The 57,228-nt window shown below is 65.2% G+C and carries 50 protein-coding genes and 2 riboswitches (1 of these 52 only partly in view); of the genes, 28 read left to right on the top strand and 22 right to left on the bottom strand.

The window, feature by feature from the left end:
* Positions 1-1,833, bottom strand: partial view of an alpha-mannosidase gene (locus tag DQ353_RS16570; protein WP_113764192.1) — the 5' portion only. The gene continues 1,200 nt to the left of window position 1, outside the view; the window shows 1,833 of its 3,033 coding nt (coding positions 1-1,833); the start codon lies at positions 1,831-1,833; its stop codon lies beyond the left edge, outside the window.
* A 665-nt stretch (positions 1,834-2,498) separates the two neighbouring features.
* Here DQ353_RS16570 and DQ353_RS16565 point away from each other — a divergent pair.
* The gene (locus DQ353_RS16565) at positions 2,499-3,416 is read left to right on the top strand and encodes an N-acetylglucosamine kinase (protein ID WP_113764191.1); all 918 of its coding nucleotides are present in this window, start codon (positions 2,499-2,501) and stop codon (positions 3,414-3,416) included.
* A gap of 21 nt (positions 3,417-3,437) precedes the next feature.
* Here the strand turns inward: DQ353_RS16565 and DQ353_RS16560 are convergent, their stop codons facing one another.
* A complete protein-coding gene (locus DQ353_RS16560) occupies positions 3,438-4,787 on the bottom strand; it encodes an MFS transporter (RefSeq protein WP_113764206.1) in 1,350 nt (449 codons plus the stop codon).
* A 266-nt stretch (positions 4,788-5,053) separates the two neighbouring features.
* Between DQ353_RS16560 and DQ353_RS16555 the strand changes: the two genes are divergently transcribed.
* Positions 5,054-5,797 (top strand): DUF4303 domain-containing protein, encoded by a 744-nt coding sequence (locus tag DQ353_RS16555; RefSeq protein WP_113764190.1) that lies wholly within the window; start codon positions 5,054-5,056, stop codon positions 5,795-5,797.
* On the opposite strand, the gene DQ353_RS16550 is transcribed toward DQ353_RS16555, so the two are convergent.
* Both DQ353_RS16550 and DQ353_RS16545 read right to left on the bottom strand, forming a co-directional pair.
* On the bottom strand, positions 5,794-6,462 hold the full coding sequence (locus DQ353_RS16550) for an anti-sigma factor (protein ID WP_146755291.1): 669 nt from the start codon (positions 6,460-6,462) through the stop codon (positions 5,794-5,796). The two genes, DQ353_RS16555 and DQ353_RS16550, sit on opposite strands and share 4 nt — an antisense overlap.
* Positions 6,459-6,962 (bottom strand): sigma-70 family RNA polymerase sigma factor, encoded by a 504-nt coding sequence (locus DQ353_RS16545; RefSeq protein ID WP_113764188.1) that lies wholly within the window; start codon positions 6,960-6,962, stop codon positions 6,459-6,461. The genes DQ353_RS16550 and DQ353_RS16545 overlap by 4 nt, the downstream gene beginning before the upstream one ends.
* 247 nt (positions 6,963-7,209) lie before the next feature.
* On the opposite strand from DQ353_RS16545, the gene DQ353_RS16540 reads away from it, so the two are divergent.
* Positions 7,210-7,758 carry a COG4315 family predicted lipoprotein gene (locus DQ353_RS16540; RefSeq protein ID WP_113764187.1) on the top strand — a complete coding sequence of 183 codons (549 nt, stop codon included), beginning with the start codon at positions 7,210-7,212 and terminating at the stop codon, positions 7,756-7,758.
* A 91-nt stretch (positions 7,759-7,849) separates the two neighbouring features.
* Positions 7,850-9,520, top strand: a complete 1,671-nt coding sequence (gene purH / locus DQ353_RS16535) for a bifunctional phosphoribosylaminoimidazolecarboxamide formyltransferase/IMP cyclohydrolase (RefSeq protein ID WP_113764186.1) — start codon at positions 7,850-7,852, stop codon at positions 9,518-9,520.
* A gap of 98 nt (positions 9,521-9,618) precedes the next feature.
* On the opposite strand, the gene DQ353_RS16530 is transcribed toward purH, so the two are convergent.
* Complete coding sequence (locus DQ353_RS16530) at positions 9,619-11,079, bottom strand: MDR family MFS transporter (protein ID WP_113764185.1); 1,461 nt, start codon at positions 11,077-11,079, stop codon at positions 9,619-9,621.
* 156 nt (positions 11,080-11,235) lie between these two features.
* Here DQ353_RS16530 and DQ353_RS16525 point away from each other — a divergent pair, with 156 nt between their 5' ends.
* From DQ353_RS16525 to DQ353_RS21390, 3 genes are all read left to right on the top strand, one after another.
* Positions 11,236-11,820, top strand: coding sequence for a TetR/AcrR family transcriptional regulator (locus tag DQ353_RS16525; RefSeq protein WP_113764184.1), 585 nt, complete (start codon positions 11,236-11,238; stop codon positions 11,818-11,820).
* Between the two features lie 221 nt (positions 11,821-12,041).
* Positions 12,042-14,264 carry an NADP-dependent isocitrate dehydrogenase gene (locus DQ353_RS16520; RefSeq protein ID WP_113764183.1) on the top strand — a complete coding sequence of 741 codons (2,223 nt, stop codon included), beginning with the start codon at positions 12,042-12,044 and terminating at the stop codon, positions 14,262-14,264.
* Positions 14,265-14,382: 118 nt separating this feature from the next.
* The gene (locus tag DQ353_RS21390; RefSeq protein WP_146755289.1) at positions 14,383-15,012 is read left to right on the top strand and encodes a hypothetical protein; all 630 of its coding nucleotides are present in this window, start codon (positions 14,383-14,385) and stop codon (positions 15,010-15,012) included.
* On the opposite strand, the gene DQ353_RS16510 is transcribed toward DQ353_RS21390, so the two are convergent.
* Positions 14,916-16,448 carry a deoxyguanosinetriphosphate triphosphohydrolase family protein gene (locus tag DQ353_RS16510; protein WP_113764203.1) on the bottom strand — a complete coding sequence of 511 codons (1,533 nt, stop codon included), beginning with the start codon at positions 16,446-16,448 and terminating at the stop codon, positions 14,916-14,918. The two genes, DQ353_RS21390 and DQ353_RS16510, sit on opposite strands and share 97 nt — an antisense overlap.
* Positions 16,449-16,947: 499 nt before the next feature.
* On the opposite strand from DQ353_RS16510, the gene DQ353_RS21785 reads away from it, so the two are divergent.
* On the top strand, positions 16,948-17,370 hold the full coding sequence (locus DQ353_RS21785; protein ID WP_181578449.1) for a hypothetical protein: 423 nt from the start codon (positions 16,948-16,950) through the stop codon (positions 17,368-17,370).
* A gap of 174 nt (positions 17,371-17,544) precedes the next feature.
* Here DQ353_RS21785 and ilvD read toward each other — a convergent pair whose 3' ends face one another.
* Positions 17,545-19,413, bottom strand: a complete 1,869-nt coding sequence (ilvD, locus tag DQ353_RS16500; protein WP_113764180.1) for a dihydroxy-acid dehydratase — start codon at positions 19,411-19,413, stop codon at positions 17,545-17,547.
* 77 nt (positions 19,414-19,490) lie between these two features.
* Between ilvD and DQ353_RS16495 the strand changes: the two genes are divergently transcribed.
* From DQ353_RS16495 to DQ353_RS16470, 6 genes are all read left to right on the top strand, one after another.
* A complete protein-coding gene (locus tag DQ353_RS16495) occupies positions 19,491-20,327 on the top strand; it encodes a helix-turn-helix transcriptional regulator (RefSeq protein ID WP_113764179.1) in 837 nt (278 codons plus the stop codon).
* A gap of 381 nt (positions 20,328-20,708) precedes the next feature.
* Positions 20,709-20,831, top strand: a riboswitch (SAM riboswitch).
* Positions 20,832-20,937: 106 nt separating this feature from the next.
* Positions 20,938-21,864 (top strand): methylenetetrahydrofolate reductase, encoded by a 927-nt coding sequence (locus tag DQ353_RS16490; protein ID WP_113764178.1) that lies wholly within the window; start codon positions 20,938-20,940, stop codon positions 21,862-21,864.
* A 53-nt stretch (positions 21,865-21,917) separates the two neighbouring features.
* Positions 21,918-24,275 (top strand): 5-methyltetrahydropteroyltriglutamate--homocysteine S-methyltransferase, encoded by a 2,358-nt coding sequence (metE, locus tag DQ353_RS16485; protein ID WP_113764177.1) that lies wholly within the window; start codon positions 21,918-21,920, stop codon positions 24,273-24,275.
* Positions 24,276-24,381: 106 nt separating this feature from the next.
* Positions 24,382-25,719: an O-acetylhomoserine aminocarboxypropyltransferase/cysteine synthase family protein gene (locus DQ353_RS16480; RefSeq protein WP_113764175.1), complete on the top strand. Its 1,338-nt coding sequence runs from the start codon at positions 24,382-24,384 to the stop codon at positions 25,717-25,719.
* Positions 25,720-25,737: 18 nt separating this feature from the next.
* Positions 25,738-26,946, top strand: a complete 1,209-nt coding sequence (locus DQ353_RS16475) for a cystathionine gamma-synthase (RefSeq protein WP_113764173.1) — start codon at positions 25,738-25,740, stop codon at positions 26,944-26,946.
* A gap of 209 nt (positions 26,947-27,155) precedes the next feature.
* On the top strand, positions 27,156-28,163 hold the full coding sequence (locus DQ353_RS16470; protein ID WP_113764171.1) for a bile acid:sodium symporter family protein: 1,008 nt from the start codon (positions 27,156-27,158) through the stop codon (positions 28,161-28,163).
* 124 nt (positions 28,164-28,287) lie between these two features.
* Here DQ353_RS16470 and DQ353_RS16465 read toward each other — a convergent pair whose 3' ends face one another.
* The 4 genes from DQ353_RS16465 to DQ353_RS16450 all read right to left on the bottom strand — a co-directional run bounded on the left by DQ353_RS16465 (position 28,288) and on the right by DQ353_RS16450 (position 31,046).
* Complete coding sequence (locus DQ353_RS16465; RefSeq protein WP_113764169.1) at positions 28,288-28,587, bottom strand: hypothetical protein; 300 nt, start codon at positions 28,585-28,587, stop codon at positions 28,288-28,290.
* Between the two features lie 135 nt (positions 28,588-28,722).
* Complete coding sequence (locus DQ353_RS16460; protein ID WP_113764167.1) at positions 28,723-29,319, bottom strand: hypothetical protein; 597 nt, start codon at positions 29,317-29,319, stop codon at positions 28,723-28,725.
* Positions 29,320-29,419: 100 nt separating this feature from the next.
* Complete coding sequence (locus DQ353_RS16455) at positions 29,420-30,478, bottom strand: Gfo/Idh/MocA family protein (RefSeq protein WP_113764165.1); 1,059 nt, start codon at positions 30,476-30,478, stop codon at positions 29,420-29,422.
* Positions 30,479-30,521: 43 nt separating this feature from the next.
* Positions 30,522-31,046 carry a gamma carbonic anhydrase family protein gene (locus DQ353_RS16450; RefSeq protein ID WP_113764163.1) on the bottom strand — a complete coding sequence of 175 codons (525 nt, stop codon included), beginning with the start codon at positions 31,044-31,046 and terminating at the stop codon, positions 30,522-30,524.
* Positions 31,047-31,365: 319 nt separating this feature from the next.
* On the opposite strand from DQ353_RS16450, the gene DQ353_RS16445 reads away from it, so the two are divergent.
* The 3 genes from DQ353_RS16445 (at position 31,366) to DQ353_RS16435 (ending at position 34,669) form a co-directional block, all read left to right on the top strand.
* Positions 31,366-31,917 (top strand): hypothetical protein, encoded by a 552-nt coding sequence (locus DQ353_RS16445; RefSeq protein WP_146755287.1) that lies wholly within the window; start codon positions 31,366-31,368, stop codon positions 31,915-31,917.
* 223 nt (positions 31,918-32,140) lie between these two features.
* Positions 32,141-32,605, top strand: coding sequence for an OsmC family protein (locus DQ353_RS16440; RefSeq protein WP_113764159.1), 465 nt, complete (start codon positions 32,141-32,143; stop codon positions 32,603-32,605).
* Between the two features lie 201 nt (positions 32,606-32,806).
* A complete protein-coding gene (locus tag DQ353_RS16435) occupies positions 32,807-34,669 on the top strand; it encodes a heavy metal translocating P-type ATPase (RefSeq protein WP_113764157.1) in 1,863 nt (620 codons plus the stop codon).
* Between the two features lie 9 nt (positions 34,670-34,678).
* Here DQ353_RS16435 and DQ353_RS16430 read toward each other — a convergent pair whose 3' ends face one another.
* From DQ353_RS16430 to DQ353_RS16420, 3 genes are all read right to left on the bottom strand, one after another.
* Positions 34,679-35,104, bottom strand: coding sequence for an HTTM domain-containing protein (locus tag DQ353_RS16430; RefSeq protein WP_113764155.1), 426 nt, complete (start codon positions 35,102-35,104; stop codon positions 34,679-34,681).
* A gap of 23 nt (positions 35,105-35,127) precedes the next feature.
* Positions 35,128-35,976, bottom strand: coding sequence for a formyltetrahydrofolate deformylase (purU, locus tag DQ353_RS16425; RefSeq protein ID WP_113764153.1), 849 nt, complete (start codon positions 35,974-35,976; stop codon positions 35,128-35,130).
* A 61-nt stretch (positions 35,977-36,037) separates the two neighbouring features.
* A complete protein-coding gene (locus DQ353_RS16420) occupies positions 36,038-37,144 on the bottom strand; it encodes an NAD(P)-binding domain-containing protein (RefSeq protein WP_113764151.1) in 1,107 nt (368 codons plus the stop codon).
* A gap of 93 nt (positions 37,145-37,237) precedes the next feature.
* A riboswitch (ZMP/ZTP riboswitch) is annotated at positions 37,238-37,325 on the top strand.
* 62 nt (positions 37,326-37,387) lie between these two features.
* Between DQ353_RS16420 and glyA the strand changes: the two genes are divergently transcribed.
* The 10 genes from glyA (at position 37,388) to DQ353_RS16370 (ending at position 48,765) form a co-directional block, all read left to right on the top strand.
* Positions 37,388-38,674 carry a serine hydroxymethyltransferase gene (glyA, locus tag DQ353_RS16415; protein WP_113764149.1) on the top strand — a complete coding sequence of 429 codons (1,287 nt, stop codon included), beginning with the start codon at positions 37,388-37,390 and terminating at the stop codon, positions 38,672-38,674.
* An 82-nt stretch (positions 38,675-38,756) separates the two neighbouring features.
* Entirely contained in the window at positions 38,757-39,638 is an 882-nt protein-coding gene (locus DQ353_RS16410; protein ID WP_113764147.1) for a bifunctional methylenetetrahydrofolate dehydrogenase/methenyltetrahydrofolate cyclohydrolase, read from the top strand.
* Between the two features lie 120 nt (positions 39,639-39,758).
* Positions 39,759-40,376, top strand: a complete 618-nt coding sequence (locus DQ353_RS16405) for a hypothetical protein (RefSeq protein WP_113764145.1) — start codon at positions 39,759-39,761, stop codon at positions 40,374-40,376.
* Between the two features lie 421 nt (positions 40,377-40,797).
* Complete coding sequence (locus tag DQ353_RS16400; RefSeq protein WP_113764143.1) at positions 40,798-41,925, top strand: sensor histidine kinase; 1,128 nt, start codon at positions 40,798-40,800, stop codon at positions 41,923-41,925.
* Positions 41,918-42,664, top strand: coding sequence for a response regulator (locus DQ353_RS16395; RefSeq protein ID WP_353616704.1), 747 nt, complete (start codon positions 41,918-41,920; stop codon positions 42,662-42,664). The genes DQ353_RS16400 and DQ353_RS16395 overlap by 8 nt, the downstream gene beginning before the upstream one ends.
* A gap of 156 nt (positions 42,665-42,820) precedes the next feature.
* Positions 42,821-43,093 (top strand): SHOCT domain-containing protein, encoded by a 273-nt coding sequence (locus tag DQ353_RS16390; protein WP_113764139.1) that lies wholly within the window; start codon positions 42,821-42,823, stop codon positions 43,091-43,093.
* Between the two features lie 355 nt (positions 43,094-43,448).
* Positions 43,449-44,555 (top strand): fatty acid desaturase family protein, encoded by a 1,107-nt coding sequence (locus DQ353_RS16385; RefSeq protein WP_286166866.1) that lies wholly within the window; start codon positions 43,449-43,451, stop codon positions 44,553-44,555.
* A 468-nt stretch (positions 44,556-45,023) separates the two neighbouring features.
* Entirely contained in the window at positions 45,024-46,058 is a 1,035-nt protein-coding gene (locus DQ353_RS16380; RefSeq protein WP_113764135.1) for an iron ABC transporter substrate-binding protein, read from the top strand.
* Between the two features lie 5 nt (positions 46,059-46,063).
* Positions 46,064-47,656, top strand: coding sequence for an ABC transporter permease (locus DQ353_RS16375; protein ID WP_113764133.1), 1,593 nt, complete (start codon positions 46,064-46,066; stop codon positions 47,654-47,656).
* Between the two features lie 38 nt (positions 47,657-47,694).
* Entirely contained in the window at positions 47,695-48,765 is a 1,071-nt protein-coding gene (locus DQ353_RS16370) for an ABC transporter ATP-binding protein (RefSeq protein ID WP_113764201.1), read from the top strand.
* A gap of 49 nt (positions 48,766-48,814) precedes the next feature.
* Here the strand turns inward: DQ353_RS16370 and DQ353_RS16365 are convergent, their stop codons facing one another.
* The 8 genes from DQ353_RS16365 to DQ353_RS16330 all read right to left on the bottom strand — a co-directional run bounded on the left by DQ353_RS16365 (position 48,815) and on the right by DQ353_RS16330 (position 56,051).
* Positions 48,815-49,669: a type II secretion system F family protein gene (locus DQ353_RS16365; RefSeq protein ID WP_353616703.1), complete on the bottom strand. Its 855-nt coding sequence runs from the start codon at positions 49,667-49,669 to the stop codon at positions 48,815-48,817.
* 49 nt (positions 49,670-49,718) lie between these two features.
* On the bottom strand, positions 49,719-50,666 hold the full coding sequence (locus DQ353_RS16360; RefSeq protein WP_113764131.1) for a type II secretion system F family protein: 948 nt from the start codon (positions 50,664-50,666) through the stop codon (positions 49,719-49,721).
* Between the two features lie 2 nt (positions 50,667-50,668).
* Entirely contained in the window at positions 50,669-52,246 is a 1,578-nt protein-coding gene (locus tag DQ353_RS16355) for a TadA family conjugal transfer-associated ATPase (protein ID WP_181578448.1), read from the bottom strand.
* Entirely contained in the window at positions 52,243-53,439 is a 1,197-nt protein-coding gene (locus DQ353_RS16350) for a CpaE/TadZ family protein (RefSeq protein ID WP_113764129.1), read from the bottom strand. The genes DQ353_RS16355 and DQ353_RS16350 overlap by 4 nt, the downstream gene beginning before the upstream one ends.
* Complete coding sequence (gene cpaB, locus DQ353_RS16345; protein ID WP_286166865.1) at positions 53,436-54,155, bottom strand: Flp pilus assembly protein CpaB; 720 nt, start codon at positions 54,153-54,155, stop codon at positions 53,436-53,438. The genes DQ353_RS16350 and cpaB overlap by 4 nt, the downstream gene beginning before the upstream one ends.
* Before the next feature lie 91 nt (positions 54,156-54,246).
* Positions 54,247-55,278 carry a pilus assembly protein TadG-related protein gene (locus tag DQ353_RS16340; protein WP_113764125.1) on the bottom strand — a complete coding sequence of 344 codons (1,032 nt, stop codon included), beginning with the start codon at positions 55,276-55,278 and terminating at the stop codon, positions 54,247-54,249.
* Positions 55,266-55,643 carry a TadE/TadG family type IV pilus assembly protein gene (locus tag DQ353_RS16335; RefSeq protein WP_113764123.1) on the bottom strand — a complete coding sequence of 126 codons (378 nt, stop codon included), beginning with the start codon at positions 55,641-55,643 and terminating at the stop codon, positions 55,266-55,268. The genes DQ353_RS16340 and DQ353_RS16335 overlap by 13 nt, the downstream gene beginning before the upstream one ends.
* Positions 55,644-55,841: 198 nt before the next feature.
* Complete coding sequence (locus tag DQ353_RS16330; protein WP_113764121.1) at positions 55,842-56,051, bottom strand: Flp family type IVb pilin; 210 nt, start codon at positions 56,049-56,051, stop codon at positions 55,842-55,844.
* A gap of 338 nt (positions 56,052-56,389) precedes the next feature.
* On the opposite strand from DQ353_RS16330, the gene DQ353_RS16325 reads away from it, so the two are divergent.
* Positions 56,390-57,190, top strand: a complete 801-nt coding sequence (locus DQ353_RS16325) for a transposase family protein (protein ID WP_146755285.1) — start codon at positions 56,390-56,392, stop codon at positions 57,188-57,190.
* The last annotated feature ends 38 nt before the right edge of the window (positions 57,191-57,228 follow it).

Raw genomic sequence — 57,228 nt, 5'->3', positions numbered from 1 at the left:
CTGCGCGGCGGCGATGATCGCCTCGGTGGCCTGGGCGACCCGTGCGTACTCGGCAACGACCTCGCGGTGCACCCAAGCGATCGAGGTGCCCGGCAGGATGTCATGGAACTGGTTGAGCAGAACCGTCTTCCAGAGTGCGTCGATCTCGTCGTGCGGGTACTCGAAGCCGGCGTAAACCGAAGCGGTGGCGGCCCAGAGTTCGGCTTCCACCAGCAGCTGCTCGGTGCGGCGGTTGCCCTGCTTGGTCTGGTGCTGACTGGTCAGCGTGGCGCGGTGCAGCTCAAGGTAGAGCTCGCCCACCCACACCGGAGGGTTCTGAAGCTCGGTCTTGGCGCGCTTGAAGAACTCGTCCGGGTGCTCCCACTTGACCGTGGCGCTGCCCTCGAGGTCGGCCAAGCGGCGAGCCTTGCCGGTCATCTCGCGGGTGGTGCCACCGCCGCCGTCTCCCCAGCCCACCGGTGCGATGGAGCCGGTGGCGTGGCGGGACTCGCGGAACTGGCGCGAGGCCCGGGCCACCTCTTCGCCCGAAAGCTGCGAGTTGTAGGTGTCCATGGACGGGAAGTGGCTAAAGACGCGCGATCCGTCGATGCCCTCCCAGTTGAAGGTGTGGTGCGGGAACTTGTTCTGCTGGTTCCAGGAGATCTTCTGGGTGAAGAACCATTCGAAGCCGGCCCTTTTCATCAGCTGCGGCAGTGCGGGGGAGTAGCCGAAGGAGTCCGGCAGCCAGACCCCGGCGCAGGTGATCCCGAATTCCTCGCGGAAGAACTTCTGGCCGTAATAAAATTGGCGGACCAGGGACTCGCCCGAGGGCATCACGGTGTCGGACTCGACCCACATGCCGCCCAGCGGCAGGAAGCGGCCGGCGGCCACGGCTTCCTTGACCCGGCCGTATACCTCGGGGCGGTGCTCCTTGAGCCAGGCGTATTGCTGGGCGCTGGACATGCCGTAGAGGAAATCCTCATCGTAACCGAGCATTTCCACCATGGAGGACGAAGTGCGGGCGACCTTGCGAATGGTCTCGCGCACCGGCCACAGCCAGGCCGAATCGATGTGGGAATGGCCCACCGCGGAAAGGCGGTGCGCGGATTCGTCGGCACGCTTGGACAGCACCTCGACCAATTCGGCACGGGCGGCCGGAGCGGTCTCGGTGATGCGCTGCAGGTCCAGCACGTCAAGCGAGTTGTCCATGGCCTGCAGGATGCGCATGCGGCGCGGGCCCTCGGGCAGCTCGGCCTGCAGCTCGAGCAGCACCTCCAGGTCCAGGGACAGCTCGTGGACCTCGGGCTCGAAGATCGCCAGGTCCATGCGTCCGGTGGTGTAGAGCTTGCGCGAGGAGGAGGTCTGGATGTCGCCCTCCGTGGTGGGCAGGAACGGGTGGTAGTCCAGCAGCACCGGGTTGGCGGCGGCCTCGATGAAGTAGTCCACGTCCTCGTCGCCCTCGGCCGGATCGGCAACCGGGATCCACTGGTTGCGCGGGTTGATCGACTTCACGGTGATGCCGTCTGCCCCGTAGACCAGGCCCTCGCATTGGAAGCCGGTCATGTTCTTGTCAAAGCCCAAATCGACCAGGACCTCGACGCGCTTGCCGGCCCAGTGGGCCGGGACGGTGCCGCGCAGACGAAACCAGGTGGTGCCCCAGGCTGCGCCCCAGATGGTGCCGACCGAATAGTCGGTGTATTCAAGGCCCATGGCCTCGGCCGGGGCGATCGGTTCGCCCGGGAGTTCGTTCCACTGGATGTCCAGCGGGAGGGATACGGGGTGGATGGCCGGGCGGATGCGTTCCTCGAGGACCCGCTTGACGCGTCCGAGGGTCAGGGGGATGTCATCGTGCATGATTGCCTTTCGCCGTGCCGAGGCCGGTGGATGGTGTCCGTGGGCCGGAACGTGGTGGTCCGCAAGGGGTTTCTTCGTCGTTCACCTGTCTTGCCAGCGTATCCGACGGGTCAGGCCCGATTCCGGCAAGCCCCCCTCCATGCCCAGGGAAAGACTCGCCGACCTTGGGCATTGCCCGGAGCATGGCAAGGTTTCTTGCCTCCATTTTCCCGACCAATCCGGCGATGGCAGCAGTGAGAGCAGATTGGCCAGCGACCTTTCATATTCCGGGGCGATCACCCGAAGACTGCCCGCAAGGGGGTAGTGGGTGTCGAGTGGATGTTTCGGTGTGTCCCCACGGCGGGCCGTTGGATTTCGGCGGAGACGTGCGGTGCAGGGGGAACAGGTTCCCCGCAACCGGACGGGCCGCTCCCACCGTTTCCCGCCGTGGCGGGAGCCCACTGGCAGGCTCCGGCGGATACGATGCCATCATGAAGTACGGCGTGCATCGGGCCGGGCCGGTTGTTGCGTGAACACCCGCCAATACCACCTCTGGTGGGCGGGGAATCGTGGAAATGGACACGTTGGCCACTCCCGTGAGCGGCTGGGGCACCAGGCAGCCGGGGAAATGGGCAAGGATCATCACCCAGGTGTTGCACGGTCACCACGCAAGAGAAGGAACATTCATGGGCAACATCCGGCAGAAACCGCTGGCCTTGGTGGGCCTGGACATCGGCGGCACCAAGACGCACGCCATGGCCTGGAGCGGTGGGACGCGTCTCGCCGAGGCCAAGAGCGGCAGCGCCAATGTGCAGAACGTCAGCGTCGAGACCGCGAAGGCCAACATTGCCGAGGTGTTTGCGGCACTCGGGACCGGGCACATCGACCGGGTCGTGGCAGGTGCCGGCGGCATCGACACCGAGGCGGACGCCAAATTCCTGCGTTCCATGATCGCCGTCCACGCCCCGGGCGCCGAGATCCTCGTGGTCCACGACACCCGGCTGATCCTGGCCGCGGGCCACGCCTCCACCGGCATGGCCGTCATCCTGGGCACCGGTTCGGCGGCCTGGGGCGTCAACGCCCAAGGCAGGGAAGGCCGGGCCGGCGGCTGGGGCTACCTGCTGGGTGACGAGGCCAGCGGCTACTGGATGGGCCGCGAGGCAGTGCGCCACACGCTGCGTGAATTCAACCGGGGACTGGCCCCGGGCGAGCTGGGCCGCCGCGTGCTCGCGGCCAACAACGTGGACTCCCCGGACGAGCTGATTGCGCTCTTCCACGGCGACACCGACCGCCGCTACTGGGCCCAGCAGTCCCCGCTGGTTTTCGAGGCCCTCGCGGCAGGGGACCCGGACAGCGCGGTGATCGTTGGCGAGGCGGTCAAGCACGTATGCCACATGCTCTCGGACCTCTCCACCCTGCTGGAAACCCGTGGGCCGGTCATCATCGGCGGGGGCTTGGGCATGCACCAGCCCGTCTTCCAGAAGATGCTGCGCAAGGCCCTGGACGACAAGGGGCTTATCGAGATCCGTTTCCTGGTTCTTGACCCGGTGGAAGGGGCCAAATTCATTTCCGACCACAGTCCCTTGCCCGCACAAGCCGTTTAGGCTCCAAGACCCCGGCATGACCTATTGCAGGGCGCGGCCCTTGGTCTCGGGGGCGAAGAACGCCATCAGGATGACAGCGCCCAACACCATGGCCCCGGCCACCAGGAACAGGTTGCCCAGGCCCACCACGGGCCACAGCGCGGCAAAGGCCAGCGGCCCGAACCCGGCGCCGAGCCGGCTGAACGAGGATGCCCAGCCAAAGCCCGATCCGCGCAGCTCGGTGGGATACAGCTCGGAGACGTAGGTGTAGAGCACCGGCACGGCGATCTGCACGACCACTCCGAAGACCAGCAGCCAGATCAGTGCCAGGGTGGGCGCGTTGATGGTCACCGCGACCATCACCAGGATGATCGCGGAAAGCGGCCCGGTGATGCCCAGCAGCCACTTGCGCCCGACCCGCTCGACCAGCAGCGCGGCGATGCCCACGCCGATCAACCCCATCAGCGCCATCACCGAGGTCATGAAGAACGCCGTGGACTGGACCATGCCGGTGTCGGCCAGGATGGAGGGCATCCACGTCAATGCCAGATAGTAGACCAGCAGGATGGTCAGGAACAATGACCAGGAGACCATGGTGATCCGCGGGCTGAAGCGCCAGATCTTCACCAACTGCTCCAGCCAGGACCCCGCGGACAGGCGCGGTGCGGCCTCCGGCTCGGGCAGCGTGTAGGGCGTCACGGTGGCTCCGGTGCGCACCACCAGGTCGTCGATGACCTTGGCCGCCGCGTCGCGCTGGCCCTTGCGCACCAGGTAGAGCGGGGACTCCGGGACGCTGCGCCGCACCCAGAACACCAGCAGCGCCGGCAGCACCATGACCACCAGGATCAGCCGCCAGTTTCCCGTGGTCGCCTGGACCCAGCCGGAAACGAAGAACGACAGCGCGGCACCGACGGGCCACCAGCCATCCATCGCGGTGAGCACCCTCCCGCGTTGTCTGGCCGGGGTGAACTCGCCGACCAGCGCGTAGTCCACCGGGATGCAACCGCCCAGGCCCACCCCGGCAATGAAGCGGCAGGCCACAAACCATCCGAAGCCCGGGGCCAAGGCCCCGGCGACGGTGAAGATGGAGAAGATCAGCAGCGTCCAGGTGAAGGCCTTCTTGCGCCCGATCTTGTCGGCGATGGTTCCCCAGAGGAACGCGCCAAGGGCCATGCCCACCAGGTTGCCGGTGCCCAGCAGGGCGGCGGTGGTCCGGTCCAGGCCCCATTCTGCGGCAACCAGGGGGATCAATGCGCCGTTGAGTGTGACATCCCAGGCGTCGAACATGAAACCCAGCCCGCCAATGATGAAGATCCTTCCCTGCACACCCCACTTCCACGGAAGGTTCTGGACGACCGATTCGCCGGTGGGAAGCTTCAGGAAATTGTTCATCAGGGATTGGCCTTTGGAAAGGTGCGGACCGACGCGGGACGGGTACAGCCAGGACAGCATGGTGGCAAATGAGGCAGGGCGGAGGAGGACCTTCGGTCCCTGCCGGGAACAACGCTACGCGGTGCAACGGAAATCCACAGAATAGGCCTTGACTTTTTGTGGCTTCGTGTTGCGCCGATCCGCATCATTCCGGCCCCGGCTCATCCGGTGAAGGCCCATGTGCCGGGGCTGTTCCGGTGCGGGGCAACCCGGGGTAGGCTCTGGTTATGGGAGTAGATTGGACCGCTCTCGAAGAGGCGATACGGGTGTCGGCTCTTCGCCAGGCGGAAGAAATAATTGACCGTCACCCGGACGAAGTGTTCTATGCCGTTGCCCTTGACGGGGTGAGCGCGGACGAAACCGACCACATCGATTTGCCCGTGCTGGCCCTGAACTCCGAACAAGCCCTGACCCGCTCCCTCGCCGGCGACGACGAGGAAGCCGACGAAGAGGACTTCGAAGACGAGGACGAGGAAGAAGACTTCGAGGAACGCGCCGACGCCGACGACGACGGGTCCGACAGGGACCTGAATCGCGACGACAACAACACCAACTCGGACGATGACGACGAGGACGATGCCACCGACGAGGACGACGACGATGAAGACATCGACGCGGTCCTGAAGGAGTTCGACGCGCTGACCTCCGGCGCCGAGCAGGGCTACTACTCGTCCAAGTGGAATCCCGCCGATTGGCAGTGGAGCCCCATTGAGCTTTTCGACGAGTCGGCCACCGAGCTGTGGAGCCAGGCGCTGACCAACGTCGCCAAGGACCACGGGTGGGAAAAGACCAACCGTCTGTACTACGAGATGCTCATCCGCGTCACCGAGTCGTTGCGCAACGCCCTGGCCAAGGGACGCAACAAGGACGTGGTGGTCTACCTCTCGGATGACGACCACGGCGATGCCCTGCTGCGCAGGTGCCTCACCGAGGCGCAACTGGCCAAGCATTTCCCGGAACTGGCGCTTTAGCTCGGCAGTTGCGCGGACCCGTCCGGGACATTGAGCTGCGCGAGGATCCTTGAATCCACGTCGCGCAGCTGGATCGCCGAGATGTGCCCCATTTGCGTGGGTACTGCCCCGCTCAGGCGGGCCGTACCCGTCTTGGTCGCGCTCCAGGATCCGGCCCGGTCGACCTGGCCGGAACTGTCGATGACCCACAACGACAGCGTCCCGTTGGTGGGCAGGTCGGTGCCGCTGAACTGCAGCTCGGTGCCCCACGCCTTGGCATTCAATCCCACATCCACGCGCGGCCCGGCGGCCGAGACGACCTGGTAGCTGGCATCGGGTGCCGGGGCGGGGTTCAGCACCGGTGCCAGGAACACGCCCGAGGCAACGGACGCGGCAACCGCAACCGCCGCCGCGGAGCCCCACACGGCCCGGCGCGTCCGGCGCCTGGCCCGCAGCCGGTCCAGCAGCTCCATCCCGGGCTCGGCCACCGGCGCCGCCGGTTCGGCCTCAAGCATCGCCCGGGCGGCCTGCGGGTCCAACGCACCCAGACGCATCGTCACCGGGGCATAAGAGGCAAGCTCCCTGCGGCATTGGGCGCACGATTCGAGATGCGTCTCGAAGTTCCCGGCCGCCTCGGAATCCAGTCCGCCCAGCACGTATGCGCCCAGGTCCATATGTTCGTTCACTGCTCGACCCCCATTTCCGCCAGGATCCCGCGCAGGGACCGCATCGCATAGTACGCCCGTGATTTCACCGTTCCCTGGGGGATTCCCAAGCTGGTGGCCGTTTGCGCCACCGTGGAACCCAGGTAGTGCAGGTGGATCACCACCTGCCGATGCTCGAGGGTCAAACGCATCAGGGCCTCTTCCATGAGGATCTTGTCCAGGACGGCTTCCATGCCCGCGTATGCCCCGGCGGATTCCGGGTCCTGCTCGCCGAGTCCGGTGGCCGAAATCCGTGCCGCCGCCCGGCGGTGCCGGTCGATGATCACGTTGCGCGCCGTGGCAAACAGGTAGCTGCGCAGCGAACCGGTCAACTCCGGCGCCGCCTTCCACACCTTGAGCACGGTTTCCTGCACCACGTCGTCGGCCTCGTCTCGGTCGGCGGCCACGCGCAGCACGAAGCGGCGCAGGGCATCTCCGTGGTCGCGGTAGATATCCGACACCACTTGCGCATCTAGCGGCACATGGGCTCCATTGGGTCTTCTCGGGAACATGGGTTCACCCATTCAGACGCATGGGGACGGCAAAAGGTTCAAACACCCTCCAAGTATGCGCAGAAAAGTCTGCAACACCATGAACCCTCTTGCGCTTTCGTGCGTCTTAGCCGGTGAGAGGTCCCCCGGATGCACCAGTTTGGCGCCTCCGGGGGGTCCCTGGCCCCGAAGATCACCGGGGCCCAAGTTCCGCCCCCAAAGTGTTAGGAATTGCATCATGATCCGGAAGAACCACCCGAAATTCGTTTCCACCGCCGCTGTGCTCCTGGGAGCTGCCCTGCTGCTGGCCGGCTGCGGCAACAGCACCACCCCGGCCCAAGGCCCCGCCGCGACCTCCGCTGCCACCTCGGCCGCAGGGGGCGACGGATACGCGGCACCAACCTCCAGTGCCCCGGCCTCGAGCTCCGCGGCCGCAGCGACGGACCTGAAGACCGCATCGACCTCCCTGGGCAACATCGTTGTCGATTCCAAGGGCATGACGCTGTACTTCTTCACCAAGGACACCAAGGACACCACCACCAGTGCCTGCACCGGCGAGTGCCTGGCCGCATGGCCGATCGCCACCACCACCAACGCCACACCCACGGTGGAAGGGGTGACCGGCAAGGTCGGGACAATCACCAGCCCCGACGGGGCCAAGCAACTCACGCTCAACGGGATGCCGCTGTACTACTACGCCGCGGACTCCAAGCCCGGCGATGTCAATGGCCAGGGAGTCAAGGACGTCTGGTACGTGGCATCGCCCGCAGGGGAAATGATCAAATAGTCCACGCAGCACACACAAGAAAGCCGCTCCCAACGGTGCGGGATAAGATGGGCAGTGCACCCCCCTCAATTCCGCACCCTGGGAGACTTTTGTGAGCCAGACCGTCCTTGATCTCGTCCCGATTCGCCGGGCCCTGATTTCCGTCTACGACAAGAGCGGACTGGAGGAACTGGCCGCAGGCCTGCACGCCGCCGGCGTCGCCCTGGTCTCCACCGGTTCCACCGCCAAGCGCATTGCCGCCGCGGGCATCCCGGTCACCGAGGTCGAGGAGGTCACCGGTTCCCCGGAAATGCTTGACGGCCGCGTCAAGACCCTGCACCCGCGCGTGCACGGCGGCATCCTGGCCGACCGCCGCGTCCCGGCCCACATGCAGACCCTGGCAGACATGAAGATCGAGGCCTTCGACCTCGTTGTGGTGAACCTCTACCCGTTCGTCGACACCGTGCGCTCCGGCGCCGCGAACGACGCCGTGGTCGAGCAGATCGACATCGGCGGACCGGCCATGGTCCGCTCGGCGGCCAAGAACCACGCCTCGGTGTCCATCGTGGTCGACCCGGCCTCCTACACCGAGGTCATCGCCGCGGCAGCCTCCGGCGGCTTCGATTTGAAGTCCCGCCAGCGCCTGGCCGCCAAGGCCTTCGCACACACCGCCGCCTACGACACCGCTGTCGCCTCCTGGACCGCGGCCCAGTTCCTGGACGAGGACGGCGACGGGGTCATCGACTGGCCCGCATACTCGGGCCTGGCCCTGGAACGCTCCGAGGTCCTGCGCTACGGCGAAAACCCGCACCAGCAGGCTGCCCTCTACGTGGACAAGGCCGCCCCGGCCGGCATCGCCCAGGCCGACCAGCTGCACGGCAAGGCCATGAGCTACAACAACTACGTCGACGCCGACGCCGCGCTGCGCGCAGCCTTCGACTTCGATGTCCCGGCCGTCGCCGTGATCAAGCACGCCAACCCGTGCGGCGTCGCAGTGGCCTCCCCGGATGCCGTGGACCCGATCGCCGACGCCCACGCCAAGGCACACGCCACCGACCCGCTTTCGGCCTTCGGCGGCGTCATTGCCGCCAACCGCACCGTGACCGTGGCCATGGCCAATGCCGTCAAGGACATCTTCACCGAGGTGGTCATCGCCCCGGCCTTCGAGGCCGAAGCCGTGGCCATCCTCTCGGCCAAGAAGAACATCCGCCTGCTGGCCCTGCCCGAGGGCTACGGCCGCTACCCGGCCGAAATCCGCCAGGTCTCCGGCGGCGTGCTGGTCCAGGTCAGCGACAAGGTCGACGCCGACGGCGACAACCCCGCCAACTGGACCCTGGCCGCCGGCGAGGCAGCCGACGAGAAGACCCTGGCCGATTTGGCCTTCGCCTGGACCGCGGTGCGTGCCGCGAAGTCCAACGCCATCCTGCTGGCCAACAACGGCGCAGCCGTGGGCATCGGCATGGGCCAGGTCAACCGCGTGGATTCCTGCAAGCTCGCCGTCGAGCGCGCCAACACCCTGGGTGTGGTCATCGAGTCCAAGGTGGACGCCGCAGGCGGCGCCTCGGGCACCGGCGATGCCGTCTCCGAGCAGCGCGCCCGCGGCGCGGTTGCCGCCTCGGACGCGTTCTTCCCGTTCGCCGACGGCCTGCAGATCCTGCTGGACGCCGGTGTGCGCGCCGTGGTCCAGCCCGGCGGCTCGGTCCGCGACGAGGAAGTCATTGCCGCCGCCAACGCGGCAGGCATCACCATGTACTTCACCGGTGCACGCCACTTCTTCCACTAGGAAAAGCTCCACCGGCCAGCCGGTGAAAAGGCTGCCTCCGGTGTTCCCCGCAAGGGGAACGCCGGAGGCAGCCTTTTGTCAACGTTCCAGCTGCCCGCTCAGCGCCGCTTGTCGACCGTGACGAAGAACGAAATGGCCAGGCCGATGGTCGCCAGGACCGCACCGACGATGAAGGCGACGTGGGCTCCGGAGAACAGCGCGTGGGCCAGATCGGACCCCGTTTCAAGCCTTGCCGTGGAAAGCAGTGACATGACGGTGATGAAGACGGTGGTGCCGATGGCGCCGCCGAGCTGCTGGCCGGTGTTGAAGATGGCCGAGCCATGGCCGTACAGGCGGGGCTCGAGACTGGCCATGGCCGAGGTCATCAGTCCGGTCATCAGCAGGGCCAGGCCGATGGAGAAGATGATGTGGTTGACCATGAACACCCACAGCGCGGTGTCCGAATCCACGCCGACGTAGAGCCACTGGCCAAGGGCCAGCATTGCCGCACCCGGAATCACGACCGGGCGGGGACCGAAGCGGTCGTGGATGCGCCCGAAGATTGGAGCGACAACCGCCTGGGCCAGGCCGCCGGGCAGCAGCATCATGCCGATGGCCAGCGTGCCGATGCCGGCGCCGGATTCGAGCATGATCGGCAGCATCACGATGGTGCCCAGCAGCGTGCCGAAGGCGATCATGATCAGCAGCACGGAGAAGGTGAAGGTGCGGGACGTGAACGGGGTCAGGTTCAGCAGTTCCCTGCCGGCGCGGGTGAGACGTACCTGGCGGGTGATGAACAGGGCCAGGGACACCAGGCCGACGACGAAGCTGGCGATGGCCGGCAGCGGGTTCTCGGCGGCATGCTCGAGGGTGGAGATGCCGTAGACCAGCAGGCCGAAGGCGAAGGCGGAAAGCACGACGGAGAGGATGTCGACCGGGAGCCTGCGGGCCGTTGAAGGGAGCTTGATGAAAACGATGCCCAGCACCAGGACGACCACGGCCAGCGGGGCCATCAGGATGAAGATGTGGTGCCAGCTGAAGGAGTTGACGATGGCGCCGGACACGGTGGGGCCCACGGCCGGGCCCACGGAGATCACGATCGAGTTCAGCCCCATGACGGCTCCGCGCTTGTGCACGGGGACCAACTGCAGCGTGGTGGTCATCAGCAGCGGCAGCACGATGGCGGTGCCCACCGCCTGGATGATGCGGGCCAGAAGAAGGATGGCAAAGGTGGGGGCGAAGATCGCGATGACCGTGCCGACGATGAAGCTGGAGAGCGCGAAGATGAACAGGGCCCGCGTGGTGAAGCGCTGCAGCAGGAAGCCGGTGGTCGGGATGACCACCGACATGGTCAGCAGGAACCCGGTGGTCAGCCACTGGCCGGCGGCCGCGGAGACGGACAGGTCCGCCATGATGGCCGGAAGGGCGACGCTGAGCACCGTTTCGTTCAGGATCATCAGGAAGGCGGCCAGGGCCAGGGCCCCGATGATGCCGGTGAGCTGCCGTGTCGGCAGGGTGGGCGGTGCCTGTCGAGACGTGGTCGGGGGCGGCGGCATCGTGTCTTCTGCGGTCTGGGCCATCGAAAATACCTTCTTCTGTGAAAAGTAAACAACCCAAATCATGTCACGGTATGACATGTTTGGTAAGCTAAATCTGTCAGAGTGTGACACAAGATATACTTTTTCAAGCCCCGGAACCCTCCGGGGGCACCGCCGCGTCAAGGAGTTGGACGAACTTTGGGTATCCGCGAAGAACGCCGCGCACAGATGCGACGAGAGATCCAGGGCGCCACGCTGGACCTGGTGGAGAAGCAGGGCCTTGACGCCACGACGGTCGGCGACATCGCCGCACGCGTAGGAATTTCCGAGCGCACGGTGTTTCGCTACTACGCGTCCAAGGAGCACGCGCTGATGCCGGGCCAGCAAAGCCTGATCGATACGCTGGTGGGCAGCGAAAGCGCCCATTCAACCTCCTCCGGCATCCTGCGGGACCTGCTGGCCGTGTGCCGGGACCTCTTCGCGCAGGAGGTCGAGCAGAGCGATTTCCGGCGGATCTCCCGCCTGATGGTGCACGAGCCGGCGATGACGAGGGTGGTCGTGCGGCAAGAGCGGAAACTGGTGGATGCACTGAGTGCCGCGCTGGTCGGCCGGGGGCAGCTGGAATCGATCCAGGCGCTGCTGGTGGCCGAGGTGGTCACGGCCGCCTGGCGGGTCGCCTGGCAAAGCTTTGCGAGGAACGAAGTCGCCGGCGTGGATTCCGACCCGGTGGAACTCTTCGAGAAAACGATTTGCGAATTGGGGAAGTTGTTTCACGAAGGCTGAGGTGGGCGGCTCGGGTGGTTCAGTTATGACGGGTTAACTTAACTCGTCCCGGGCGCGGAAGCGCCGATTGCCCCGCCAATTCGCGGCCAAAAGGGGCCCCGGGGCAACGGGATCCCTGCCACAAAAAGTGTTTACCGGCGGAAAATCGGGTAAGTTGGGGACGTTGAGATCAGTTCGGACCACACGTATCCGATAAGACCGTTCAGGGAGACGCCTCACCTATGGCCAAGATTATTTATACCCACACCGACGAAGCTCCGATGCTGGCAACCCACTCGTTCCTGCCGATTGTCGAAGCCTATGCCTCGACCGCGGGTGTGGAGATCGAGACCCGCGACATCTCGCTGGCCGGCCGCATCATTTCGACCTTCGGCGACTACCTCACCGCCGAGCAGCAGATCCCCGACGCCCTGGCAGAGCTCGGCGCACTGGCCAAGAGCCCGGATGCCAACATCATCAAGCTGCCGAACATCTCCGCCTCCATCCCGCAGCTCAAGGCCGCCATCGCGGAACTGCAGGCCGCCGGATATGCCCTGCCGGACTACCCGGACAACCCGTCCTCGGACGAGGAAACCGACATCCGCGCCCGCTACGACAAGATCAAGGGTTCGGCAGTGAACCCGGTCCTGCGCGAAGGCAACTCGGACCGCCGCGCACCGTTGAGCGTGAAGAACTACGCCCGCAAGAACCCGCACTCCATGGGTGCCTGGTCCGCGGATTCCAAGACCAACGTCGCCACCATGGCCGAAGACGACTTCCGTGCCAACGAGAAGTCCGTGGTCATCGACAAGGACCAGACCCTGTCCATCCGCTTCGTCGGGGAAGATGGCGAAGTCAAGGTCCTGAAGAAGTCCCTGCCGGTGCTGAAGGACGAAATCATCGACGGCACCGTGCTGCACGCGGCCTCGCTGAACGCCTTCCTCAAGGAGGCCATTGCCCGCGCCAAGGCCGAGGACGTGCTCTTCTCCGCACACCTGAAGGCCACCATGATGAAGGTCTCGGACCCGATCATCTTCGGCCACGTCGTCAAGGCCTACTTCTCCGAGCTCTTCGAGACCTACGGCGAGCAGCTTGAGGCGGCCGGCCTGAACGCAAACAACGGCCTGGCAGCCATCCTCGGAGGACTCGACGAGCTGGCAGACGACGTGCGCGCCGGTGTCGAGGCACTGATCGCCAAGGGCTTCGAAGACGGCCCGGCCATCGCCATGGTCGATTCCGACAAGGGCATCACCAACCTGCACGTCCCCTCGGACGTCATCGTGGATGCCTCCATGCCTGCCATGATCCGCTCCTCGGGCCACATGTGGGGCGCCGACGGCAAGGAACACGACACCCTGGCAGTGCTGCCGGACTCCTCCTACTCGGGCATCTACCAGGTCGTCATCGACGACTGCCGCGCCAACGGCGCCTATGACCCGACCACCATGGGCACCGTCCCGAACGTCGGCCTGATGGCCCAGGCAGCCGAGGAATACGGCTCCCACGACAAGACCTTCGAAATCAAGGCCTCCGGCCACGTCCAGGTCCTGGATGCCACCGGTGGCGTGCTCATCGAACACCAGGTCTTCGAGGGCGACATCTGGCGCGCCTGCCAGACCAAGGACGTGCCGCTGCGCGACTGGGTCAAGCTGGCCGTCAACCGCGCCCGCGCCTCACAGACCCCGGCCGTGTTCTGGCTGGACGAGACCCGCGCGCACGACGCCGTGCTGATCTCCAAGGTCAACGAGTACCTGGCCGACCACGACACCGAGGGCCTGGTCATCAAGATCCTCTCGCCCGTCGAGGCCACCCAGTACACGATCGAGCGCATCCGCCGCGGCGAGGACACCATCTCGGTCTCCGGCAACGTGCTGCGCGACTACCTCACCGACCTGTTCCCGATCCTCGAACTGGGCACCAGCGCCAAGATGCTTTCCATCGTGCCGCTGATCGCCGGTGGCGGGCTCTTCGAGACCGGTGCCGGTGGTTCGGCCCCGAAGCACGTCTCGCAGCTGGTGAGCGAAAACCACCTGCGCTGGGATTCGCTGGGCGAGTTCCTGGCCCTGGCCGTCTCCTTCGAGCACCTGGCCAACACCTCGGACAACAAGCGTGCGCAGATCCTGGCAGACACCCTGGATGCAGCAACCGGCACCTTCCTGCTGGAGAACAAGTCGCCCAAGCGCAAGGTCGGCGAGCTCGACAACCGCGGCAGCCACTTCTACCTGGCCAAGTACTGGGCCGAGGAGCTCTCGGCACAGACCAAGGACACCGAGCTGGCAGCTGCCTTCAAGGCCGTCTCCGAGGCACTGGGCGGCAACGAGGAAGCCATCGTGGCCGAGCTCGCAGCCGTGCAGGGCACCCCGGTCGACCTGGGCGGCTACTACCGCCCGGTCGAGGAAAAGGTCGCAGCCATCATGCGCCCGAGCGCCACGCTGAACACCGCACTGGAACTGCTCAAGAAGTAGTTTCACGCCTCTCAACGCATGACGGCGGGTCGCCTGCTTTCCCCTCGCGGGGAAGCCGGTGGCCCGCCGTCGGCGTTTGCGGCCACGTGCCCGGGAGATTTCACGGCATACTCGTGCCGTGGCATGGACCATTTGGCTCAACGGGGCATTCGGCTCCGGCAAGTCCATCACGGCGAACGAACTGGTGGAACCGGTACCGGGCGCGCGCACCTTCGATCGGGAGATCGTCGGGTTCATGCTGCGCCACGACACCAGTGAACCGGTGCCGGATTTCCGGGACCGGCCCGCCTGGCGGGCACTGGTCCCCCAAGCCACCGACCAGATGCCCGGGCATGGCGGCGGGATGCCGGTGGCACCCGGGACCGTGCTGCGCAGCGACTGCATCACTGGAATCCACGACGACCTGGCCCGCCGCGGCATCGAGCACGACCACGTATTGCCCGATGTCCGGGAGGACGAGCTGGTCCGGCGGATCGAGACCGACACCATCGAGACCGGTGCGCGCCAGTGGCGCCTGGACCACGTGGAAAGCCACCGGGAAACCGCTCCTGGCTGCGCTCCCTTTCCCACGTCGTGGACACGACCGCCATGGATGCCGGGCAAGCCGCCCGCACCATCGCCGGTCGGTTGGCCGCGAGGCACGGATGGTTCCTACAGCCCGCGTCCCACTTCCCAGATGCCCTCGGAGGTGCCGGTGAGCAGGGCATTGACGGAGGCCGCCTGCGCGTCGGTGAACGAGGCAATGTAGTCCACAATGGCACGGGCGCGGCCCAGCCGCTCGATCTCCCCGCGCGAGGCCTCGGCGAACAGCCTGGGGGATTCGGCATGCAGCCGCCGGTATTCGCCGGTTGCCGCCTCCACGGAGTCCAGCAGCCGGCGCGGGGCCCGGGCGGCATCCTGCGGGTCATCCAGCCAGGCGGCCAGCCCCTCGGCCAGCGACCTGATGATGCGGGTCTGCCCGCGCTGGTACAGCGCCAAATCGGAGCGCTCGAGCACAAAGCGCTCGTGCACGAACTTGAGCACCACCACGTCGTGCCAGGCCTCGTCGGCCAGCCGCACATGCCCGCTGCGGATCACCGGGTCCTTCTCCACCGCAATGGAGGCCTGCAGCCGGTTGATCCAGCGCCGGGTGAAGGCGGTGACGGCACGGTCGGCGTCAAGGCCGCCGTCGTAGGGCAGGGCGAGCAGGCCCTCGACCAGGTCGTGGCCCACGCGTTCCACCGAAGCGCGGAAGGCCTCGGCATTGGCAATCCACGGGTCCTTGGCCAACACCTTCCGCCAGGTGCGCTCCAGCGCGTGGCCGGGGATGCGCAGGTCAAGATCGCGCGCATGCACGGCGGACAGCGCGGAACCGGAATCGAGCCAGCGCCGCAGCTCGGCGGACACCAGCGAGTACTGCAGCACCCCGGCACGGTAGAAGTCATCCAGGTCGTGCACCGCGTAGGCGATGTCGTCGGCGATGTCCATGACCGAGCATTCCAGGGTCTGCTGGTGGTCGGCGATCTGCGGGAAGACCGAGAGCACGTCGCGCATCTCGGCCGCCTCGATGTCGTAGGCGGAGTATTTCGCCGCCGGGCTGCCGCCACCGGCACCCACTCCGCGCGGCAGCAGTTCCGGGGGACGGGAAGGCAGCGAGCGCCACTCGTTGCGGGTCCACGGGTACTTCAGCACGGCGGCCCGCACGGCCCGGGTCAGGTTCAGCCCGCGTGCGGAAGCGTCGCAGCTGTCCAGCGCGGTGAGGATGCGGAAGGACTGGGCATTTCCCTCGAACCCGTCGGGCAGCCCGAGGATCTGGCGGGCCGCCCGGTCCAGTTCCTGTTCGCCCAGATGCCCGAAGGGCGGGTGGCCCAGGTCGTGGGCTGCCGCCGCGGCCTGCACCACGACGGGGTCGCAGCCGCCGAGGGTCTCCACGAGCCGTTGCGTGGGTTCGTCCGCGTTGCGCAGCCCGATGGCGATGGAGCGGGCCACCGCGGAGACCTTCAGCGAGTGGGTGAGGCGGTTGTGCACCACGGTGCCGGCGCCGGCCTGCGGAATGACCTGGGTGACCGCCGAGAGCCGGGAGAAATAGGGGGAGAAGCGGATGCGTTCGATGTCGACGCGGAATTCGTCTTCGCCGGGCCGCGATTCCTCGCCAATGTCCCGGTCTCGTCCGCCGCTGAGGTGTGTCGTGTTCCTGTATTCCATGGTGCGCACCAGCCTAATTCACGCGACAGCCCGGGTTCCGGGGCGACGCGGCCGGACCGACGGCAAGGCGAACGGGTATGACCGATCCTACGAGGTTGTCCATCTGGATTCGGGCCCCTGCCGGTTGAAGGAGAACTGCTGCTTCATTCGTAGTCTTCGACGTCAACAGAGTTTCGTCTGCGATTCCTGATTGAACAGATTCACGCGGGATCGGGACGGTGGTCCCTTCGGCAAGGCCTGTCCGAACCCTCTGCGCGATCTTTTCATTGGAGCATGGACCGGGGAGACTGAGGCCATGGAAGAAGCGGTCTAAGTGGCAGGTGAAGGCCATAAATGCACTGCTTGAGATGGCTGAGGCTGGGCAACTTGTGGAAGTTCTGCTGCTCGGCGGGCTGCAACAAAGACCACGAGAAAAGCTCTGGAAGTGTCGGAAATCGAGTGATTGGTTGGGACTACGATGCATGCTTTTTGGGAAGGGCTTACGGCTATAGCTTCGCTTGTGACGGCCATCGCCATCTTATTTGCTTTCAGCCAGCTACATACAGCCCGAAAGCAACGCCACAGGGATTTTGAGCTCGTTTATGTCCAGCGTTACTGGAAAATTATTGATGGACTGTCATTCGACGTTGGAAACGCAGTCCCAATGGAGTCTCTAGTGACCGATGACTTGAGACTTTGCATCCAATATCTGAGGTTGTGCGAGGACGAGTTGGACCTGCGACAAAGGGGGTTCCTAACGGATGAAACATGGGAAATCTGGGGCAACGGCATCAAATGTCAGCTGGCACGTCGCCCATTTTCGCAATTGATGGAAACGGCTACTGCGGATGCATTTGACTTGCTGCCAGACTCTTATCAGGAAGGCATCCCCGATCCTCTCAAGATGAAGATACGGGCAAGGCGGTGGAGCGGGCTCAAATGATTGCTGATCTGATTGGGCCGTGGATTGGGCAGCAATGCAGGGTCCCTGCTTAGGTTGATGGATTCGCCGGGCTTCGAGGCCCTGACATGCAGCCGGAAAACACCAGCGGGTGCCCATCCTTCGTGGATGGGCACCCGTTGGTGGAATGAATGAATCGCGCGGACGCGGTCGTCCTTAGACCCGAGCGGGCAGCGGAACCGGGATTTCCGGTACGTAACGCACCGCACCCTTGTCCGCCGACTGCGCGAAGGCCGCGTAGGCACGCAGTGCCGGGGAAACCACACGGTCGCGGTCACGCGGCTGGTAGCCAATGGTGGCTTCCAAAACCTCGCGGCGGCGGGCCAGCTCGTTCTCGCTGACCTCCAAGGTGATGGAGCGCGACGGGATGTCGATGGAGATGGTGTCCCCGTTCTCCACCAGCGCGATGGCGCCGCCTGCGGCGGCCTCGGGAGAGATGTGCCCGATCGACAGCCCGGAGGTGCCGCCGGAGAAGCGCCCGTCGGTGATCAGCGCGCACTTGGCGCCCAGGCCCAGCCCCTTGAGGAACGAGGTCGGGTAGAGCATTTCCTGCATGCCCGGCCCGCCCCGCGGACCCTCATAGCGGATCACCACGACGTCCCCTGCAACAATCTCCTTGCTCAGGATCGCGGTGACCGCATCGTCCTGGGATTCGAAGACCGCCGCGGGGCCGGAGAACTTGAAAATCGACTCGTCCACGCCGGCGGTCTTCACCACGGCCCCATCCAGTGAGATGTTTCCGCGCAGCACGGCCAGGCCGCCCTCGAGCGAGTGGGCGTGCTCCATCGAGTGGATGCAGCCGTTCTTGGCATCCAGATCCAAGGTGTCCCAGCGTTCGGACTGGGAGAAGGCCTCGGCCGAACGCACGCAGCCGGGAGCCGCATGGAACAACTCGATGGCGGTGTCGGTGGCCTTGCCGCCGCGGATGTCCCAGTCATCGAGCCAGGAGCGCAGATCGGTGCTGTGGATGGAACGCACATCGTGGCGGAGCCGGCCGCCGCGGTCCAGCTCGCCCAGGATCGCCGGGATGCCGCCGGCGCGGTGGACGTCTTCGACCAGGTAGTCGCCGTTGGGGGCGACCTTGGTCAGGCAGGGGGTGCGGCGGGAGATCTCGTCGATGTCGTCCAGCGTGAAGTCCAGCTCGGCCTCCTGGGCCGTGGCCAAAAGGTGCAGGATGGTGTTGGAGGAGCCGCCCATGGCGATGTCCATGGTCATGGCGTTCTCGAACGCGGCGCGGTTGGCGATGGCGCGCGGCAACACGGAGGCGTCGTCGTCGAAGTAGTAGGACTTGGTGATGTCCACGATCGCGCGTCCGGCATCCTCGTAGAGGTCCTTGCGGGCGGTGTGCGTGGCCAGCGTGGTGCCGTTGCCCGGCAGCGAGAGGCCCAGGGCCTCGGTGAGGCAGTTCATCGAGTTGGCGGTGAACATGCCGGAGCAGGAACCGCAGGTCGGGCACGCGGCTTCCTCGATGCTCAGCAGGTCCTCGTCGGAGACCGAGTCGTTCACGGCGTCGGCGATGGCGGAGATCAGGTTGAGCCGCTTGCGCACGGTGCCGTCCACCAGCACCGCGGTGCCGCCCTCCATGGGACCGCCGCTGACGAACACGGTGGGGATGTTCAGCCGCATGGCTGCCATCATCATGCCCGGGGTGATCTTGTCGCAGTTGGAGATGCAGATCAGCGCGTCGGCGCAGTGCGCGTTGACCATGTATTCGACGGAGTCGGCGATGAGGTCGCGGCTGGGCAGCGAGTACAGCATGCCGCTGTGGCCCATGGCGATCCCGTCGTCCACGGCGATGGTGTTGAACTCGCGCGGGATTCCGCCGGCCTCGATGATCGCGTCGGAGACGATGCGGCCCACCGGCTGGAGGTGGGTGTGGCCGGGAACGAATTCGGTGAAGCTGTTGGCGACGGCAATGATCGGCTTTCCGAAGTCGGAGCCCTTGACGCCGGCGGCGCGGAGCAACGCGCGTGCTCCGACCATGTTGCGGCCATGGGTGACTGTTCGTGAACGTAATTCAGGCATGGAACCAGTCAACCAGCACCGTCCCCGCGGCGGAAGACGCTCCTAGTACTAGTAGTGGCAGTGATAGATTTAGGGTCATGAGTGTTGAACGCCGGCGGGAATTGGGGCAGTTCCTGCGGGACCGGCGCGGCAACCTGGTCCGCGCGGAACTGGGGCTTCCGCCGATCGGGCGCAACCGCACGCTGGGACTGCGCCGGGAGGAGATCGCCGCCTTCGCCGCGGTCAGCGTCACCTGGTACACCTGGCTTGAACAGGGCAGGGACATCAACGCCTCCCGCCAGGTACTCGAATCCATCGCCCGCGTGCTCACCCTGACCGCTGCCGAAACGGCGTACCTGCTGGCCATGGGCGGATACACGCCCCTCCCCGCCACCGAGGTCATGGCGATCGAACAGGCACCGGACCACCTGCAGCGGCTGCTCGACGCCTTTGACTTCCCGGCGTTCGCCGTCGCCCCGGACTGGGGCATCGCCGGCTGGAACCGTGCCTACGCGGGCCTCTACACGCCCATAGCCGCGGTGGACCCGAAGGACCGGAACCTGCTCTGGCTGATTTTCACCGATCCGCACCTGCGCCAGATGCTGCCCGACTGGGAAGAGACCTCGCGGCACTTTGTCGCCGAGTTCCGCGCCGAGGCCGGCGCCCGCCTCGGGTCGGCTGCCCACACGACGCTGCTGCAACGCCTGGGCGAAGCCAGCGGGCAATTCGCCAAGCTCTGGGCCGACCGCGGCGTGGAGCGCTTTGCCTCCCGGCAGCGCGTGTTCCTGCATCCGGTGGCCGGTGAGCTGGTCTTTGAACAGCACCGGCTGGTGCCCTCGGACGCCCCGGAACTGCACCTGGTGATGTACGTTCCGGTTCCCGGCACCCCGACCGGGGACCGGATGCGCAAGCTCCTGGCGGACGAAACCGCCTGACGCTGCCCGGGCCAAGCCGACGTACGATCCGAATCGCCGGAGACCCGCGTCGGGGATTTCCCAGACCTCCCGCAGCCGTTCATGGTGCGGTCGCCTCCGGCAGGAAGCTGCAGGAAGCTGCGAGGCACCCGCCGCCCGCGCTCCCACTGGCAGCGCCACGGGACGTCACGGAAGCTTCATGGAAACCTCCCGAACGTCACATCCGATTCGAGAATCCTTGCAGGACAAGGGAAACAGCCGGATTGCCTCCCGTAACAATGTGACCCGGACGGCGAGCGAAAATGACGCCGCAGGGTCATGTGAAGTGCTTTAACCGTTCGTGACAACTTGGCCGGCAGGCCCCTTGCATCTGTGGTTTCGGCTGGCCCAAGATGGATATATCAACCATCAAGAGCGGCTGAGAGATCTGGCTCGTTGACGCCGCAGCAACCATCATCCGATGGATCTTCCCCCTTTGCGGGGAGTCTCCGTCGGTGAGGGTGCTAAGGCCAGAAGCGATGGAGCCGCTTTCAGCGTTCACTCACATCGCCGCAGGAAACCCGTTGACGGGTGCCTGGGGCTTTTGTGGCGAGCCTTGATGCCTCCCTCGTGTCGACGAGGAGTAATTTCAATGAGCATTGCACCGACAACAGCACCGCCGTCACTGTCCTACGAGCTGTACCCGCCGGTGAACCGCGATGCCTCCGAGGGTGTTTTCAACACCATCGCCGCACTGGAATCCACGGATCCCGACTACGTGTCGGTGACCTACTCGGGGTCCCCGGCTCGCCGCAACGCGTCCCTGGAACTGATCGAACACCTCATCCAAAACACCCGGCTGCGTCCGCTGGCCCACCTGACCTGCGTGGGGGAGAGCCGCGAGTCGCTGCAGAACCTGATTCGCCACTTCATCTCCCTCGGGGTCCGGGGCGTGCTGGCACTGCGCGGGGACCTGCCCACGAACCCGAACGAACGGCGCGGGGAATTCCCTTTCGCCCGCTACCTGATCGAACTGATCCGCGAGGTGGAGGCCGACCACTCGGCAGCACTGGCCGGCGGGCGCTTGGGCGTGGGCGTTGCCGCCTACCCCATCCAGCACCCCGAATCCCCGTCCTTCGAGCACGACGTGGAGGTGCTGCTGGCCAAGGAACGCTCCGGGGCCAACTACGCCATCACCCAGGTGTACTTCCAGCCCGAGGAATACACCAACCTCGTGGAGTCCTCCCGCCGGGCCGGGGTCACCATCCCGGTGGTCCCCGGGGTCATCCCGCTGAATTCGCTGCCGCGGCTGAACCGCCTGGCCAAGATGACCGGGGTGGCACCGGACCCGATCCTGGCCCACGCCCTGGAAACCGCAAGCACGGAGGCCGAACGCCACCGCATCGGCGTGGCCGCCGCCGTGAACCTGGCCCGCCGGGCCTTCGACGACGGGGCGCCGGGTGTGCACCTCTACACCTTCAACGACCACCGCGGCTCGCTCGACGTGATCGAGCAGCTTGAACTGCCGCGGACCCGCGCCACCCTCACCAACGCCTGGGCCACCCGCGCAGCGGTCTGACCCACACCTTCTTTCGAACTTCAGCAACGTCAACAACACCAAGGAGATCCACCATGTCGAAGCCATCCTTCCCCGCCGCATCCATCCTCGGCTACCCGCGCATCGGGCCGAACCGCGAACTGAAGAAGGCCCTTGAGGCCCACTGGGCCCGGAAGACCGACGAGGCCACGCTGCACGCCGCCGCCCTGCAGCTGCAGAAGACCAACCTTTCCAAGCTTGCCGACCTGGGCCTGAAGCCCGACGACGCCTCGCTGCCCGGCGACTTCGCCTACTACGACCAGGTCCTGGACGCCACGCTCGCGCTCTCTGCCCTGCCCACCCGCTTTGCCGACCTGGCCGACGCCAACGGCGCCATCGACACCGCCGCCTCCTTCGTCCTGGCCCGCGGCGACGAATCCCGGGCGCCGCTGGAAATGACCAAGTGGTTCGACACCAACTACCACTACCTGGTCCCGGAAATCGGCGAAACCACCCCGATCAAGGCCAACGCCACCGCGCTGGTCGAATCCTTCAAGGCGCACGCCGCCAACGGCACCACCATCCGTCCCACCCTGGTCGGCCCGATCAGCTACCTGCTGCTGGCCAAGGCCGAGGACGGCGCAGCGGCGGGCTTCGACCCGCTGACCCGCATCGACGAGGTCGTGGCATCCTACGCACAGATCCTCGCCGAGCTGGCCGCCGCCGGCGCACCGTGGGTGCAGCTGGACGAGCCGGGCCTGGTCACCGACCGCGGCGCCGAGCTGGCCGTTCCCGGCGAGCTCGCCGAAACCGTCTACACCAAGCTGGCAGCCGCCACCGAACGCCCGGCACTGCTGGTCACCTTCGGCTACGGCACCGCCGGGGAACCGACCCGCCCGGGTGCCACCCAGGGTCTGCTGGCCCGGGCCGGCATCGAGGCCGTGCACGCCGACCTGGTCCGCGGCACCGTTCCCGCCGCCGAATTCCTCGGTGACCTGGCAGGATCCACCCTGGTGGCCGGAATCGTGGACTCGCGCAACATCTGGCGCAACAACCTCTCCGCCTCGCTGAACATCCTCAAGTCCCTGCGCACCGAGGTCGAAAAGGCCAACGGCACCCTGGCCGTGGGCACCGCCACCTCGCTGCAGCACGTGCCGCACGATGTCGCCCTGGAGGCCAACCTTCCGGCGCACCTTCCCGAATGGCTTGCCTTCGCCAACCAGAAGGTCGCCGAGGTCATCACCCTGGCCAAGGGCCTGGCCGAGGGCGAATCGGCCATCGCCGCGCAGCTCTCGGCCGCCGAATCGGCCATCGCCCACCGCGCCGGCTTCGCCGGGACCACCGTCGCCGCGGTGCGCGAGCGCCTGGCCAACCTGACCACCGCCGACTTCTCCCGCTCCGATGCGCAGACCCGCAAGGAAGCACAGGAGGCGGCCCTGGCGCTGCCGCCGCTGCCGACCACCACCATCGGTTCCTTCCCGCAGACCACGGAAGTCCGCACCGCCCGCGCCGCACACAAGGCCGGCACCCTGGACGACGCCGGCTACGAGGGCTTCCTCAAGGAGGAAATCACCCGGGTGGTCGAGCTGCAGGAAAAGCTGGGACTGGACGTGCTGGTGCACGGCGAGGCCGAGCGCAACGACATGGTCCAGTACTTCGCCGAGAACTTCGACGGCTTCTCCGAGACCGAGAACGGCTGGGTGCAGTCCTACGGATCGCGCGCCACCCGCCCCTCGATCCTCTGGGGCGATGTGTCCCGGCCGGCGGCCTTCACCGTCCCGTGGATCTCCTACGCCGCCTCGCTGACCAACAAGCCGCTCAAGGGCATGCTCACCGGCCCGGTCACCATCCTGGCCTGGAGCTTCATCCGCGACGACCAGCCGCTGGCCGTCTCCGCCAACCAGGTCGCCCTGGCGCTTAGAGACGAGATCGCGGACCTGCAGGCCGCCGGCATTTCCATCATCCAGGTCGACGAGCCGGCGCTGCGCGAGCTGCTGCCGCTGCGCGCCGCGGACCAGCCCAAATACCTGGGCTGGAGCGTGGATTCCTTCCGCCTGGCCACCGCCGGCGCGGTGGATGCCACCCAGATCCACACGCACCTGTGCTACTCGGAATTCGGCGAGATCATCGAGGCCATCGACGCGCTGGATGCCGATGTCACCTCGATCGAGGCAGCCCGTTCCCGCATGGAGGTCACAGCGGATCTGACCAGCTACGGCTACTCCCGCGGCATCGGCCCGGGCGTGTACGACATCCACTCCCCGCGCGTTCCCTCCACCGAGGAAGTCGCCGAGCTCATCGACATCGCCCTGGGTTCGCTGGATCCCAAGGCCCTGTGGATCAACCCGGACTGCGGCCTGAAGACCCGCGGCTACACCGAGACCGAGGCCTCGCTGGCCAACCTGGTTTCCGCCGCCGTCGCCGCCCGCGCCACCTTGGGCGTCGCGGTCTAGCTTGCACGCGGGTGTGCCGGTGCGGCATCGAGCCATTCGGTGCCGCACCCGCACACGCCATCCCCTGACACGCACTTCTTCCTCCCTCGGCCCGAAAGGCACGATCATGGCCTCCAGCTCCTGGCACAACGCCACCACCGAAATCCACGCCGGGTACTCCCCGGCGGGAGAACACCGACCCATGACCGTGCCGATCTACAACACCGCGGCGTACCAGTTCCCCGACTACGCCACCGCGGCAAGGCTCTTCTCGCTCAAGGCGCCGGGCTTCACCTATTCGCGCACCGGCAACCCCACGGTCGCGGTGCTCGAGGAACGCGCCGCCGCCCTGGAGGGCGGGATCGGGGCCATCGCCACTGCCACCGGGCAGGCGGCCGTCGCGCTGTCCCTGCTGGCGCTGCTGCAGGGACCCAACCACCTGGTTGCCTCGTCCAAGCTCTACGGCGGCACCGTCGACCTGCTCACCGACACCTTCGCCGACTTCGGCATCACCGTCACCTTTGTTGACCCGGAGGACCCGGCGAACTGGGCCGCGGCCATCACCCCAAGGACCCGCGGCTTCCTGCTCGAGTCGGTCTCCAACCCGCTGGCCACCCTGGTGGATCTGCGCGCCATCACCGATCTGGCCCACGCCGCGGGGATCCCGGTGGTCGTGGACAACACCCTGGCCACCCCGGCCGCCTACCGGCCCATCGAATTCGGTGCGGACATCGTGGTGCACTCGGCCACCAAGGCCCTCTCCGGCCACGGATCGGTTCTTGGGGGACTGGTCGTTGACGCGGGCACCTTCGATTTCACCGATGCCGCCCGCTGGCCGCAGATCGCCGGGTCCAAGGCGCGTTACTACGGGGATTCGCTGCTGGGACGCTACGGAGCCAAGGCCTACCTGATGCTCGTCCGCTCCAAGTTCCTGCACGATCTGGGCCCCACGCTCTCGGCGGCCTCGGCCAGCTCCATCCTCACCGGCATCGAGACGCTCTCGCTGCGCGTGGCCAAGGCCCAGGCCAACGTGCTGGAACTGGTCAAGGCCCTGGGAGTGCACCCGGCCGTGGCCCGGGTGCACCATCCCTCGGTTCCCACCCACCAGGACCACGAGCTGGCCAAGGAGCACTTCCCCAATGGCACCGGTTGCGTGTTTTCCTTTGACCTGGTGGATGCCTCCGCGGTGCCGCAACTGGTCGATTCGCTGAAGCTCTTTGCGCTGGCCGCCAACATCGGGGACGCCCGCTCGCTGATCGTGCACCCGGCCGCGATGACCCACTGCCGGCTCAACGATGCGCAGCTTCAAGCCGCCGGCATCGCACCTGGCACGCTGCGCCTGTCCGTGGGACTCGAGGATGCCGCCGACCTGGTCGCCGACCTCATCTCCGGGCTCGACGCCCTGGGCCAAAACAACACCACCGAAACCGTGGCCAACGCGCCGCGCGAAACCGTCAACGCCTAGGGACCAGGGAGCAGCATCATGGGAACCACCAGCCACCAGGGTTTCAATACCCAAGCCATCCACGCGGGCCAGGCCCCGGATCCGCTCACCGGGGCGGTCATCCCGCCGATCTACCAGACCAGCACCTTCGTGCAGGACGGGATCAACGTGCTGCGCAACGGGCACGAGTACTCCCGCGGTTCCAACCCGACCCGCAACGGATTCGAAACCCAGCTCACCGCCTTGGAGGGCGGACATGCCGGTTTCGCGTTTGCCTCCGGGATCGCCGCCGAGGACGCGCTGCTGCGCGCGGTGCTGGCCCCGGGTGACCACATCGTGCTCGGTGCCGACGGCTACGGCGGCACCAACCGGTTGGTCAACCGCCTGCACGGCAAGTGGGGGATCACCAACACCCCGGTGGACATCACCGACCTGGACACCGTCGCCGCGGCCGTCCAGCCGGGGAAGACCGCCCTGCTCTGGGTCGAAACCCCGTCCAACCCGCTGCTGGGCATCGCGGATATCGCCGGCTGGGCGAGGATCGCCCATGCGGCTGGTGCCCTGCTGGTCGTGGACAACACCTTCGCCACACCGTTTCTGCAGCGCCCGCTGTCCCTGGGCGCGGACGCCGTGGTGCACTCGACCACCAAGTACATCGGCGGGCACTCGGATGTGCTCGGGGGCGCGGTGCTCGTGGCGCGGAAGGAATTCCGCGGCGAGGAATTGGCCCAATCCGTGGGCTTCCAGCAATTCGCGGGGGGAGCGGTGGCCGGGCCGCAAGACTGTTTCCTGGCCGCCCGCGGGCTGAAGACCCTGGGGCTGCGCATGGAACGACACTGCTCCAACGCGGCCACCCTTGCCGACTGGCTGGGCACCCGCGAGGAAGTTGAAACCGTCCTGTACCCGGGGCTCGAATCGCACCCCGGCCACGAACTGGCCAAGACCCAGTCCAAGGGGTTCGGCGGGATCGTCTCGATCCAATTTGCCGGAGGGGAGACCGCGGCCCGGGCCTTTGCCGAGTCGATGAAGCTCTTTGCGCTCTCAGTGTCCCTGGGCGGGGTCGAATCGCTGGTCTGCTACTCGGCGGAAATGACCCATGCCTCGGTGGTTGGCACCCCGCTGGCCGTGCCGCGGAACCTGGTGCGCCTGAGTGTCGGAATCGAACAGGTCGAGGATCTTATCGCCGATCTGGAGCTCGGGCTGGCCGCCGCCCGGAACGCCTCGCGCCAGTACGCCGGGGCGCAATAGAAAGACTTGCGGTGGTTCCTTGTGAAGGCCTGAGGGGGCCGGGGAGGGGCCACCGCAAACCCGTCGGGAACGACGGCCGCGGAAAATGCATGAAGCGTATGAAGCCATGAGGCCGCGATAAGCGGTAGGTGGTTTGCGATGAACGGCAAGCGGTAAGCGAATTGTTGTCACAAATGGACAGTGATTGATCAGTTTGCCACGATCTATTCATGTCAATTGATCGAAACGTACAACCAAGGCCCGGACTGGATGCCGAAGAGCGCAGCGCAAAGATCGCCGTGACTCTCTTCCCGCTGCTGGTCCTGGCCGGCGGGGCGTTCGCCCTGTTCTCCCCGGACACCTTCAGCGGATTCTCCAAGGCCATTAACCCGTTGCTCATGGTCATCATGTTCGGCATGGGCCTGACCTTGACGCTTCCTGACTTCGCATTGGTCGTGCGCAAGCCGCTGCCGGTGCTCCTGGGCGTGGTGGCGCAGTACGTGATCATGCCGCTACTGGGCCTGGGCATCTCGGTGCTGTTGCAGCTGCCCCCGGCACTGGCCGCCGGCGTCATCCTGGTGGGTTGCGCACCTGGAGGCACCTCCTCGAACGTGGTGACCTACCTGGCCAAGGGGGACGTCGCGCTCTCGGTGACGATGACCTCGATCTCCACCCTGCTGGCACCCATCTTCACCCCGCTGCTGACCCTGTGGCTGGCCGGACAGTACCTGCCGGTTGACGCCGGGTCGATGGCCAAGTCGATCGTGCAGATCGTGCTCATCCCCGTGGTCCTGGGCCTGGTGCTCCGCGTGATCCTGCCGCGCCTGGTCGCCAAGGTCCTGGCGGCCCTTCCCTGGGTCTCGGTCATCGCCATCACCGGCGTGGTGCTCATCGTGGTGGCCGGCAGCGCCGCCGCCATCTTCAGCGCAGGTGCGCTGATCCTGCTGGCCGTCATCCTGCACAACGCCGGCGGTGTGGCCCTGGGCTACGGAACCGCGAAGCTGTTCAAGCAGCCCATCGCCACCCGCCGCACCATGGCCATCGAGGTTGGCATGCAGAACTCCGGTCTGGCCTCCGGTCTGGCCAAGACCTACTTCACGCCGGAAGCAGCACTGCCCGGTGCCGTGTTCTCCGTCTGGCACAACCTCTCCGGTGCGGTCATCGCCGCCTACTGGCGCCGTTCCAGTGCGAAGAACGCCGAGCGCGAAGCCGCCGAAATGGAACCTATTTCCAAGTAAGCAAAGGCTGGATCGAATTTCCGAAGGTTCCCTCGTCGCGCCGCAAGGTCTGCAACCAGGGAACCTTCGGTGTTTGGCGGCCGTAGTCGATGCCAGGCTTTGCCCGGCCTCGAAGATTTCGGTGCTATTCGATGCCTTCATCCAAGACCGTGGGCTTCACCGGGTTGCCTTTGTCGTGGCGTGCGTGTGCTCGCCCGTAGGCGCTGCGTGAATTCTGTTTCCACCACCACCAGTCGGCGTGTGAGGCGGTCCTGCGCAGGAGGTCTGCACTGAGTGGGGCAAAACCGTTGGCGACCAGTTCACGGTGGATGTCCTCGGCTGCGCCATAGGCCATGTTCTTCCACTGCTTGCGGCTGCGCACACCGTGGCGGTGCTCCTTGCACCATTCGTTGAGCCGGTTGAACAGCTCAGCTCCCGTGTCCATTTCAGATTCACCATGCACGCCGCTGCTTGCAATCCTTCCTGGCAGCTCGGTGCCCCCATTCGCCGTGGTCTATGAGCCATGTTTCACGGAATAAATCTAGTTCGGATGTTCTCGAGCGTAAACATCTTCGCGGGCTTATGCTCCAAAGGAAGCGGGCAGCACATCGCGGTGTGGAACGATCGACACCACTTCCAGCCGCGGGTCTTGGTGCAACGCCCGGAACAAGTCGGGCGAAGCGGCAACGACCAGGGAATCCGGATACAGGCCGGTGCCCCACGCAAAGGAATGGTTGGGATCCTCGACGAAATCCGGGACCTGGTCCCGGACCCCGCGGAAGATGATTTCCTCGATGCCCAGGTCTTCATGGAGGTACTCCTGGCCGTAAAAGTTGCTGGTCGTGGCCTGGGGCATGAAGGGACGCGCGCGCCCGACCCAGCTCCGGGTGTGCAGCAGCACCCCGGTGCCCAGGTGTGCGCCCAGGATCTCGCGCAGGGCGGCGGCCGTTTCCCTGTCCAACCGGCCCAACGGGGCATCAGGTGAATCGGCGTCGGGATGATCCGCCAAGTAGGCGCTCCACAGCTCGTTGCAATCCGCCGAGGCCTCCAGCCCGGCACCGGACGGAAGCAAGGATGACCACCGTCGAGGTTCCTCGTGGTTGTCATAGGCAGGCAGGAAGAGCCGCAGCAGGTGCAGCGAACGGAATTCCTCGCCGATGTACTCACGGGCCAGCATGGATTCTTCCTTTCAATCGGGGGGACCTGGATATGAAAAAGGTTTCGCGGTGCCGGAAAATTCTCCGACACCGCGAAACCAGATGTTTTCGTGCTGGTTGCTACTTGACGTAGGCGTCGTTCGGGTAACGGATCCCCAGCTGGTGGCGGATCCCGTCGAAGATGGCCATGGTGTTCACCGAGTGCTCCCACGGCATGGTGGGGGACTCGTTCAGGCCCTCCTGGATGCAGCGGGTGGCTTCGCGGAACTCGTACGTGTAGTTCCCGCCCACCGGCTCAAAGACCTCGGTCCGTGCCGGCCCGTTGACCGGGTGGATGAAGAGCTTGGTGGGGTTGTGCAGCGGGGCATTGGTGCCCAGCCAGCCACCGGTGCAGGCCACCCGCGCTTCCTTGGTCGGCGAGCTGGTCAGCGAAACCATCAGCTGCGCGTGGCGCACCCCGGAGTAACCCAGGGTGATGGCGGTCTGGATGTCCACGCCGTCGTCGTTGAGGTCGCTGCTGGCCTGCACCGAGGTCGGGAAACCCATGGCCCCGATGGCCCAGGTGAGTGGGTAGACCCCCATGTCCAGCAGTGCGCCGCCGCCGGCCTCCGGGTCGTAGAGGCGCCAGGTCGGGTCGTAGGGCGCCAGGAATCCCAGGTCCGCCTGGACCCAGGACGGCTCGCCGAGCTCACCGGATTCCAGGATCTCCATGGCCCGGGCGAATGCCGGGGTGAAGCGCGACCAGACGGCTTCCATCAAGAAAAGGTCGCGATCCTCGGCCTCGGCGACCAGGGCGCGGGCCTCGGCGGCATTGATGGTCAAGGACTTCTCGCACACCACGTTCTTGCCGGCCCGCAACGCGGCCATGGCGATCTCGAAGTGCTGCCCGTGCGGGGTGCCGATGTAGACGGCCTCGATCTCCGGTTCGGCAAACATGGCCTCGTAGGAGCCGTAGGCCCATTCGATGTCATGCTCGTCGGCGAAGGCGCGGGCGCGTTCCTCGCTGCGGGATGACACCGCAATCACGTTGGCGTCCTCCAAGGACTGGAGGTCCGCAACGACCTTTTCAACAATGCTCCCGGTGGAGACAACTCCCCAGTTCAACGAGCGGCCCGTGGCCCTGATTGGTGAGGGGGCGCTTGAATGGGCGGCGGGTGGTGCCTGGATGTAACGAACCATCGTAAGTGTGCTCCCTATGCAGAATTGGGCTGGGTGGATGGACCTAACGTGCGGCGTTGGCCTCACGGTGCTTGGCCGCCAGCACCAGGTAGTGGGCGGCGTTTTCCTTCAGGGATTCGACTTCCTCGTCGCTGAGCTCGCGGCGCACCTTGGCCGGAACCCCCGCAACCAGCGAGCGCGGCGGTACCTGGGTGCCCTCGAGCACCAGGGCGCCGGCGGCTACCAGGGAGTTCTCCCCGATGACCGCACCGTTCATGATGGTCGCGCTCATGCCGATGAGGCAGTCGTTGCCCACGGTGGCCCCGTGAACCACGGCCGAGTGGCCCACCGAAACGCGCTCGCCGATGGTGCAGGGGAAACCTGTGTCGGCGTGCAGCACCACGTTGTCCTGGAGGTTGGTGCCCTCCTTGACGGTGATGGTGTCGGAGTCCCCGCGCGCCGAGACGCCGTAGAAGGCGCTGGCGTTCGCACCCAGGGACACATCCCCGGAAAGCGTTGCGGTTGGTGCCACGAAAGCGGTGGGATCGACGGACGGGGTTACTGAATCAATGGTGATGATGTGGGCCATGACACCCACTCTAGCCGGTGCCCTGTGGCCTATTTGGTTGTGCGACACGACGTTCTCGATGGCGTATGCGGGACCGGTGGGGAGACCTCGCCAGGGCCATGGTCCCATGATTCTCGCCAGGTGGGTTGCCAGACGGCCGTGCCCGGTCGGACGGATGCGCCGGACCGGCGCGTGGTGGCCACCGGCCGGGGCAAACAGATAGTGTTGATGCTTGGCTCCGCGCCATGGGACTACTGGGTGTTCCATGGGGATCGGACACAGCAGAACAGGAGCAGCCGGGACAATGTGGCCGCAGCACAAGGTTGAGGTTTACGAGCGGATGGTCGCAGAACTCCGGCGCACCCTCGAGGGTCAGTCGCAGGACATTGCGCCCCACGTTCGCGAGCGGCTGGAAGAAATCATCCAAGGCGCGGTCCACACCATCGAGACCGGCGCCGAAATCGTGGCGGTGGGTCTCCCGGACCTCGCACCCGAACCTGTCGACTTGGCTCCGGTTGAGCCCGCGGTGGTCGAGCTCGCGGCGGCCGAACCTGAACCGGCCGAACCCGCCCCGGCCGCTGCCAAGCCCGCCAGCGATCCCTTCCGACATGGCGCACACGCCGAGGCCAACAGGCTGACCAAGGCCAGGGAACTGGCGCGTTGGCTCTGGGACCGCAATATCAGTGGCGAGCAGGTCCTGGGCTTCACCAACAAGTGGCGCAACAAGATCGCCCGGGCAGCCGGCGTCAATCCGCCCTCCACGCTGGAAACCTGGACGGTAGCGGTGGACCTGATGACGCGCATGGAAGAACTGGCCGCTTCCGGGACCCAACCGGAAGCCAGCGAACGCCACCACCTGGACGAGCACGAACAGTGGGCCACCGAAGGCTAGAAGGAATCGCGGCTGCTTTTGCCCGGGACGAATTCCCAACCACAGTTCCAAACTTCGCTACGGCGGAGGTGGGCCCGAAGAAGATGAGTTGGCCCAGGGAGATGCCACGCCGGAGCATTCCGTTGGCGGCGGCGGATGCCTGCCCGTCCACAGGGAACGTTGTACACCACGGACCGCATGTCGCGTGCCCAACCGCCAGGTTCGCCGGTGGCATGATGAACGCATGAGTGAAAACGAGAATCCCATGCTGCGTTCCGTCGAACTGACCCGCACGGCCACGGCCCGCTACACGGTGCGCAATGCCGCGGGTGCGGAAATCGAATTTGGCCACGGCGAAGGGCTGCTGAGCCCGGTGGAGTTGCTGCTGGCCGCGATCGCCGGTTGTTCGTCCATCGACGTCGACACCGTGACGGCCCGCAGCGCCGAGCCCGTGACCTTCAAGGTCGCGGCCACCGGAAACAAAGTGGTTGAGGACGGCGCCAGTCGGGTGGACGGGCTGCACCTGTCCTTCAACGTGGAATTCCCCGACACGCCCGAAGGCCAGAAGGCCGCCGGCATGGTCGAGCGCCTGGTGGAGCTCTCGCACGAGAAGTACTGCACGGTGTCACGGACCGTGGAGCGCGGCACTGCTGTCACGAACGAGGTCCACGTGGCGCTCGAGGACAACGGGCAGCCAGGACTGCCGTAGGGGTGCACCAGCGCCAAACGCCCTACGGGGGTGTTGCCCGCTGCCCTGCCGGCCTTGTCCCCCTTCGGGCCCATGGGGTGGGGCGCGCCTGACCAAGGTGAGCCTGTCCACGCTGGCAAGGAAACCATAAACCGTCGAGGATTGGGGTGGGGAACCTTTCCCCATGTCTACAGGCAAAGGTGTGATTGACCCGTGGGTCTGATGAAACGCTATCCGGTGGTGGTGGCAACACTCGTGGTGTTGGCCGGCACGCTGCTGCTGCTTCCGTTCGGGATGGGCGAGGCTGCGCGCTGGATCGCGGGCATTTTTGCCCTGGGGGTCGCGCTGCAGCTGGGCTGGGGCATGGTGAAGGACATCGCCCGGGGACACTGGGGCATTGACATCCTGGCGTTCACCGCGATCCTGTCCACGGTGTTCGTGGGGGAATGGATCGCGGCACTGATCATCTGCCTGATGGTCTCCGGGGGCGAGGCATTGGAGGACTATGCCCAGGTCCGCGCCACCCAATCGCTTTCGGAGCTCATGGACCGGGTACCAACCCGCACCCGGCTCGTGGACGCCGCCGGGAACCTCACCGAGGTGAAGGTGGAGGCGGTCGTCCCGGGGGATGTGCTGCTGGTGCGGCCCGGGGAGGTGCTTCCGGTGGACGGGGTGCTGCTTGATGGCGAGGCCGACTTCGACGAGTCCTCGTTGACCGGTGAATCGCTGCCGGTGCACAAGCTCGCGGGGGAAGTGCTGATGTCCGGTTCCGTGAACGGGAACCGCGCCATCAAGATGCAAGCCTCTGCCGGCGCCGCCGACTCGCAGTACTCGCGCATCGTCGAACTGGTCCAGGAAGCCTCCAGCTCTCGGGCGCCGATGGTGCGCCTGGCCGACCGGTACGCTGTCCCGTTCACGCTGCTGGCCTACGTCATTGCCGGTGCGGCGTGGTGGGCCAGCGGGGACCCGGTGCGTTTTGCCGAGGTGCTCGTGGTCGCCACCCCCTGCCCGTTGCTGATTGCCGCACCGGTGGCCTTCATGGGAGGGATGAGCCGCGCGGCCAAGGGAGGGGTCATCGTCAAGGACGGCGGCACCCTGGAAAAGCTAGCCGCGGTGAAATCCGTGGCCTTCGACAAGACCGGGACGCTGACCCGGGGCACCCCGGAACTGCGCGGTGTCATGCCGGTGGAAGGGTTCGATGCCGATGAGCTGCTGGGCCTGGTGGCCGCCGCGGAGCAGTACTCCTCGCACGTGTTGGCCGCCTCGATCGTGGCTGCCGCCGGGAAACGCGCGCTGCCCATCGCCGAGGTGCAGGATGCCAGTGAGGAAGCGACCCATGGAGTCAGCGCCTTGGTGGGCGGGCGCCGGGTGCTGGTGGGCAAGCCGGCCTGGGTGGCATCGCTGGCCTCCGGGGTGGTGCGCCGGGAGCTGGGCCCGGGTGAGTCTTCCGTCTACATTGCGGTGGATGGCGCCTTTGCCGGGGTGCTGCTGCTGGCCGACGAACTGCGCGAAGACGCAGGAGCTACGCTGGAGCGGCTGCGCGCATTGGGTGTGAAGGAAATGCTCATGCTCACCGGCGATCAGCAGGCCACGGCCGACCACATCGCCGCGGAGATCGGCCTGGACACGGTGTACGCCGAGTGCCTGCCCGAGGACAAGGTCGTGCACGTGCGCAAGCTGGAGCACCGCCCCGTGATGATGGTCGGTGACGGGGTCAACGACGCCCCGGTGCTGGCCGCGGCCGATGTGGGTGTGGCCATGGGGGCGCGCGGCTCGACCGCCGCCTCGCAAACCGCCGACGTGGTCATCATGACCGAGAACATCTCCCAGATAGCGCACGCGGTGCGGATCGGCAAGGACACGCTGCGCATCGCGGTGCAGTCCATCTGGCTGGGCATTGTCTTCTCCGTGGTGCTGATGCTGGTGGCCGCCACCGGGGTGCTGCCGGCGGTGGCGGGGGCGCTGAGCCAGGAGGTCGTGGACCTGGTCGCGATCCTGTCCGCGCTGCGTGCACTGAAGGGCAGGCGGCAGAAGAAGGCCCCGGAGAGCCGGCCGGCACCCGCTGGATCGACAGAGGTGCGCTGAACCTGGCCGCTACACGGAAGCCGCGGGAAGTGGTGTGCGGATTCCCTGCCCGGCCCGGCGATTCACCAGCGCGTCATGGACGAAGGGCGCGTAGCCTGCCATCATCATCAGCGCGAAGGCGAGCAGCGGCAGCGCAGTGTTCAGCATCAACACGATGCCCAGATGCAGGCAAGCCCCGATCAGGAACGCGACCGGGCGCAGTCCGGGGATCCACAGCGCCACCGAGAGGAAGAGTTCCGCGCAGACACTACCGATGGCCAGGAGGGGCAGTAGGCTCACTGGCACCGGGATCCACTCGCGCAGGTGGTGTCCGATGACCTCGCCGGAGAGGTACTGCTCGTTCAGTTTGGAAACGGCGGTGAACGCGTAGACCGTCGTGATCTGCACCTTGAGCAGGAATGCCGGCAGCAGGAAGAAATCCTGCTGCCGGCCCATGCCCTTGGAGGAAACCGGTTCGTCTAGGAGAACACCACGGTGCGGTAGCCGTCGAGCATGACCCGGCGCTCGGCATGCCAGGCCACGGCGCGGGTGAGGGTACGCCCCTCCACGTCGCGTCCCATGGCCACGAACTGGCCCGCGGTGCGTGCATGGTCCACCCGGATGACCTCCTGCTCGATGATCGGGCCTTCGTCCAGATCCGCCGTGACGTAGTGGGCGGTCGCGCCAATGAGCTTTACGCCGCGGGCGTGGGCCTGGTGGTAGGGCTTGGCGCCCTTGAAAGAGGGCAGGAACGAGTGGTGGATGTTGATGGCCCGTCCGCTCAACGCGCGGCACAAATCGTCCGAGAGGATCTGCATGTAGCGGGCCAGCACCACCAGCTCGATGTCGTGTTCGTCCACCAGGGCCAGCAGCCGTGCCTCGGCCTGGGCCTTGGTCGCTGCGGTGACCGGGAGGTGGATGAATTCAATGCCATGGAAGTCGGCCATGGGCTTCAGGTCCAGGTGGTTGGAGACGATGACCGGGATCTCCACGGGCAAGGTCCCGGCACGCTGGGCAAAGAGGAGGTCGTTGAGCGCGTGGCCTTCCTTGGACACCATGATCAAGGTCCGCACCCGGGACCCGGCCGCGGTGATGCCAAGTTCCATGCCGAATTCCTCACGAACCGGACCCAATGCGTTGCGCACCGCGTCGAGGTCCTGGGCCGTGGCCACGGCGATGCGCATGAAGAAGTTGTGGGTCTCGGGGCTTTCGAATTGCTGCGACTCGGTGATGTTGCATCCCGCGCTCAGCAAGGCTCCGGAGACGGCGTGGACGATGCCCGGACGGTCGGGACAAGACAGGGAAACAATGAATTCGTTGGTGGTCACGTATTCACGCTACATGCAGGTGCCGCCGTGCCTGAATCAGGTGAAGGGAACACGGACACACCTACCGGGAATCGGCTGTGGCGGTGTCGGTGGCCGCGGGGTCCTGGAGCCTGCCGGCGGCAACGGCGGCGGCACGTCCGGCACGGGTCGCCCCGATGGTGGACGCCGAGGCGCCGTACCCGACCAGGAACAGGCCCGGGACCTTGGGAACAGACACCGAATCCTCACCCATGAGGATCCCGCCGCCGGGCTCGCGCAGGCCCAGCGGCGCCAGGTGGTGAAGGGAAGCCCGGAACCCGGTGGCCCACAGGATCACGTCGATCTCCTCGGTGCTGCCGTCGGTGAAGGTGACCGAGCGGGCGGAGATCGAGTCGATCGCACCGCGGGAGATCAGCACCCCCGAATCGATTCCCTCCTGGTAGAAATCGGTTAGCGGCAGCCCGGTCGCCGCGACCACTGACAACGGCGGCAGGCCCGCCCGGGTGCGGGCATTGACGTTGGTCTCAACCTCAATGCCCCAGGCCTTGTCCAGGGGTGCTTTCCTCCACTGCGGCGCTCGCCGGGTGGACCATAGGGTGTCAATGCCATGTGTGGAAAGCTGCAGCAGGAACTGGGCGGCACTGGTGCCGCCGCCCACCACCAGCACGCGTTGTCCCAGGAATTGCCCAGGTGCCGTGAAATCGTGGGTGTGCAGCTGACGGCCGGTGAATTCGCGTTGCCCGGGGTAAAACGGCCAATACGGCTTGTCCCAGGTTCCGGTGGCGTTGATCACCGTGGCCGCACGGATGACGCGTCCGTCGGTGGAAGTGATCGCGAATCCGTCCTCGAGGGAACCGGTGACATTGCGCACCTTGAAGGGGCGGATCACCGGCAGTGCGAAGGCCGATTCGTAGGCCCCGTAGTAGCGGGAAACCACCGCCGAGGCGGGCTCGCGTGGATCGGGGGTGGCAAGGTCCATGCCGGGAAGGGAGTGCAGCCCGTGGGCACGGTCAAAAGTCAATGAATCCCAGCGGTGGCGCCATGCTCCGCCCGGGCCGTCGTTGGCGTCCAGCACCACGAAGTCCTCGTGGGGAACGAGGCCCTTGCGCCGCAAATGGTGGGCCGCCGAGAGCCCCGCCTGCCCGGCACCGATGACGACCGTGCGCATTTCCTTGCCCGTGGACTGCATTCCTGGGGGCCCTCCTTCAGGGACGTCTTCGTTGAAGATTCAATGTTCTTAGTGTGTAACAGTCCCAACCGCGGGCCTATTCCGACTAATATCGAAGGGTGTCGCGACTGGCGTTGGGTGGGATGAACCACCGGGGAGCGGCACATGAGCTAACCACGGACCGCGCGCCTGGGTCCGGGGGTTGAATGTTTCGCAATGTGTACCTGCCCGAAGACCAACCCTCACCCACTGGAGTTCAACACCATGAGCAAGAATCCCGTGACCAACCAGTCCCTCGCAGAGATCGATCCGGAAATCGCCGAGGTCCTCAGGCTTGAGCTGGGTCGCCAGCGCGACACCCTGGAAATGATCGCCTCCGAGAACTTCGCCCCGCGCGCGGTCCTCGAGGCCCAGGGCTCGGTCCTGACCAACAAGTACGCCGAGGGCTACCCGGGCCGCCGCTACTACGGCGGCTGCGAGCACGTGGACGTGGCCGAGAACCTGGCCATCGAGCGCGTGAAGACCCTCTTTGGCTCCAAGTTCGCCAACGTCCAGCCGCACTCCGGCGCCTCGGCCAACGCCGCGGCACTCTCGGCCATGATCGAACCCGGTGACAAGATCCTGGGCCTGTCCCTGGCCCACGGCGGTCACCTGACCCACGGCATGAAGCTGAATTTCTCCGGCAAGCTCTACAAGGTCGCCGCCTACGAGGTCGATCCGGAAACCTTCCGCGTGGACATGGTCAAGCTCCGTGCCCAGGCCATCGCCGAGAAGCCGCAGGTCATCATCGCCGGCTGGTCCGCCTACCCGCGCCAGCTCGATTTCGCCGAGTTCCGCGCCATTGCCGACGAAGTCGGTGCCAAGCTCTGGGTCGACATGGCCCACTTCGCCGGGCTGGTCGCTGCCGGACTGCACCCGAACCCGGTCCCGTACGCCGACGTGGTCACATCCACCGTGCACAAGACCCTTGCCGGTCCGCGGTCGGGCCTGATCCTGACCAACGATCCGGACCTGGCCAAGAAGATCAACTCCAACGTCTTCCCCGGCCACCAAGGCGGGCCGCTCATGCACGCGATCGCCGGCAAGGCCGTGGCCTTCAAGATCGCCGCCGGCGAGGAATTCAAGGCGCGCCAGGTCCTGACTCTCGAGGGCGCCAAGATCCTGGCCGAGCGCCTGACCGCCAAGGATGTCACCGGTGCTGGCGTCTCCGTGCTCACCGGCGGCACCGACGTGCACCTGGTCCTGGTGGACCTGCGCAACTCGGAGCTCGACGGCAAGCAGGCCGAAGACCTGCTGCATGAAATCGGGATCACCGTGAACCGCAACTCGGTGCCGTTCGACCCGCGCCCGCCGATGACCACCTCTGGCCTGCGCATCGGCACCCCGGCCCTGGCCACCCGCGGCTTCGACGCCGCGGCCTTCACCGAGGTCGCCGACATCATCGGTGTCGCGCTGCGCGACGGGCAGAACGCCGACAAGGCCGCACTGGCTGCGCGCGTGGACACCCTGGCCAAGGCCTTTCCGCTCTACGAAGGCCTCGAAGACTGGTAATCGGCCACCGGCCCCCAACTCGGCACGGCCGCCGCCACAGCGTGCGCCTGCAACCACTTTCCCGAACGGAGCACCACCACCCATGACTGCACAGATCCTTGACGGCAAGGCAACCGCAAAGGCCATCAAGGCCGAACTGACCGAACGCGTCGCGGCCCTGGCCGCACGCGGCGTCACCCCCGGCCTGGGCACCATCCTGGTCGGGTCCGACCCGGGCTCCACCTGGTACGTCGGCGGCAAGCACAAGGACTGCGCGGAGGTCGGCATCAAGTCGATCCGCGTGGACCTGCCGGAGGACACCACCCAGGAGGCCCTGCTGGCCAAGGTCCGCGAGCTGAACGAGAACCCGGAATGCACCGGCTACATCGTGCAGCTGCCGCTGCCGGCGCACATCGATACGGATGTGATCCTCGAGGCCATGGACCCGGCCAAGGACGCCGACGGCCTGCACCCGATGAACCTGGGCCGCCTGGTTGCCAACGTCAACCGCCCGATGACCTCGCCGCTGCCCTGCACGCCCAAGGGCTGCGTGGTGCTCCTGGAGCGCCACGGCATCGACCTGAACGGCAAGAACGTGTTGGTCGTGGGCCGCGGGGTGACCATTGGCCGCCCGATCGGGCTGCTGCTGACCCGCCGCGACATCAACGCGACGGTCACCCTGGCGCACACCGGCACCAGGGACCTGGCCAAGCACCTCGCCGAGGCCGATGTGGTGGTTGCCGCCGCGGGGGTGCCGCACATGATCAAGGCCAAGGACCTCAAGCCCGGCGCGATCGTGCTGGACGTGGGGGTCTCGCGTGTCAACGACGAAAACGGCAAGGCCGTGGTCACCGGTGACGTGGAGCCGGCTGCCCACGAGGTTGCTTCCTGGATCTCCCCGAACCCGGGAGGCGTGGGTCCGATGACCCGTGCCATGTTGCTGGCCAACGTGGTCGAGTCCGCGGAGCGCGCGGCCGGACAGTAAACAAGTCCGCCACAGCACGACAGCGGCCCGTGTGCGGTTCCCCTTCAACAGGAGGGAAACCGCACGCGGGCCGTGTGCTTTCCGGGCAAGTCGCCAAGGTCCCATGCATAGGATTGCTCCATGACCGCCGACACCGCTTCCGTCACTCGACGCGCCCTGTCGGAGCGCCTGCGGTGGGTCATCGGGCTGCTGGTGTTCGCCGCCGCCTGCTACGCGGTCTTCGGCTGGTTGTACGACCGAGAACTCCGCGATGCCTCGGGCAACAGGCTGGTCTTTTATCTGGGTTGGCAAGACGGGGAATTCGCGGCCTTGGCATTTGTGCTCGGGGGATTGGCAGTCGGCGCGGTGTTGCTGCTGCTGGGCGGCCCACTGGTCGCGCGAATCCGGAACACCGCCGTCTTTGTCATTGTGCAGTTGCTGCTCTTCGCCGTGGGCACCGTGCTCTTCCTGTTCTGGGCGGTGGCCTGCCTGGTCATCATGATGGGTGCCGGAATGGGGTCGATGGATCTGGTCACCGCCACGGATGGCAAGCGGGTGCTCCTGGAGCGGAGCGTGGTCGACGGCGACATAACCGCCGTCTGGGTTCCGCACTCGTGGTTCATGTATGCGGAGCTCCCCGACAGCGGTTTCCCGATCGGGAAGTATCTCCTGAGCGAGGACTGCACCCTGGAACCCAGTCCCGAGCCGTGGGTCCTTACCTGCCAGGGAATTGAAGTGGTGCTCGAGCGTAACCGCTGACCTTGGTCGTTGCCTTTGACGCCCTTTGCGCGTGTTTCGTGGGTAGGCCCCAACCGACTGCTTTCGTTTGATGAAGAATTACGTGGTAAATACCAGCCGGGGTTCCGGAGAAGGTTTCGCTGGTGCACTGGTGCATGTACTGCCATTACGGGGCCAGAGGCTGAAGGCTTCTCCCATGTTGACTCAAATTGACCGCTGGCGATCCTGAGCTGCATGGCCAAACTTATCGCGGAGAAACACGGATTGCGCCGACGGAAACGCATGCAAGTAGCGGGACCCGGGATGCCGTGGTGTTGAAATGGCCTGTGGAACCATGCTTGAAACGTTTCCGTATCCGCTGACGGTGTACTCCCAGTGGTGTACACCCCGCTACGGCCGCGGCCGGATGAACACGGATTGGGACAACGAGTAGTCTCGTCTCATGATCAATCGACGCCGTCCCCCGCTGGGCATTTTGCCGGTGGCCGTGGCGGTCGTCCAGATCGTCGGCACGCACTTTGCCGCGCACAGATTCAATGATTCGCTGTCCTGGGTTGCTGTCCTCTTGCTGCTGGCGGGTCCGGCCCTGCTGCTGCTGCGTCGACGCGCACCCGGACCCATGGTCGCCGGCATCGGATTGGTGACAGTTGGATACGTCGCGGCAGGTTTCCCCTGGGGCCCCTTTCCCCTTTCCTTTGCCGTGGGGCTCGTCCTTGCAGTCCTTGCCGGTGCCCGTTGGTGGGCTTGGGGGAGTGCTGCCGCTGCCGGGGTCGGATTCCTGCTGCTGGCCATGCAGCATGGTGAAAGCACCCGGGTCTTCTTCGTGCTCGTGTGGCTGATAGTCGTCCTGCTGGTGGGTGAGCTGGGCCGCAGCGCCAGGACGCGGCGGGATGAGTACCGCCGGGCGTCCATGGAACGGGCCAGGCACCAGCGTGACGAGGAGCGATTGGTGCTGGCACGCGACATCCATGACGTCGTGGCGCATTCGCTGTCGATGATCAACGTACAGGCCTCCGTGGCCCTTCATTTGGCCAAGAAGGGCGGCGACGCCCAGGGCATGTATGAGGCCTTGGAAAACATCAAATCGGGATCCAAGGAAGCCCTCTCCGAGGTGCGTGAGGTGTTGTCCGTCCTGCGCCAGGATGCGCCGCGGGTTCCCAGCCAGCGGCTGGAACAGCTCGACGAGCTGGTGCAGCGGGTCCGTGGCGCCAACTTGTCGATCATCTTCACCCCACCGGTGTTGCCGCCTCCCGGGTGGGTCGATGAGCGGGTGGAGAACATCCTTTATCGGGTGGTCCAGGAATCCCTGACCAATGTCGTGCGGCACGCCAAGGCGAGCCGCGTGGTGGTGGCCGTGCACCTGGATGACGCGCACGCCGCGGTCACGGTCACCGACGACGGAGTTGGCATTGGTCTTGGCAACGAGGGAAACGGAATCGGCGGCATGCGCGAACGCCTGGGTGCACACGGCGGCACACTGACGATCGACGCGGCGAATGCACCGGGAGCACCGACTCCCGGAACCAGGATCAGCGCCCGGCTGCCGGCACCAGGAACAACGCGTGCCTGAAAACCAGGCACGCCACGACACGAAGCCAAGGAGCCCCATGATCGGCCTTCTCATTGTTGATGACCAGTCGTTGATCCGGGCAGGCTTCTCCGCGCTGCTGGGCGCCGAGGACGACATGCAGGTGCTCGGCCAGGCTTCCAACGGCCTGCAGGCGCTGGCCCAGGCCCGCGCCTTGAAACCCGACATCGTGCTCATGGACATCCGCATGCCCCAAGGAGACGGCATCACGGCCGCGGCAGCAATCACCGCAGATGCCGACTTGGCCCACACCCGGATCATCATGCTCACCACCTTCGAACTCGACGACTACATCCTCGATTCAATCCGAGCCGGAGCCTCCGGATTTCTGGTCAAGGACACCGAACCGGAGGAATTGATCCATGCCGTGCGAATCGTTGCGGCGGGGGACTCGCTGCTTTCGCCCTCGGTGACCCGCAAGCTCCTGGCCCAGGTTGCCGCCACCCAGCCCCCGCCGCCCACCCAGAGGCCTGCGGCCATGGACGGACTGACCGAACGCGAGCGCGAGGTGTTGCTGCTCATTGGCACAGGCAAGAGCAACGCCGAAATCGCCGAGCAACTTTTCATCACCCCGCTGACGGCCAAGACCCATGTCTCCCGGATCATCGGGAAGATGGGCGTGCGCGACCGGACAGGGCTCGTGGTGATCGCGTACGAAAGCGGGCTGATCACTCCCGGCGCACTGCCGACCACGCAGGAGCCTCGACGCGACGGACCCTAATCCAAGCGGCACCAGCAACTGCACCGGGTGGAGTACGCCGCGCAATCCGAGGTGTCTCCACCGGGCCGATGCGGCAAGGGACCCCAAGGAACGAAAGTGGATACACGAGGCAAATGGCCTCGCAATCCGCAATCGATGCTTTGAGGAGCAACCAAAATGACAACCACGATTCTTCCCGCACTGGCAGCGATGCCGGCCCATGCCTGGGGACCGGGATACGGACCGGGCTGGTTCGTCCTGATCCCTATCTTCTGGATCCTGCTCATCGGCTTCTTCATTGTCTTCAGCCGCCGAGTGTATTGGCGCCACCTCATCCAGGGCGACCCCGCGAGCGCCGAGGGCGTGCTGCGCGAGCGCTACGCACGCGGAGAGATCGATGAGACCGAGTACCGGCAGCGCTTGGAAGTGTTGCGCGCAAATCGGAAATAAGTCTTCTTAACGCCGATGATCGGCACCGAACCCCGGGTGGAGTGCACCCGCGGTTCGGTCTGCGCCGGGGCAAAAAACATTCGGGTGACGCAGGTAACACATGCAATAAGTGTTATATGTCGTGACGTGGGGAGGGTTGGAAAAAGTCGCGGAAACAGGGGCCAGCACGCCTATTTCCGCATGCCTGCGGGAAGTTCATGCCCGAAAATGAATCAGGATATTTGGTGTCACTGTGCAACGATCAGGTGCTTCACATGCGTAGCACGTAAGCTCATGAACATAGGAACCGAGATTTTCAGTTCTTACGACTGAAATCGTCGCCCTACTCGCTAATCGGGAGTGACCCTTGAGCAGTATGAGTTCCACTTTGTCCCCCTCGGCCCCGGAGCAACGTGTATCGCGTGGTTCCGCAGGAGCCAACAACTACCGCCACCTGAAGATCCGCGTTCGCGATGCCGGCCTGCTGGGCCGCCGCAAGGGCCACTATCTTGGGCTTGTCAGCGTGTTGGTGGCACTTCTCGGAGGGGCCGTTACGGGCTTTGTGCTGTTGGGGGATAGCTGGTATCAGCTGCTTATCGCCGCCGCCATTGGCGTCATCCTCACCCAGTTCGCATTTCTTGCCCATGAGGCCTCGCACCGCCAGATCCTGACCTCGGGCCCGGCAAACGACAGGTTCGGCCGCTTTCTGGCCAACTTCGTGGTGGGCATCAGCTACCAGTGGTGGATGAACAAGCACAACAAGCACCACGCCATGCCCAACACCATCGGCAAGGACCCCGATATCGAGTGGGACACCATTTCGTTCCAGACCGAGGATGCCCAAAGGCAGAAGGGCTTCCTGAAGTGGATCACCGAACGCCAGGGCTACCTCTTCTTCCCGTTGCTGACCCTCGAGGGCTTCAACTTGCACATGCGCTCGATGATCTATTTGTTCACCGGCGATCGGGTCAAGGACCGTCGACGTGAGATCATCTCCATCATCATCAGGTTGTCCCTCTATGTGGCAGCCATCTACATCTTCCTGCCGGTAGGAATTGGCTCGGCGTTCCTGGGTGTGCAGCTCGCGGTCTTTGGTGTGTACATGGGTGCCTCGTTTGCCCCGAATCACAAGGGCATGCCGATGATTCCCAAGGAGTCGCGCATCGACTTCTTCTCGCGCCAGGTTCTCACCAGCCGAAACGTCATGGCCCGCTCGACCTTCGGCAACCGCGTGCTCTCGCATGTCTTCGGCGGCCTGAACTACCAGGTGGAGCACCACCTGTTCCCCTCGATGCCGCGCGCCAACCTCGCCGGCGTCGCCGAGATCGTGCGCGAATACTGCCACGAACTTAAGGTCCCGTACACGGTCACCTCGGTGACCCAGTCCTACGCGCAGGTCATTACGTACCTGAACAAGGTCGGCCTCTCGGCCCGCGACCCGTTCGACTGCCCGATGGTCGGCGAGTTCCGCCCCTACAAGTAGGCGGATCTTGACGTCGTCGACCGATCGCTCGGCGGACTGCGAAACTTGAATATTGCACATTGTCCCCGACGCCGTTCATTCGGCTTCGGGGACAATGTGCAATCTGCCGACTGGCAGTCTTGAGCGGTGGTTTGCGGCAAGTTGTGACAATGTGACAAGCGGTGTGGCCCACTTCACCGTTGTACCTGTCAATGAGTCAAAGTTCCCGGAGTGAAACCTTGGAGTTCATGTAAAAAGGTCGACTCAGTAGGCTGAATTCAAGCGCGACGATCTTCACCAGATTCAACACACTGCAAAGTTTTTTGGGTCCGCCTCATAAGGTGAGGCTTGGGCTTCCCAGCGCGGCGACCATTCGCCCCTCTTTTGTTTGGTGAATTAGGTAAGTCATACCTAAGCTAGGTGTGCGGGTTTGCTCAAGATCCTTGCTGGCCCGCCGGATACCTTCACTCCATAAGAAAGCGCCGATCCATGACGATTCGTAAAAACGTGCTGGCTGGCATGGCCCTCATCGCCACCGCCGCCCTCAGCTTGACCGCATGCTCCGCAAACGCACCGGCCGCCGGAGAATCGGATGCCGGAGGAATCACGGTCTACAACGCACAGCACGAGAGCCTGACCCAGGAATGGGTTGACGCCTTCACCGCCGAGACCGGCATCAAGGTCACCGTACGCAACGGCTCGGACACCGAAATGTCCAACCAGATCATCCAGGAAGGCAAGGCCTCGCCGGCCGACGTCTTCCTGACCGAGAATTCTCCCGCAATGACGCAGGTTGAGAATGCCGGTCTCTTCGCAGACATCGACAAGGCCACCATCGACCAGGTGCCTGCCGAGTTCCGCCCGTCCACCAACAAGTGGACCGGCATCGCAGCACGCTCGACCGTGTTCGTCTACGACCCCAAGAAGATCAGCGCAGACCAGCTGCCCAAGTCCATGCTGGACCTGGCCAAGCCGGAGTGGAAGGGCAAGTGGGCAGCATCCCCGACCGGCGCCGACTTCCAGGCCATCGTTGCAGCGCTGCTGGAACTCAAGGGCGAAGAAGCCACCACGGAATGGCTTGCGGGCATGAAGGAGAATTTCACCGCCTACAAGGGCAACTCCACCGCCATGAAGGCAGTGAATGCCGGTGAAGTCGATGGTGCGCTGATCTACCACTACTACTACTATGGCGACCAGGCCAAGACCGGCGAGAACTCAAAGAACGTCACTTCGCACTACTTCAAGAACCAGGATCCGGGAGCTTTCGTTTCTGTTTCCGGTGGAGGCGTCCTCGCCTCCTCGAAGCACGCGGAGCAGGCCCAGGAATTCCTGAAGTTTGTCACCGGCAAGAAGGGCCAGGAAATCCTCAAGGACGGCACTTCGTTTGAGTACGCCGTTGGTTCCGAGGTGGCTTCCAATGAGAAACTGGTCCCACTGAAGGAACTCCAAGCTCCGGCCGTTGATCCGGCCAAGCTCGACTCGGCCAAGGTCACCGACCTCATGACCAAGGCAGGACTGCTGTAACCCAGATGAGCGAGACTCAATTGGTTCCCGCGAAATATCGGGAACCGAAGATGGCGGGCGGGGGCACCAAGCCCCGCCCGCCATTGGGCGTTTCCACGCTCGTCATCTTGGCAACCTTGATTGCCGTGTTCTCCCTGGTTCCCCTGGGCTACGTCATCTACATGACGGTGGCCACTGGCTGGGACACAGTCGTCGAACTCATCGTGCGCCCGCGTGTCGGTGAGCTGCTGCTCAACACCATCTTGCTGGTGCTCGTCACGCTTCCGCTGTGCCTCGTGCTGGGTGTGGGCGGTGCCTGGCTGGTGGAACGCACCAACCTGCATGGCCACCGCTGGTGGGCGCTGGCACTGGCCGCCCCGCTGGCGATTCCTGCGTTCGTCAACAGCTACGCCTGGGCCTCGACCATTCCCTCACTGGCCGGCCTGGGCGCCGGCACGCTGATCGCCACGCTGTCCTACTTCCCGCTGGTGTACATCCCCGTCGCGGCGACCCTGGGACGGCTGGACCCGGCCATCGAGCAGTCGGCAGCCTCGCTGGGTCTGGGTCCCTGGGCCGTGTTCTTCCGGGTGGTGCTGCCGCAGCTCCGCATCGCCATGGCCGGCGGCTCGTTGTTGGTGGCCCTGCACCTGCTCTCGGAATACGGCGCCTTTGCCATGATCCGTTTCGACACCTTCACCACCGCGATCATGATCCAGTTCCAGTCCACCTTCAACGGGGCCGCGGGCAACATGCTCGCCAGCGTGTTGGTCCTGCTGTGCATGCTGCTCCTGCTGGCCGAGGCCAAGACCCGCGGCAACGCGAGGTACTCGCGCGTCGGGTCCGGGGTGCAGGGACTGGCCACGCGCCTGCGGCTGGGACGCCACGAGATCGCCGCCCAGCTGGCGTTGCTCGCGCTGTTCGTGCTCTCCCTGGGCGTGCCGCTGTATTCGGTGGTTCGCTGGCTGGTCGCCGGGGGAGCGGCGATCTGGGACCCGACAGAGTTCTTCCCCGCCCTGGCCCAGACCATGGGCTACGGCCTCACCGGCGCCCTGGTCACCTGCGTGGTGGCCTTCCCCATGGCGTTCCTGGCCGTGCGCCACCCCAACTGGTTCAGCAAGCTGCTGGAGCTGTCCAACTACATCACCAGCTCGATGCCCGGGATCGTGGTCGGTCTGGCCTTTGTCACGGTTGCCATTCGTTTGGTTCCCGGGATCTACCAAAGCGCGTACGTGTTGTTGGCCGCCTACGTGCTGCTTTTCCTTCCGCGCGCGCTGGTGAACCTGCGCGCAGGTCTCTCCCAGGCACCGCGCGAACTCGAGGAGGCGGCCCGCTCGCTGGGCAGGTCCCCGGCTGTGGCCTTCTTCCGGGTGACCCTCCGATTGAGCGCCCCGGCGGCGGCCGGGGGGGTGGCGCTGGTGTTCCTGGCCATTGTCAATGAATTGACGGCAACCTTGTTGCTGGCACCCAACGGCACCCGCACCCTGGCAACCGCATTTTGGGCCAAGAGCAGCGAAATCGACTATGCGGGCGCCGCACCCTACGCGTTGTTGATGATCCTTATTTCCTTGCCCATGACCTACCTGCTGTTCCAACAGTCAAAGAAAGCAGCCGGACAGTGACCACCCAGATTCCCCAGGCCCACAAGTTCTACGGGCTCATGCCAGCTGTCAAGTTCCTGCGCACCAGCAACCTGGTCAAGAGCTTCGGCAACAAGGAAGTCCTCAAGGGGGTCGACCTCGCCCTGAACGAGGGAGGAACCACCGCAATCGTCGGGCCCTCGGGATCCGGCAAGACCACCTTGTTGAGGCTGATCGCGGGCTTCGAAAACCCGGATTCCGGAACCATTGAGCTGAACAACCGCACGGTGGCCGGGGATGCGTGGGTGCCTGCACACAAGCGCGAGATCGGGTACGTGGCACAGGACGGGGCGCTCTTCCCGCACCTGAGCGTGGCCCAGAACATTGCCTTTGGGCTGGATCGCTCCTGGAACGTTGCCGGTCGCAGGGCGAATACCCGGCGCGTGGCCGAGCTGTTGGAGATGGTCTCCCTGGAGGCATCCATGGGGGAGCGGCGCCCGCACGAGATCTCCGGCGGGCAGCAGCAGCGCGTGGCCCTGGCCCGTGCCCTGGCCCGCAAGCCCAAGCTGATGCTGCTGGACGAGCCGTTCTCGGCCCTGGATGCCGGGCTGCGCGTGGCCACGCGCAAGGCCGTGGCAGATGTCCTGCTAGCCGCGGAGATCACCACGATCCTGGTCACCCACGACCAGGGCGAGGCGCTGTCCTTTGCCGACCAGGTGGCGGTCATGCGCGGGGGAAGGCTTGCCCAGACCGGCACGCCGTTCTCCGTCTACACCCGCCCTGCGGACTTGGACACCGCCGAGTTCCTGGGGGACGCGGTCATGCTGGACGCACTGCTCCAGGGTTCGCTGGCCACCTGTTCGCTGGGCGGCATTCCGGTGCGGCACGCGACCGTTCAGGGCCGGGTGAGGCTGATGCTGCGCCCGGAGCAGATCCGGATCACCGCGGAGGGGCCGATCAAGGGGACCGTGGTCGACACGGTGTTCTTCGGGCCGGAGACCACGGTGCGGATCAAGCTCTCCCCGGTTCCCGGCCTTGTCGGGGGTGGCGAAATCATTACCATCCGGCACTGGAACGCGTCGATGGCACGTCCCGGCATGGAACTGAACCTTCGGGTCATTGGCGAAGGCGTGGCCTTCGCCGCCGAGTAGGAATCAGGGAATCACGAAAATGGCCGCGGCCCGTCTTGGGCGGCGTGGGTCAGCCAAAGATCCCGCTCTTCATGATGTTGATGGCCGCAGGCCCCAGGATTACGATGAACAGCGTCGGGAAAATGAAAAGCAAAAGCGGAAACAGGATCTTGACCGGCAATTTCATCGCCGTTTCCTCGGCCCGCTGCCGGCGCTTGATGCGCATTTGGCCAGCCTGCGTCCGCAACACCCTGGCGATGCCAATCCCGTACTTGTCTGCCTGGACTACGGCCCGTACGAATGATTTGAGGTCTGCAACGGAGGAGCGGTCGGCCATCGCGGCGTAGGCTTCCCTGCGCGAACGTCCCACCTGCATCTCCTGGAGTGTGCGTCCCATTTCCTCCGCCAGCGGCCCCTGTCCTCCCGCGGCCACACGTGCCATGGCGGATTCCAGACCCAGCCCCGCCTCAACCGAGATCAGCAGTTGATCCAGCGTGTTGGGCAGCTCCAACTGGATCGCCTGCTGGCGTTTGATGCCGTTGTTGTAGACCAGAAGGTCCGGCAGGAAATAGCCGAATACCGCCAGGGCCAGGCCGAGAACGAATATGCCCGTGCCCGGGTTGGACGAAAACAGGAGGACACCAACCAGGGCCCCACCCAACGCCAACAACGGCTTCATCATCAACACCCGGTCCAGCGGCCACGATGCCGTCCTGCCGGCCATGGCCAACATGCGATCCAGTTTCGCCGCGTAGCTGCCGGGTGTCAGACGCCGGGCAAGTGCCGCGAATTCGTTGTCGCCGCTGCCCTTGATTTCTTCGCCGGGTGCCACTGCGGACCTTGAAAGGTTTTGCCGCACCAGCACCAGTTGGTTGCGGTCCACCGAGACCAGTCCCCATACGATGAACGAGAGCGGCAGCACCACCAGCGCTATGGATATCCATCCGATGGTTGTAATTCCCATGATCTTCCCCCTAGAACTTGATCTTGACCATGCGGCTCATCCAGAAGGAGCCGATCGCCATCATGATGCCGCCCACCACGAGCATGCCGATGCCCAGTGGGTGGCTGAAAAGTGTCCCGATGTAGCCCGGGTTCATAACGAACAACAGGCCGGTGATCCCGAAAGGCAGTCCCACCAGGATGTAGGCTGACAACTTGCCCTCAGCGGACAGCGCCCTCACCTGTCCCTTGATCTGGGAACGCTCTCGGATCGTCTCGCCGACTTGGTCCAACACCACGGCCAGGTCCCCGCCGACCTCGCGGTTGATCTGGATCGCCTCGGCCACCCAGGAGAAGTCCTCCGACTTCATGCGCGCCGCAGTCTCCATCATCGTCTGTTCGGCGTCGCGCCCCATCCGTGACTCATTGGAGATTCGGCCCAACTCTTCTGCCATTGGTGAATCGAACTCCTGTGCTGCGCCGTCGAGCGCGCGCATCACAGAGTGGCCCGCGCGCAAGCTACCTGAGAGGGTCATGATCATGTCCGGCAGCTGGTCTTCGAACCTGGCACGGCGCCGGTCCGCGCGTACTTGCAGGAACGCCCAAGCACCAGCCGGGGTAAGTACCGCAAGGAGCACGGCAAGACCGACTCCGCCAAGGAGCAGGCCAACAACGCCGGCGGCCAGCGCCGCAGACCCTACGAGTACCAGGAACTCCGCCGGATCCTGTTTGACGCCCGCGGCCTGCAGCGCGTCCCGGCCAAAGGGCCCGCCCGCGCTTGCGGTCGTGTTGCGCCCCACGGCCCTGACCGTCGCACCGCTGAAGCGGCTGAGCAGGGACGGCGACTCAGGGGCCGTCTCGCCCATCCGGCGTCGTTCGATGGGTACCTCGGCGCTGACGGGCCTCAGCACCACCAGCAACAGCAACAACATGGCGGCGAGCCCAGCGAATAAACCGGCTGCGAGCAGAATCCCTTCCATGGTTACCACCGGCCCTTGCTGGCGCCCGTTTGTGCACCGGTTCCCGCTCCGGCGCCGCCCGGCGTCCCGAAGATTCCCGGCGGAAGCTTGACGCCGACCTCGTGGAAGTGGTCCAGGAAGCGGGGCCGCACGCCGGTCGGCACCGGCTTGCCGAGGAAGCGTCCTTGGGCGTCCATGCCGGCCGAGTAATCGAAAAGAAACGCGTCCTGGAGCGTGACAATGTCGCCCTCCATGCCCTGCACCTCGGTCAGGTGCGTCACCCGGCGAGTGCCGTCTCGGAGCCTTGTGAGGTGCACGATCAGGTTCACGGCAGAGGCCACTTGCTCGCGGATGGCGCGTAGCGGCAGATCCATGCCGGCCATCAGGACCAGCGTCTCGAGGCGGGCTATGGCGTCGCGCGGGGTGTTGGCGTGTACGGTGGAGATGGAGCCGTCGTGGCCGGTGTTCATGGCCTGCAGCATGTCCAGCGATTCGCCACCGCGGACCTCGCCCACCACGATGCGGTCCGGCCGCATGCGGAGGGAGTTCTTGACCAAATCGCGAATGGTGACGGCGCCCTTGCCCTCGATGTTCGCGGGACGACTCTCCAGCCGGACGACGTGGTCTTGCTGGAGTTGCAATTCCACAGCGTCTTCGATGGTGACGATGCGCTCGTCCATCGGAATGAAGCTGGACAGGACGTTGAGCAGCGTGGTCTTGCCGGTACCGGTGCCGCCGGAGACGATGATGTTCAGCCGTGCCTTGACGCAGGCCTCCAACAGGTGGGCCATGTCCGGAGTCAAGGTGCCGAACTCGATCAAGTTCCGTACCGTCAGCGGATCCCTGGAGAACTTGCGGATCGTGATCGACGGTCCGTTGACAGCCAGCGGCGGGATGATGGCGTTGACTCGGCTTCCGTCCTCGAGCCGGGCGTCCACCAACGGTGACGACTCGTCGATGCGCCGTCCAACCTTGGACACAATACGCTCGATGATGCGGCGCAACTGTTCCTCGGAACTGAAAGTGGCGTCGGTCGCCTCAAGCTTGCCGTTGCGTTCCACGTAGATCTGGTCGCGGCGGTTCACCATGATTTCACTGATCTCGGGGTCGTCCAGCATGCGCTGCAGTGGTCCCAACCCGAGGACCTCGTCGCCGATGTCTCGGATCAGCCGCCGTCGTTCCTCGGGGGAGAGCGGCACCTGCTCGGCGTCGATCACCTGGCTGAGTTCGTCTCGGGCCAGCTTGCGCAACTGTTCTTCGGTGAGCGAGGGATCGGTGATGCGCGCGCCGAGGCGCTCGAACAGCGCCTCGGCAGCACGTGCCTTGAGGCCGGCCAAGGCGTCCACGGTCCCTCGTCGCGCCGGTGCGGCAGGTGCGACGGCAAACGCAGCAAGGTCGGATTCGGGTGACGACACGACGCCGGGTTCCTCGCCACCGAGCGGAGAGGCGCTCGGTAGGGCATCGAGTGGACCGGACTCCGCGGGAACGGAACCCGCGGTCGGCGGCGACGCCACGGCGTCGTCAGGGATTCCCCCGGCAGGATTGGTGGCGGGCTCCGGCTCGCTGCGGCGGGCTGCTGTGAGGCGGCTGGCGAGGTTCATCGGACTACTTCCCTGCGGTGGATCTTGCGGTTGTTGGTTGATTGGTCGGCGTCGAAGCGACGCGCAAGCTTCGTGAGGCCGCGTGCCGCGGCATCGTGCGAGCGGTCGGTCAGCAGCGGCGTTCCCTTGTTGGTGCTGAGAGGGACGGCGCGGGACCGGGGGACCACGGCGTCGACTGGGACACCGATGGAGGCCTCGACGTCCTGGACCGTGAGGCCGCTGCGACGGTCCGCGAAGTTCAGCACCACGTGGCGCCCCTGCGGGATGAGCTGGAGCTCGCGCAATACGCCGAACCCCGTGTTCAGCCCGCGGATGCTGGGCACGTCCATCCCGCACACCCATACGGCGTCGGTGGCCTGTTCGAGCGCCGCGAGCAGATGCTCGCCGAGGCCGGGAGCCGTGTCGAGTACGACATACTGGAACTCGGCCGCGAGCTGGTTGATCAGCACGGCGACCTGTTCCGGGGTGATGAGGTCTGCGTCGGCCGGGCTCTTGGGCCCGCAGAGCGCGTAGACACCCGTGTCGTCGACCGTCAGGAAGGCCTTGAGGACCATTGAGTCTTGGGCCGCCGCGCCGAAGACGGCGTCGGTGATGGTGTGCTCAGGATCCAGATTCAGGGCACCGGCGACGTCGCCGAACTGCAGGTCCAGATCCACGATCACCACCCCCATCGGGGCGGTCTTCGCCAGCCCGACGGCAAGGTTGGTCGCCACCGTGGTCTTGCCCACGCCGCCCTTGGGTGACATGACCGCGACGACGCGCCCACGACGTCGTTCATTGGAACCGCCGTCGCCGGCCAGGCGCCGCCGCCCGTCCGTGGACAGGCAGGCGCGCTCCAGGAGCACGCGCAAGGTGGCGGGGTCGGCATCGGGTTCCGTGATGTCCCGCACGCCGGCGCGCATGGCGAGAACCACCAGCTGCGGATCGGCGCCGGAGGTGAGCACCACGGAGATGTCGGGGTTCAGCAGGTCCAGCGCGGTGGCCAGTCGGAGGGCTGCCTCACGGTCCGTGTCCGGGCCCAGGATGACGACGTCGGTCGTCTCGCCGATGCTGCGGGCGAGCAGATCGTGCGGCGAGAGGTTCGCGGCCCCGGCTGCGATGCGCTGGACTGCGCCGGGCATGGCACCCTTGACGGCGGCCAGGACGCGGCGTTCGAACTCGACGGAGTCTGTCAGGAGCAGGAAGCGGCTCATTTCAGCACCTGATTGATTTCCCAGACACGGCTGTCGCCCTTGGCGGTGTCCTCGTTCTGCTTGGTCAGCCAGACCAGGCCGAACTCGCGGGTGTGGATGATCTTGGCCGCCTGGGCGGAGTCGACTCCGAAGGTGACATAGGCGGAGCCGACCGGCAGTGCCGCAGCGCCCTCGGCGGTGCTTTCCGCCTCGGCTGCCGCTATCTGGATGGCGGTGACCAGGACCTGCTCGTCGAGGAGCTTGGTGATCTCGGTTTCGTCGGCGTCCTTGTTGTTCTTGTCCTTGACGGTGAAGCTGCCAAAGACGCCAACGGTGTCCCCGGCGCGGAGGTTGCCGCCGGCCACCCGCTCGGGCTCCAGAAGGACGGTGACCTCCTGTTTGCCCTCGGGGACATCGACTGTCCCGGGAGTGAGGAGCGAATCCTCTGTGACAAGTTTGGCCGCAAGGAGCTGTTCGCCAGCGGTGACCGCCTGCGCCAAGACCTTGCCGTCCTGGTCCGCGAGCGTGTCCAGCGCATCCTTCGGAACGGCGACTGCCGGCAGGCTCTGCTCCTTGAATGCTGTGGCCAGTTCGGCGACCGGGGTGCCAGCCGGCACGTCACGTGTGGCGACCAGCACCTTCACGGGATCGAGCGATGATTGTGCGCGGGCGTCTGCGCCCTGCACGTAGGTGAGGAGTAGAACCGTACCGACAATCGCCAGTACCAGTGCTGCCATGCCCCCAAGCAGCCGTGTCTTCATATTGTGCCCCCAAGGCTTGAAATGGCTATTGCGTAGTTCGGTCTAGCTAAGTGTCGGTGACGAGTAGCTACTCGATGAGTGATGGTGGTCGCGTGACGCCGAGATCCTGTCCGCCCCCGCCCGTGAGTTCGTCTTCATCCATCATGCGAACGAATTCCCCGTATATACCTCGGCAATTGCCCGAGCAGCCCGGGTAGGCAGAATCTTTGAAGGTGTCGGGTGTGCCGCCACCGGAGAGCTTCCAGGCGTAGATACGAAATGCCGCGATTCCCTGGATTGTGTAATTGCCGCCACCGGTACCTGTGACTTTGGAAAAGATGGGAAAGTAGACCTCCGCGTAGCCATTGGTATTTGCTTCGATGATCCAATCGTCCAGTTTCGTTTTGCACGCGTTGCTCGGAATGGAGTTGCCGGATGAGCCTTCATAGACGGTTTTGACCGTCAGGTCTAGCGTCAGCACGCATGCTCCGTCTGTTGTACCTGAGACGTCCTTCGTGGGATCCAGGTATCCCCAACCGCCTGGAACGATGTTTGCTGCGTGATAGATCGAACCGCAGGTGGGCGAGTCGCCCTTGTACTTGAGCCACGACTTCCCAGACGATGCAGCATTTGTTGCGATGAATTCGTGCAGAGCACATTCCGAAAACGCCAAGGGAAATGCGAACGTGCCTCCCGTAGGCCCTCCCCAAGTCGCGACCGAAATAGCGTTCACGAGTGTATCGTCGAAGCCCCAAATATTGGCAAACCAGAGGCCGACAGAGTCACTGTCAGCGATGTCGTCGGCAGCAGTCATGACAGACGCCCGTCCCGGTATCACAGTTGCATACTTAACACCGCTGGTTCCCTCATTTGCGCTAAAGCCCGCGATCTCTTCGGCGGTGCCAACTGGATCCGTGCAATCCTCAGACGCCATGTCCGCAGCGCACGCATTTGCGATGCTTAGCGCTGCATTGTCGGCTCCAGCCTGGAGTTGGGACTTTTCCCAATAGAGCCGCCCGACGTCGATTGATATCGCTGCGAATCCGAGCAGCGCAATCATCATGAAGGCAACAACGACGGACACGGCACCGCTTTCTTTCGACACTGTCATCCCCCGCATCGCATTGCTCCTTGTCCCCAGAGTGTGTCCCGATCAATGAGAAAGTCGAACCAGCCGCTCAGGGACTTGTATGGGACCGAAGCAACGACGACAATTGTTGAGCCGTCAGTGCAAGCGCCGGCCGTCTGAGATGGCGAAGCTGTCACCCCTGCGACGGATGGAGCTGCAAGCTGAACAGCGTCGGTTAGGTCGAAGCCCACCTCGCCGTGGTGGATTGCGTAGGCACGCGCTCCCTCACGTGCTGCCTGAGTGAGTGAAATTTGTTGGTTGAACAGAAAGCCCAATTCCACGATGCCCAGGAGGATAGCTATCAGAACGGGAAGTACGAGAGCGAACTCCACGGCGGAAGCACCTTTGGAATCCATGAGTCGATGTCTCATCTTGCGATCCTTGGGTAGGAAGCGTTGGCGGTTTTTCACTAGCTGGACCGCTGGCGGTCGGCTGGTGTCGGACGTATCACGACAGTTGCTCCAGATTGAAAGCGAATGCCCGATAGGTGCCCTTGAGCAGTTGCTGCGCTTAGGGGTGAACACAGCCAGTGCGCTCACCCCTAAGCGGTAGTCTTACGGGACGACTGTGGGGATACGACCCGTGACACCTGCGAAGAGGCCGCTCAGTGCTCCGCCGAGGGCCGCGACCGTTACGATGATGGCGACCGCGATCAGCGCGACCATCAGTCCGTACTCGACGGCTGTCGCGCCCTTTTCCTCGCGACGCAGCTTACCCGCGACGGTGTACAGGCCAAGGTAGATGTTTGCGAACAAGGTGTTCATGATGAAACTCCATTTTCTGCGTCAAGAAGGTGCGAAATTATTTCGCCCCCCAGCGAATCATTCTTGATGAGAAATTTTTGGAGGAATGAAGTGGTCCCCAAGAAAAACTAGACCCCATTAGATACCAATTACATTTTGTAATCCCCCCAAGCGGTTCCCCAACCGCTGGCATCTCATTTGGAGTCTAGGAGAGTTTTCTGAACTTGTAAACCCTTCGGCGAGACTCATGAAAAGTGCTCGCGAAATGGGGTCCGTGCCTCATTTGGAAAATGCTCGCGAAATCTCTGGCGCACGTCCGGGCACCTTGGTGTGCTGGAGGGATGGGCTCAGGGATCTCGATGGCTACGCGCAAGGAAATCACCAGGAACGAGGCGGCCGGCTATGCGGGAGCCTCCAAGAAGGTCAAGGGCGAGATCCTTGACCGGCTGGTCGCCCAGTTCGGCTGGTCCCGGGCCAACGCCCGCCGGCAGCTCGGAAACGCCCTCAAACGCAAGGGGCCCGCCACCCGTGCGGCCCGCAAGCCACGCCCGCCGACCTACGGATACGACACCGTCAAGGTCCTTGTCAGGGTGTGGAACAACCTCGGGCAACCCTGCGGGAAATACCTGGCCGCGGTCATGGAACCCTCGCTGGACAACATGGAAACCTTCCACAGCTTCGGCCTCGAAGCCCGCCGCTACACCCCGGCGGTGCGCTCCCAGCTCCTGGCGATCAGCCCGGCGACCATCGACCGGCTGCTCAAGCCCACCAGGGCCGCGATGGACCCCCTGGGGAAGTCCTCCACCCGCTCCCACAAGACCAGGCTCTCCGAGCTGATTCCCCTCATGACCCGCGTCTCTGCGCTCGATGAGCAACCCGGCCTGATCTCCGTGGACACCGTCGCCCATTGCGGACACACCCTCAAGGGCGAATATGCCTACACCCTCACGGCCACCGACGTCTTCACCGGGTGGACCGTGAACCGGGCCATCAAGAACAAGGCCTCCAAATGGATCGTCGAGGCCTTGGACGAGGTCAGCAACCAATTCCCCTACCCGATCGACCACATCCACAGCGATTATGCCGAGGAAAACGCTAAGCCGAGGGATGCCGGGATTGGCCCGGGTTTCCGGGGATTCCTGGCATCTTTCTCGGCTTAGCGATTGGGTGGTTATCGCAAGGTATAGAGCTTTTGCAG

It is taken from the genome of Arthrobacter sp. AQ5-05 (genome assembly GCF_003287975.1).
GTDB lineage: Bacteria > Actinomycetota > Actinomycetes > Actinomycetales > Micrococcaceae > Paeniglutamicibacter.
Note: the sequence above shows the minus strand (reverse complement) of the source record. Positions and strands in the feature narration are given on the sequence as shown.

What these genes read in the sequence shown, in the direction of transcription:
- DQ353_RS16565 (WP_113764191.1), top strand. Translation starts at nt 2,499, where the DNA reads ATGGGCAACATCCGGCAGAAACCGCTGGCCTTGGTGGGCCTGGACATC.
- DQ353_RS16560 (WP_113764206.1), bottom strand. Translation starts at nt 4,787, where the DNA reads ATGAACAATTTCCTGAAGCTTCCCACCGGCGAATCGGTCGTCCAGAAC.
- DQ353_RS16555 (WP_113764190.1), top strand. Translation starts at nt 5,054, where the DNA reads ATGGGAGTAGATTGGACCGCTCTCGAAGAGGCGATACGGGTGTCGGCT.
- DQ353_RS16540 (WP_113764187.1), top strand. Translation starts at nt 7,210, where the DNA reads ATGATCCGGAAGAACCACCCGAAATTCGTTTCCACCGCCGCTGTGCTC.
- DQ353_RS16530 (WP_113764185.1), bottom strand. Translation starts at nt 11,079, where the DNA reads ATGGCCCAGACCGCAGAAGACACGATGCCGCCGCCCCCGACCACGTCT.
- DQ353_RS16520 (WP_113764183.1), top strand. Translation starts at nt 12,042, where the DNA reads ATGGCCAAGATTATTTATACCCACACCGACGAAGCTCCGATGCTGGCA.
- DQ353_RS16510 (WP_113764203.1), bottom strand. Translation starts at nt 16,448, where the DNA reads ATGGAATACAGGAACACGACACACCTCAGCGGCGGACGAGACCGGGAC.
- ilvD (WP_113764180.1), bottom strand. Translation starts at nt 19,413, where the DNA reads ATGCCTGAATTACGTTCACGAACAGTCACCCATGGCCGCAACATGGTC.
- DQ353_RS16495 (WP_113764179.1), top strand. Translation starts at nt 19,491, where the DNA reads ATGAGTGTTGAACGCCGGCGGGAATTGGGGCAGTTCCTGCGGGACCGG.
- DQ353_RS16490 (WP_113764178.1), top strand. Translation starts at nt 20,938, where the DNA reads ATGAGCATTGCACCGACAACAGCACCGCCGTCACTGTCCTACGAGCTG.
- metE (WP_113764177.1), top strand. Translation starts at nt 21,918, where the DNA reads ATGTCGAAGCCATCCTTCCCCGCCGCATCCATCCTCGGCTACCCGCGC.
- DQ353_RS16480 (WP_113764175.1), top strand. Translation starts at nt 24,382, where the DNA reads ATGGCCTCCAGCTCCTGGCACAACGCCACCACCGAAATCCACGCCGGG.
- DQ353_RS16475 (WP_113764173.1), top strand. Translation starts at nt 25,738, where the DNA reads ATGGGAACCACCAGCCACCAGGGTTTCAATACCCAAGCCATCCACGCG.
- DQ353_RS16470 (WP_113764171.1), top strand. Translation starts at nt 27,156, where the DNA reads ATGTCAATTGATCGAAACGTACAACCAAGGCCCGGACTGGATGCCGAA.
- DQ353_RS16465 (WP_113764169.1), bottom strand. Translation starts at nt 28,587, where the DNA reads ATGGACACGGGAGCTGAGCTGTTCAACCGGCTCAACGAATGGTGCAAG.
- DQ353_RS16460 (WP_113764167.1), bottom strand. Translation starts at nt 29,319, where the DNA reads ATGCTGGCCCGTGAGTACATCGGCGAGGAATTCCGTTCGCTGCACCTG.
- DQ353_RS16455 (WP_113764165.1), bottom strand. Translation starts at nt 30,478, where the DNA reads ATGGTTCGTTACATCCAGGCACCACCCGCCGCCCATTCAAGCGCCCCC.
- DQ353_RS16450 (WP_113764163.1), bottom strand. Translation starts at nt 31,046, where the DNA reads ATGGCCCACATCATCACCATTGATTCAGTAACCCCGTCCGTCGATCCC.
- DQ353_RS16445 (WP_146755287.1), top strand. Translation starts at nt 31,366, where the DNA reads ATGGTCGCAGAACTCCGGCGCACCCTCGAGGGTCAGTCGCAGGACATT.
- DQ353_RS16440 (WP_113764159.1), top strand. Translation starts at nt 32,141, where the DNA reads ATGAGTGAAAACGAGAATCCCATGCTGCGTTCCGTCGAACTGACCCGC.
- DQ353_RS16435 (WP_113764157.1), top strand. Translation starts at nt 32,807, where the DNA reads ATGAAACGCTATCCGGTGGTGGTGGCAACACTCGTGGTGTTGGCCGGC.
- DQ353_RS16430 (WP_113764155.1), bottom strand. Translation starts at nt 35,104, where the DNA reads ATGGGCCGGCAGCAGGATTTCTTCCTGCTGCCGGCATTCCTGCTCAAG.
- DQ353_RS16420 (WP_113764151.1), bottom strand. Translation starts at nt 37,144, where the DNA reads ATGCAGTCCACGGGCAAGGAAATGCGCACGGTCGTCATCGGTGCCGGG.
- glyA (WP_113764149.1), top strand. Translation starts at nt 37,388, where the DNA reads ATGAGCAAGAATCCCGTGACCAACCAGTCCCTCGCAGAGATCGATCCG.
- DQ353_RS16410 (WP_113764147.1), top strand. Translation starts at nt 38,757, where the DNA reads ATGACTGCACAGATCCTTGACGGCAAGGCAACCGCAAAGGCCATCAAG.
- DQ353_RS16405 (WP_113764145.1), top strand. Translation starts at nt 39,759, where the DNA reads ATGACCGCCGACACCGCTTCCGTCACTCGACGCGCCCTGTCGGAGCGC.
- DQ353_RS16400 (WP_113764143.1), top strand. Translation starts at nt 40,798, where the DNA reads ATGATCAATCGACGCCGTCCCCCGCTGGGCATTTTGCCGGTGGCCGTG.
- DQ353_RS16390 (WP_113764139.1), top strand. Translation starts at nt 42,821, where the DNA reads ATGACAACCACGATTCTTCCCGCACTGGCAGCGATGCCGGCCCATGCC.
- DQ353_RS16385 (WP_286166866.1), top strand. Translation starts at nt 43,449, where the DNA reads ATGAGTTCCACTTTGTCCCCCTCGGCCCCGGAGCAACGTGTATCGCGT.
- DQ353_RS16380 (WP_113764135.1), top strand. Translation starts at nt 45,024, where the DNA reads ATGACGATTCGTAAAAACGTGCTGGCTGGCATGGCCCTCATCGCCACC.
- DQ353_RS16375 (WP_113764133.1), top strand. Translation starts at nt 46,064, where the DNA reads ATGAGCGAGACTCAATTGGTTCCCGCGAAATATCGGGAACCGAAGATG.
- DQ353_RS16370 (WP_113764201.1), top strand. Translation starts at nt 47,695, where the DNA reads ATGCCAGCTGTCAAGTTCCTGCGCACCAGCAACCTGGTCAAGAGCTTC.
- DQ353_RS16360 (WP_113764131.1), bottom strand. Translation starts at nt 50,666, where the DNA reads ATGGAAGGGATTCTGCTCGCAGCCGGTTTATTCGCTGGGCTCGCCGCC.
- DQ353_RS16355 (WP_181578448.1), bottom strand. Translation starts at nt 52,246, where the DNA reads ATGAACCTCGCCAGCCGCCTCACAGCAGCCCGCCGCAGCGAGCCGGAG.
- DQ353_RS16350 (WP_113764129.1), bottom strand. Translation starts at nt 53,439, where the DNA reads ATGAGCCGCTTCCTGCTCCTGACAGACTCCGTCGAGTTCGAACGCCGC.
- cpaB (WP_286166865.1), bottom strand. Translation starts at nt 54,155, where the DNA reads ATGGCAGCACTGGTACTGGCGATTGTCGGTACGGTTCTACTCCTCACC.
- DQ353_RS16340 (WP_113764125.1), bottom strand. Translation starts at nt 55,278, where the DNA reads ATGCGGGGGATGACAGTGTCGAAAGAAAGCGGTGCCGTGTCCGTCGTT.
- DQ353_RS16335 (WP_113764123.1), bottom strand. Translation starts at nt 55,643, where the DNA reads ATGGATTCCAAAGGTGCTTCCGCCGTGGAGTTCGCTCTCGTACTTCCC.
- DQ353_RS16330 (WP_113764121.1), bottom strand. Translation starts at nt 56,051, where the DNA reads ATGAACACCTTGTTCGCAAACATCTACCTTGGCCTGTACACCGTCGCG.
- DQ353_RS16325 (WP_146755285.1), top strand. Translation starts at nt 56,390, where the DNA reads ATGGCTACGCGCAAGGAAATCACCAGGAACGAGGCGGCCGGCTATGCG.